At 58.6% G+C, this 57,671-nt stretch carries 51 protein-coding genes (2 of these 51 cut by a window edge); 4 read left to right on the top strand and 47 right to left on the bottom strand.

Annotated elements, in window-relative coordinates; translation table 11 throughout:
* The 15 genes from F560_RS0104040 to F560_RS0103975 all read right to left on the bottom strand — a co-directional run.
* Positions 1-942: the 5' portion of a coproporphyrinogen III oxidase gene (locus tag F560_RS0104040; protein WP_083931983.1), read on the bottom strand. Its footprint begins 708 nt before the window's first position; 942 of the gene's 1,650 nt are visible here — the first part of the coding sequence; the start codon lies at positions 940-942; the stop codon falls past the left edge of the window.
* A gap of 106 nt (positions 943-1,048) precedes the next feature.
* Positions 1,049-1,222, bottom strand: a complete 174-nt coding sequence (locus F560_RS25470; RefSeq protein ID WP_019004430.1) for a hypothetical protein — start codon at positions 1,220-1,222, stop codon at positions 1,049-1,051.
* A 97-nt stretch (positions 1,223-1,319) separates the two neighbouring features.
* A complete protein-coding gene (gene dtd, locus F560_RS0104030; protein ID WP_026298077.1) occupies positions 1,320-1,763 on the bottom strand; it encodes a D-aminoacyl-tRNA deacylase in 444 nt (147 codons plus the stop codon).
* 27 nt (positions 1,764-1,790) lie between these two features.
* Entirely contained in the window at positions 1,791-3,980 is a 2,190-nt protein-coding gene (locus F560_RS0104025; protein ID WP_019004428.1) for a RelA/SpoT family protein, read from the bottom strand.
* Positions 3,981-4,065: 85 nt separating this feature from the next.
* Positions 4,066-5,514, bottom strand: a complete 1,449-nt coding sequence (locus tag F560_RS24485) for a sensor histidine kinase (RefSeq protein ID WP_019004427.1) — start codon at positions 5,512-5,514, stop codon at positions 4,066-4,068.
* Entirely contained in the window at positions 5,511-6,194 is a 684-nt protein-coding gene (locus F560_RS0104015; protein ID WP_019004426.1) for a response regulator transcription factor, read from the bottom strand. Before F560_RS0104015 ends, F560_RS24485 begins: the two co-directional genes overlap by 4 nt.
* Positions 6,195-6,228: 34 nt before the next feature.
* Positions 6,229-7,395 (bottom strand): ABC transporter permease, encoded by a 1,167-nt coding sequence (locus F560_RS0104010; protein ID WP_019004425.1) that lies wholly within the window; start codon positions 7,393-7,395, stop codon positions 6,229-6,231.
* Positions 7,392-8,099 (bottom strand): ABC transporter ATP-binding protein, encoded by a 708-nt coding sequence (locus tag F560_RS0104005; RefSeq protein ID WP_019004424.1) that lies wholly within the window; start codon positions 8,097-8,099, stop codon positions 7,392-7,394. The genes F560_RS0104010 and F560_RS0104005 overlap by 4 nt, the downstream gene beginning before the upstream one ends.
* A 2-nt stretch (positions 8,100-8,101) precedes the next feature.
* Positions 8,102-9,643 carry an efflux RND transporter periplasmic adaptor subunit gene (locus tag F560_RS0104000; protein WP_019004423.1) on the bottom strand — a complete coding sequence of 514 codons (1,542 nt, stop codon included), beginning with the start codon at positions 9,641-9,643 and terminating at the stop codon, positions 8,102-8,104.
* A gap of 1,126 nt (positions 9,644-10,769) precedes the next feature.
* Entirely contained in the window at positions 10,770-11,282 is a 513-nt protein-coding gene (locus F560_RS0103995; RefSeq protein WP_019004422.1) for an adenine phosphoribosyltransferase, read from the bottom strand.
* 66 nt (positions 11,283-11,348) lie between these two features.
* A complete protein-coding gene (gene recJ, locus F560_RS22425) occupies positions 11,349-13,835 on the bottom strand; it encodes a single-stranded-DNA-specific exonuclease RecJ (RefSeq protein ID WP_019004421.1) in 2,487 nt (828 codons plus the stop codon).
* A gap of 118 nt (positions 13,836-13,953) precedes the next feature.
* The gene (locus F560_RS0103985; protein WP_019004420.1) at positions 13,954-14,898 is read right to left on the bottom strand and encodes a cation diffusion facilitator family transporter; all 945 of its coding nucleotides are present in this window, start codon (positions 14,896-14,898) and stop codon (positions 13,954-13,956) included.
* A 33-nt stretch (positions 14,899-14,931) separates the two neighbouring features.
* Positions 14,932-15,840: a protein translocase subunit SecF gene (gene secF, locus F560_RS24480; protein WP_019004419.1), complete on the bottom strand. Its 909-nt coding sequence runs from the start codon at positions 15,838-15,840 to the stop codon at positions 14,932-14,934.
* Positions 15,830-17,098 carry a protein translocase subunit SecD gene (gene secD, locus F560_RS24475; protein ID WP_019004418.1) on the bottom strand — a complete coding sequence of 423 codons (1,269 nt, stop codon included), beginning with the start codon at positions 17,096-17,098 and terminating at the stop codon, positions 15,830-15,832. Before secD ends, secF begins: the two co-directional genes overlap by 11 nt.
* A 177-nt stretch (positions 17,099-17,275) precedes the next feature.
* Positions 17,276-17,542: a post-transcriptional regulator gene (locus tag F560_RS0103975; RefSeq protein WP_019004417.1), complete on the bottom strand. Its 267-nt coding sequence runs from the start codon at positions 17,540-17,542 to the stop codon at positions 17,276-17,278.
* Positions 17,543-17,734: 192 nt separating this feature from the next.
* Here F560_RS0103975 and spoVB point away from each other — a divergent pair, with 192 nt between their 5' ends.
* Positions 17,735-19,327: a stage V sporulation protein B gene (spoVB, locus tag F560_RS0103970; protein ID WP_019004416.1), complete on the top strand. Its 1,593-nt coding sequence runs from the start codon at positions 17,735-17,737 to the stop codon at positions 19,325-19,327.
* Here spoVB and F560_RS0103965 read toward each other — a convergent pair.
* The gene (locus F560_RS0103965) at positions 19,324-20,031 is read right to left on the bottom strand and encodes a DUF421 domain-containing protein (RefSeq protein ID WP_019004415.1); all 708 of its coding nucleotides are present in this window, start codon (positions 20,029-20,031) and stop codon (positions 19,324-19,326) included. The genes spoVB and F560_RS0103965 overlap by 4 nt on opposite strands.
* Positions 20,032-20,180: 149 nt before the next feature.
* Between F560_RS0103965 and F560_RS0103960 the strand changes: the two genes are divergently transcribed.
* Positions 20,181-20,591 (top strand): TIGR04086 family membrane protein, encoded by a 411-nt coding sequence (locus F560_RS0103960; RefSeq protein ID WP_019004414.1) that lies wholly within the window; start codon positions 20,181-20,183, stop codon positions 20,589-20,591.
* An 83-nt stretch (positions 20,592-20,674) separates the two neighbouring features.
* Positions 20,675-21,523, top strand: a complete 849-nt coding sequence (locus tag F560_RS0103955; protein WP_019004413.1) for a phosphatase PAP2 family protein — start codon at positions 20,675-20,677, stop codon at positions 21,521-21,523.
* Positions 21,524-21,615: 92 nt separating this feature from the next.
* Here the strand turns inward: F560_RS0103955 and yajC are convergent, their stop codons facing one another.
* The 21 genes from yajC to rplU all read right to left on the bottom strand — a co-directional run bounded on the left by yajC (position 21,616) and on the right by rplU (position 47,932).
* The gene (yajC, locus tag F560_RS0103950) at positions 21,616-21,939 is read right to left on the bottom strand and encodes a preprotein translocase subunit YajC (protein ID WP_019004412.1); all 324 of its coding nucleotides are present in this window, start codon (positions 21,937-21,939) and stop codon (positions 21,616-21,618) included.
* 18 nt (positions 21,940-21,957) lie between these two features.
* The gene (gene tgt, locus F560_RS0103945; RefSeq protein ID WP_019004411.1) at positions 21,958-23,094 is read right to left on the bottom strand and encodes a tRNA guanosine(34) transglycosylase Tgt; all 1,137 of its coding nucleotides are present in this window, start codon (positions 23,092-23,094) and stop codon (positions 21,958-21,960) included.
* 32 nt (positions 23,095-23,126) lie between these two features.
* The gene (gene queA, locus F560_RS0103940) at positions 23,127-24,176 is read right to left on the bottom strand and encodes a tRNA preQ1(34) S-adenosylmethionine ribosyltransferase-isomerase QueA (protein WP_019004410.1); all 1,050 of its coding nucleotides are present in this window, start codon (positions 24,174-24,176) and stop codon (positions 23,127-23,129) included.
* Positions 24,173-26,290: a SpoIID/LytB domain-containing protein gene (locus F560_RS0103935; RefSeq protein WP_169449886.1), complete on the bottom strand. Its 2,118-nt coding sequence runs from the start codon at positions 26,288-26,290 to the stop codon at positions 24,173-24,175. The genes queA and F560_RS0103935 overlap by 4 nt, the downstream gene beginning before the upstream one ends.
* A 390-nt stretch (positions 26,291-26,680) precedes the next feature.
* Positions 26,681-27,688: a Holliday junction branch migration DNA helicase RuvB gene (gene ruvB, locus F560_RS0103930; RefSeq protein ID WP_019004408.1), complete on the bottom strand. Its 1,008-nt coding sequence runs from the start codon at positions 27,686-27,688 to the stop codon at positions 26,681-26,683.
* 26 nt (positions 27,689-27,714) lie between these two features.
* A complete protein-coding gene (ruvA, locus tag F560_RS0103925; protein ID WP_019004407.1) occupies positions 27,715-28,341 on the bottom strand; it encodes a Holliday junction branch migration protein RuvA in 627 nt (208 codons plus the stop codon).
* Positions 28,338-28,841, bottom strand: coding sequence for a crossover junction endodeoxyribonuclease RuvC (gene ruvC / locus F560_RS0103920; RefSeq protein WP_019004406.1), 504 nt, complete (start codon positions 28,839-28,841; stop codon positions 28,338-28,340). Before ruvC ends, ruvA begins: the two co-directional genes overlap by 4 nt.
* A 471-nt stretch (positions 28,842-29,312) precedes the next feature.
* Positions 29,313-34,730: a glycoside hydrolase family 78 protein gene (locus F560_RS0103910; RefSeq protein ID WP_019004404.1), complete on the bottom strand. Its 5,418-nt coding sequence runs from the start codon at positions 34,728-34,730 to the stop codon at positions 29,313-29,315.
* A 570-nt stretch (positions 34,731-35,300) separates the two neighbouring features.
* Complete coding sequence (locus tag F560_RS24470; RefSeq protein ID WP_019004403.1) at positions 35,301-36,233, bottom strand: copper amine oxidase N-terminal domain-containing protein; 933 nt, start codon at positions 36,231-36,233, stop codon at positions 35,301-35,303.
* Between the two features lie 316 nt (positions 36,234-36,549).
* Complete coding sequence (locus F560_RS25885; protein ID WP_019004402.1) at positions 36,550-37,014, bottom strand: BofC C-terminal domain-containing protein; 465 nt, start codon at positions 37,012-37,014, stop codon at positions 36,550-36,552.
* 307 nt (positions 37,015-37,321) lie between these two features.
* Entirely contained in the window at positions 37,322-39,340 is a 2,019-nt protein-coding gene (locus F560_RS24465) for a LysM peptidoglycan-binding domain-containing protein (protein WP_019004401.1), read from the bottom strand.
* Between the two features lie 255 nt (positions 39,341-39,595).
* On the bottom strand, positions 39,596-40,474 hold the full coding sequence (gene ilvE / locus F560_RS0103885) for a branched-chain-amino-acid transaminase (protein ID WP_019004400.1): 879 nt from the start codon (positions 40,472-40,474) through the stop codon (positions 39,596-39,598).
* A gap of 33 nt (positions 40,475-40,507) precedes the next feature.
* Complete coding sequence (gene pheA, locus F560_RS0103880) at positions 40,508-41,398, bottom strand: prephenate dehydratase (RefSeq protein ID WP_019004399.1); 891 nt, start codon at positions 41,396-41,398, stop codon at positions 40,508-40,510.
* Positions 41,395-42,426 carry a homoserine kinase gene (gene thrB, locus F560_RS0103875; protein ID WP_019004398.1) on the bottom strand — a complete coding sequence of 344 codons (1,032 nt, stop codon included), beginning with the start codon at positions 42,424-42,426 and terminating at the stop codon, positions 41,395-41,397. Before thrB ends, pheA begins: the two co-directional genes overlap by 4 nt.
* A gap of 132 nt (positions 42,427-42,558) precedes the next feature.
* Positions 42,559-43,845 (bottom strand): homoserine dehydrogenase, encoded by a 1,287-nt coding sequence (locus tag F560_RS0103870; protein WP_019004397.1) that lies wholly within the window; start codon positions 43,843-43,845, stop codon positions 42,559-42,561.
* A gap of 68 nt (positions 43,846-43,913) precedes the next feature.
* Complete coding sequence (locus F560_RS0103865) at positions 43,914-44,351, bottom strand: ACT domain-containing protein (RefSeq protein WP_019004396.1); 438 nt, start codon at positions 44,349-44,351, stop codon at positions 43,914-43,916.
* Positions 44,352-44,648: 297 nt separating this feature from the next.
* Positions 44,649-45,983, bottom strand: a complete 1,335-nt coding sequence (gene obgE / locus F560_RS0103860) for a GTPase ObgE (protein ID WP_019004395.1) — start codon at positions 45,981-45,983, stop codon at positions 44,649-44,651.
* Positions 45,984-45,998: 15 nt separating this feature from the next.
* Positions 45,999-46,775: a Spo0B domain-containing protein gene (locus tag F560_RS24460; protein ID WP_083931969.1), complete on the bottom strand. Its 777-nt coding sequence runs from the start codon at positions 46,773-46,775 to the stop codon at positions 45,999-46,001.
* Between the two features lie 170 nt (positions 46,776-46,945).
* Positions 46,946-47,257: a 50S ribosomal protein L27 gene (gene rpmA / locus F560_RS0103850; protein ID WP_019004393.1), complete on the bottom strand. Its 312-nt coding sequence runs from the start codon at positions 47,255-47,257 to the stop codon at positions 46,946-46,948.
* Positions 47,258-47,262: 5 nt separating this feature from the next.
* Positions 47,263-47,607 (bottom strand): ribosomal-processing cysteine protease Prp, encoded by a 345-nt coding sequence (locus F560_RS0103845; RefSeq protein ID WP_019004392.1) that lies wholly within the window; start codon positions 47,605-47,607, stop codon positions 47,263-47,265.
* Positions 47,608-47,620: 13 nt separating this feature from the next.
* Positions 47,621-47,932: a 50S ribosomal protein L21 gene (gene rplU, locus F560_RS0103840; protein ID WP_019004391.1), complete on the bottom strand. Its 312-nt coding sequence runs from the start codon at positions 47,930-47,932 to the stop codon at positions 47,621-47,623.
* Between the two features lie 336 nt (positions 47,933-48,268).
* Between rplU and F560_RS0103835 the strand changes: the two genes are divergently transcribed.
* The gene (locus tag F560_RS0103835; RefSeq protein WP_019004390.1) at positions 48,269-48,700 is read left to right on the top strand and encodes a DUF1801 domain-containing protein; all 432 of its coding nucleotides are present in this window, start codon (positions 48,269-48,271) and stop codon (positions 48,698-48,700) included.
* A 127-nt stretch (positions 48,701-48,827) separates the two neighbouring features.
* On the opposite strand, the gene F560_RS0103830 is transcribed toward F560_RS0103835, so the two are convergent.
* The 10 genes from F560_RS0103830 to radC form a co-directional block, all read right to left on the bottom strand.
* Positions 48,828-50,063: an Rne/Rng family ribonuclease gene (locus F560_RS0103830; protein ID WP_019004389.1), complete on the bottom strand. Its 1,236-nt coding sequence runs from the start codon at positions 50,061-50,063 to the stop codon at positions 48,828-48,830.
* Positions 50,064-50,096: 33 nt separating this feature from the next.
* Positions 50,097-50,972: a M50 family metallopeptidase gene (locus F560_RS22400; protein ID WP_019004388.1), complete on the bottom strand. Its 876-nt coding sequence runs from the start codon at positions 50,970-50,972 to the stop codon at positions 50,097-50,099.
* Positions 50,965-51,990, bottom strand: a complete 1,026-nt coding sequence (locus F560_RS25465; protein ID WP_169449885.1) for a M23 family metallopeptidase — start codon at positions 51,988-51,990, stop codon at positions 50,965-50,967. The genes F560_RS22400 and F560_RS25465 overlap by 8 nt, the downstream gene beginning before the upstream one ends.
* Positions 51,991-52,200: 210 nt before the next feature.
* Positions 52,201-53,349: an FtsW/RodA/SpoVE family cell cycle protein gene (locus tag F560_RS0103815; protein ID WP_019004386.1), complete on the bottom strand. Its 1,149-nt coding sequence runs from the start codon at positions 53,347-53,349 to the stop codon at positions 52,201-52,203.
* Between the two features lie 6 nt (positions 53,350-53,355).
* On the bottom strand, positions 53,356-54,150 hold the full coding sequence (gene minD, locus F560_RS0103810; protein ID WP_019004385.1) for a septum site-determining protein MinD: 795 nt from the start codon (positions 54,148-54,150) through the stop codon (positions 53,356-53,358).
* A gap of 4 nt (positions 54,151-54,154) precedes the next feature.
* Positions 54,155-54,814, bottom strand: coding sequence for a septum site-determining protein MinC (locus F560_RS0103805; RefSeq protein WP_019004384.1), 660 nt, complete (start codon positions 54,812-54,814; stop codon positions 54,155-54,157).
* A gap of 64 nt (positions 54,815-54,878) precedes the next feature.
* The gene (gene mreD / locus F560_RS0103800) at positions 54,879-55,403 is read right to left on the bottom strand and encodes a rod shape-determining protein MreD (protein WP_033395755.1); all 525 of its coding nucleotides are present in this window, start codon (positions 55,401-55,403) and stop codon (positions 54,879-54,881) included.
* A gap of 2 nt (positions 55,404-55,405) precedes the next feature.
* Complete coding sequence (mreC, locus tag F560_RS0103795) at positions 55,406-56,257, bottom strand: rod shape-determining protein MreC (RefSeq protein ID WP_019004381.1); 852 nt, start codon at positions 56,255-56,257, stop codon at positions 55,406-55,408.
* A 56-nt stretch (positions 56,258-56,313) separates the two neighbouring features.
* Positions 56,314-57,330, bottom strand: a complete 1,017-nt coding sequence (locus F560_RS0103790) for a rod shape-determining protein (RefSeq protein WP_019004380.1) — start codon at positions 57,328-57,330, stop codon at positions 56,314-56,316.
* Between the two features lie 39 nt (positions 57,331-57,369).
* Positions 57,370-57,671, bottom strand: the 3' end of a protein-coding gene (gene radC, locus F560_RS0103785; protein ID WP_019004379.1) for a RadC family protein. Its footprint extends 388 nt past the window's final position; only the last 302 of its 690 coding nucleotides appear in the window; the start codon falls outside the window, past its right edge — the gene reads right to left on this strand; it ends in the stop codon at positions 57,370-57,372.

The following is a 57,671-nucleotide window of genomic DNA, read 5'->3' as shown; positions in this document are numbered from 1 at the left end:
CGGATTGATGCTGATCCGGCCGATGTTCCACTTGTTCAGCACGGCCAGCTTCTCCGGCGTAATCGTATCCGGGCGTCCCGCTTCCACCGTGATCTCGCGCACCCGGCTCAAATCCGGGAACGAAGCGGCCATCTCCGCGTACAAATCGTCCATCTCTTCGGCCGTGATGCTCGTCGGCGTGCCGCCTCCGAAATAGATCGTCGTCACCGGAACGCCGTTGTCTCGCAGCCACTTGCCGATGACGCGAATCTCCTGGTGAAGCCCGTGCAAAAAGCCGTTGACCGAGCCTTGGCGGCCGTTGATGTCGTATGCGGGGAACGTACAATAAGCGCATTTGGTCGGGCAAAAAGGAATGCCGATGTAGACGCTCACTTCCCGGCGCAGGTCGTACAAATCCGGCAGCGCCTTCAGCTGGCGGCCGACGATTCGCTCCATAAGGGCGATCTTCTCTTCGGAGACGAGATAATGCTCCTTCAGATAGCGTCTCACCTCCGCTGCCGGCCGCCCGCTGCGAATCCCCTCGTGCATCAGCTTCGTCGGGCGGACGCCGGTCAGAATCCCCCACGGCTGGACGATTCCCGTCTCCCGCTGCAGCACGTCCACAAGCGCCCGGCTCGCCGTCTGCCTGACCAGCTTGCGGCGCTCCTCGTCCGCGGCGCCGGCGGGAAATTCGCTCTCGTGCACGGCAAGCCGCTCCCGCAGCGGCTCCTGCTCTGGCAAATCCTCCGGCCGCTCCGCCGCCATTCCGGCGGCGCGCGCCTTAAGCAGCGCCCGAACCCGCACCCTGGCTCCTTCCTCCGCGATCTCCAGCCCGATGTTCACGTCCGCCTCAGGCCGGCCGCCCGCCGAAAACGTGATTTCCGGATTCTCGTAAAAAAGCGCTGCAAGATGAGAAAGCGGCCGTTCCAAAGAGGCATCGGCCGCCGCTAGATGAATATGCATATCGGGCGTTTCTCCTCCGTTCTTTCTTCGCTCGCGCGCGGCGGCAAGTCCCTCTTGCCGCGGACGCAAAGTCGGCTGCGCCGCGCTCTGCCGCCGGCTCCTCCTCTTAGCCTCTGCCTGGCGGGGGATGCCGCCTTCCGTATCCTCCGCCCGAACGGGCGTCATGCCCGTCGTCCGCGAACTCGGCGTCCGCCTGAAGCGCCAGCGCTTCCCGGCGGTCGGACGGCCGCCCTTCTCTCATCACCTTCTGCAGCTTCGCCGCTTTCCCGGACTGCCTCATCAACGTCGACTTCCTTTCCGAATGCAAGGATCGACTTGTAGTGTTGCCATTTTGAAGTTAGCCTAATCCGGAAACGGCAGCAGAAGCAGGGCGAAGGCTAGGCGGGGCTGTCCAAAACGAGCGTAACCGGACCGTCGTTGACCAGCGACACTTCCATCATCGCGCCGAAAATGCCGGTCGCGACCGTTATCCCTTTTTCCCGCAGCATGGCGTTGAACCGGTCGTACAGCTCCGACGCCTTCTCCGGCCGGGCCGCCGCCATGAAGTTCGGCCGCCTGCCCTTCCGGCAATCGCCGTACAGCGTAAACTGCGACACCGACAGCACGGCTCCGCCTACGTCCATTAACGACAGATTCATTTTCCCTTCGCCGTCTTCGAAAATGCGGAGCCCCGCCACCTTGTCCGCCATCCAAGCCAGATCCGCTTCCGTATCCTCCTGTTTGATGCCGACAAGCAGCAAAAGCCCGGCCCCGATCTCGCCGACGACCGAACCGTTCACGCGCACGCTCGCATTCGCCACGCGCTGCAGCACTACTCTCACTTGGCTTGCCTACCTCCGATTTCCCTTCTACTGCATCATCCGCTGCACGGAGAAAATATCTTTCACCCGCTTGATCTTCTCGACGACCGATTGCAGGTGGTCCTTGTTGCGGATGAGGATGGTCAAATGCATGATCGCCACCTTGTTCCGGTCCGAACGGCCGGAGACGGCCGCGATATTCGTCTTGCTCTCCGACACCGCCTGCAGCACTTCGTTCAGCAGGCCGCGCCGGTCGTGGCCGAGAATCTCGATCTCCACGCTGTAGTTCGCGTCGACCGCATCCTCCCACTCCACCTCGATGACGCGGGCCGCCTCCTCGCCTTCAGCCGCGTTCGGCAAATTCGGACAGTCCGACCGGTGAACCGACACCCCGCGTCCGCGCGTAATGTACCCGACGATGTCGTCCCCCGGGACCGGGCTGCAGCACCGGGCAAAGCGGACGAGCAGGTTGTCGACGCCCTTGACGGTTACCCCGTTCGACGGGCGGGCTTTCCGTTCCGTCTGCTGGGGCTTCACTTCTTTGACTTCCGTCGTAAGCTGGATTTGGTTCGCTTCCTCGGCTTCCTTGCGCAGCTTCTCCGTCAGCTTCGTCACGACCTGCGCGGCGGTGATGCCGGAAAAGCCGATCGCGGACATCATGTCCTCGATGTCGTTAAACGTGAACTTGCGCGCCGTCTCCAGCAGCTTGTCGTCCGTCATCCATTCGGACGGCTCCAGGCCGATGCGCTTCAGTTCGCGCTCTAGCAAATCCCAGCCTTTGCGCACGTTCTCCTCGCGCTTTTCCTTCTTGAACCATTGGCGGATTTTGCTTCGGGCATGAGAAGACTGCGCGATTTTGATCCAGTCCTGGCTCGGACCGTAGGAATGCTTGGACGTTAAAATTTCGACGATGTCGCCCGTTTTGAGCTTGTGATCGAGCGGGACGATTCTTCCGTTCACCTTGGCCCCGATCGTCCGGTTGCCGACTTCCGTATGAACCCGGTAAGCGAAATCAAGCGGAACGGAACCCGCGGGCAGCTCGAAGACCTCGCCTTTGGGCGTGAAGACGAAGACGAGGTCGGTGAAAAAATCCATTTTGAGCGATTCCATGAACTCGGCCGCGTCGCGCGTATCCTGCTGCAGCTCGATGATTTCACGGAAAAAGTTCATTTTGTCCTCGAACGAACCTTGAACGACGCCGGTCTCCTTGCCCTCCTTGTAAGCCCAGTGGGCCGCGATCCCGTACTCGCTCGTGCGGTGCATCTCCCAGGTGCGGATTTGCACCTCGGTCGGTTCGCCCGTCGGACCGACGACGGTCGTGTGCAGCGACTGGTACATATTCGCCTTCGGCATGGCGATATAATCCTTGAACCGTCCCGGCATCGGCTTCCACAACGTATGGATGATGCCCAGCGTCGCGTAGCAATCCTTCACGTTGTCGACCAGAATGCGGATCGCAAGCAGATCGTAGATTTCGTTGAACTGCTTGTTGCGCGTCGTCATCTTCTTGTAAATGCTGTAGATATGCTTCGGACGGCCGGAAATATCGCCCTGGATGCCCATTTCGTCCAGCTTTTCGCGAATGCGTTCGATCAGATCGGCGATGTATTGCTCGCGTTCCGTGCGCTTTTTCTTCATCAGGTTGGCGATTCGGTAATACTGCTGGGGATTCAGGTACCGCAGGGCGATGTCTTCCATTTCCCACTTGAAAGCGCTGATGCCGAGCCGGTGCGCAATCGGACAATAGATTTCCAGCGTCTCGTGCGCGATGCGCCGCTGGCTTTCCTCGGACTGGTATTTAAGCGTTCGCATGTTGTGCAGGCGGTCGGCCAGCTTGATCAGGATGACGCGGATGTCGTTGGCCATGGCGACAAACATTTTGCGGTAGTTCTCGTTCTGCTGCTCTTCCTTGGAGCGGAACTGGATCTTCTCCAGCTTGGTGAGGCCGTCGACGAGGCCGGCGATCGTTTCGCCGAACTTTTGCCTTACATCGTCCAGCGTCACGGTCGTATCCTCCACGACATCGTGCAGCAGCGCGGCCATGACGGTCACGACGTCCATCTGCATCCGTGCCAGAATCTCGGCCACCGCAAGCGGATGCAAAATGTACGGCTCGCCGGACTTGCGCGTTTGCCCCTTGTGCGCTTGCTCGGCGAATTCGTACGCTTCTCGAATGCGCTGCAAATCCTGTTCTTTCATGTATGTGGACGCGATTTCGAGCAGTTGCTCCATGCCCATGTCCATTTCCTTTCCGTAAGACGACAGGCGCCGCCCAAATCCTATGAAGTATTCCTTTCATTATGCCTCCTTTCGGCAGCAATCGTCAACTATGCTTCGGAAGTCGCAAAACTTGCGTCCGGCCTGGCGGCTTGGGATCGACAACGGGCAGTTCGAACGAAAAGCGGGAGCCGGCGCCCGGCCGGCTTTCGACCGTCGCCCGCGTGCCGTGCTGCTCCAGCACGTTCCGGACGATGGACAGCCCCAGACCGCTGCCCGAACGGGCGGAGCGGGCCTTGTCCGATTTGTAGAACCGATGCCAGATGCGCTCCAGGTCTTCCGGCGGAATGCCGACCCCGTAATCGCGCACGCTGACGACCGCTGCTTTTCCTTTCCGCTCGACCGAGACTTCGATGGTTTGTCCGTCCGGCGAAAACTGGATGGCGTTCAGCAGCAGATTCGACAGCACCTGATCGATCCGGTCCGGGTCGGCATAGACCCATACGTCTTCGGCCTCTCCCGTCAGCTCGACGGTCAGCTTGCGGCGGGCGAAATCCGGGTGCAGCGCGGCCAGCAGCCTGCGAATCCATTCCGTCAGATTGTACGGCACTTTCGACAAAACCACCTGCCCCGCTTCCATCCTCGCCACTTCCAGCAAATCGTTGACGAGCCGGTTCATCCGCTGCGTCTGTTCCCGTATGAGGCCCAAATAAGCGTCCCGCTTCTCCTCGGGAATCGCGCCGTCGATCATCGCCTCCACATACCCGCCGATGGACGTGAGCGGAGAACGAAGGTCATGCGATACGTTGGCGAGAAATTCCCGGCGCATGCGGTCGAGGCCGGCGAGCTCCGCCGACATGTGGTTCAGCGATTCGGCCAGCTCCCCGATTTCGTCCCGCGGCCGTTCCTTTAAGCGAACGTCGAACCTGCCTTTGGCGATGAGACGGGCCGCCTCGCTCATGTTGCGCAGGCGCGCCGTCATGCCCCGCGAAACGGCGAACACGATGACGACGGCCGTCACCAGCATCGAGATAAAAATATTGCGGAACAGGCCGGTAAAGATCCCGATCTCCTGGCGGCGGGGACCGGAGACGATGACGACGGCTTTTGCCTTCAGATCGTCCGGCCCGTTGATCGGCGTCACCGACCACCTGAGCGAGCCGTCCTCGGACACCGCTCCATCGAGCGTCTGAACCCCGCTGTCCAGCGCCAGCCGCAGCGCTTGCCGATCGGAAGGCAAAAGACTCAAATCCTTTCGGCCCGCGCGGAGCAGCACGTTGCCCGACCCGTCCACGACGAAAATGGCGCGACCCGGCGGCCCCATCGACACCTGGAGTGCGGAGCGCAGAACGGCGTCGTCCCAGTTTTCCCTGTACGCGGTGCGAACGAGGGCGGCGATCACGCTTAACTGATCCCGCTCGAAACGGGCGTTGCCGCTGCGCAGCTCCGAGCGGACGAACCAGAAGGAGACGGCGGACGTCGCGCTGAAAGAAATGAGCAAAACCGCAAAAAAGGCGAGCAGCAGCTTGACGGTGATGCCGTTCCACCGGATCATGCTCCGCTCACCTCGAATTTATAGCCGACGCCGCGGATCGTTTCAATGCGGTAATGCGGCGTCGTTCCGATCTTCTCCCGGATGCGCTTGATATGAACGTCCACGGTCCGGGGATCCCCTTCAAAGTCGAATCCCCACACCCGATCGATCAGCTGCTCGCGAGTCAGCACCCGGTTGGGCATCGACGCAAGCGCATGCAGCAGTTCCATTTCCTTCGGGGGCAGCGTCATTTCGTTCTCCCCGCATTGAACGACGTACCGGTCCAGGTCGATGACCAGGTCGGGCAGGCGGACGGGCTCGCGGGCGAAGCCCGGCTTGGTCCGCCGCATAACGGCCTTGATGCGAGCCATGAGCTCCTTCGGGTCGAACGGCTTGACCAGATAGTCGTCCGCCCCGAGCTCGAAGCCTTTGAGCTTGTCGTAGCTCTCGCCTTTCCCCGTCAAAATGATGATCGGCGTATCGCGAACCGCCCGAATGCGGCGGCAGACGCTCCAACCGTCGCACCGGGGCAGCATCAGGTCCAAGATGACCAGATCGGGCGGCTGCGCGGCGAATTGTTCGATTCCGTCTTCGCCGTCGTGCGCGACCGCGAAGCGGAAGCCCTCCCGCCTTAAATACAAGCCGATCAGATCGCTGATATAAGGATCGTCCTCGATCACCAAAATGCTGGCAATGGCCATGCCGGTTCAAACTCCTTTTGACTCCTCGAATGTCTTAATGGCGAAGCGCTTCGACCGGGTCCAGCTTGGAGGCGCGCCTTGCCGGCAGGAAACCGAACAGAACCCCAACGCCCATCGAGAAGGCTACCGCGATCACCATAATGTCGACCGACGGCGCTACGGGGGAATTCATCCATTTGCCGGCGAAACTCGAACCCCCGGCGCCGACCAAGACCCCGATAACGCCTCCCAATCCGCCGATAATGGCGGCTTCGACGAGAAACTGGAACAGGATGTCCCGCTGCTTGGCTCCCAGCGACTTCCGGATGCCGATCTCCCGGGTGCGCTCCGTGACCGATACGAGCATCATGTTCATGATGCCGATGCCTCCGACCAGGAGCGAGATGGCGGCCACGTACGTCAGCATCGTCGACATGGAGGTGGAAACCTCGGTGATCGTCTTCAGCAGGTCCGCCTGATTGAACACCGTATAGCTGTCCTCGTCGCCGCGGAAAAACGTCTGCAGATGAAACTCCAGCATCGTCTGGACAAAATCGACCCGCTTCTCGCTTTCGGCCTGCACGTAAAGGGTGCGGATCGCGTCCGTTTTCAGCACGACGCGCGCGGTTTGGATCGGAACGATGACGATATTGTCGTTGGAGCCGGTCGTGGACGAGCCTTTGGACGCGAGCACGCCGACCACCTTGTACGGAACGCCGTCGAGCGTGATTTTTTCCCCGACCGGATTGGACATGCCGAGCTCCTCGGCAACTTCGGAGCCGATGACCGCGACCTTCTGGGCAAACGCTCCGTCGATTTCCTTGATGAACCGTCCCTGCGCGACGGAATATTCCCTTACTTCGGCGAACGACGGCGTCGTCGCTAAGACGGAAGCCGAATAGGTGGTCGTGCCGTATTTGACCGTCACGCTGCCGGAGATGACCGGAGCGTAGGCGGACACGCCGTCAATGTCCGCGATCTTCTCCGCATCCTCGAGCGTGATGCTCGTTACCGCTCCGCGGCCGACGACATTGGCGGTCAGCAAGTTGGTTCCGAGCCCCTGCATCTGGCTTTTGACCTGCTCCGCCGTTCCGTTCCCGATGGCGACCATGACCGTGACGGAAGCGATGCCGATCATGATGCCCAAAATGGTGAGCAGAGTGCGCAATTTCTGGCTGTACACGCTATGCCAGGCCATTTTGACGCCTTGCGACAGCTTCATGAAGCTTCATTCCTTTCCTCCGTCAATCTGCCGTCGGAAATGCGCACGACGCGTTTCGCCTGCGCGGCGACGGACGGATCGTGCGTAATGAGAACGATCGTGTTGCCAGCCTCGTTCAATTCCTTGAGCAGGGCGATCACTTCCCGGCTTGTCTTGCTGTCCAGCGCTCCTGTCGGCTCGTCGGCGAGCAGCAGCGGCGGACGGCCCGCCAGCGCCCGGGCGATGGCCACGCGCTGCTGCTGGCCGCCGGAAAGCTGGCTCGGCAGATGATGCAGCTTGTCGCCCAGACCGACTTTTTCCAGCGCCTCCCTGCAGCGCTCCCTTCGCTCCCGGGCGGACATCCCCCGGTACACGAGCGGCAGTTCCACATTGTCGATCACGCGCAGCTTCGGAAGCAGATGATATTGCTGAAAAATGAACCCGATCTTGTAATTGCGGATTTGCGCCAGCTTGTTGTCCCTCAGCTTCTGCACTTCCGCGCCGTCCAAATAATAGGTGCCGCTTGTCGGCCGGTCGAGGCAGCCGAGCACGTTCATCAGGGTCGATTTTCCCGAACCCGACGGCCCGACGATCGCCATGAAATCGCCTTTATTCACCGTTACGGACACTCCGTCCAGGGCATTGAAGGTTTCGCCGGCCATCTCGTACTGCTTATAAATGTTCTCCAGCCGGATAAGGCACTGCTGATCCTGTTTCGCGCTCATGTTTATCGTCCTCCGCCGCCCGTGCCGCCGCTCGTCCCTCCGGTGCCGCGTCCGCTGCCGCCGCCGGAAAAGACTCTGTTGCCGCCGCTGATAAAGCCTGCCCCGGCTCCGGGGAAACCGCCCATGCCGCCAAATCCGCCCATTGTCACCGTACGGTTGGTGTCGGAGGAGACGGTGATCGGAATGAGTACGGTATCGCCTTCGTTCAGGCCGGAAAGGACTTCCACGTTCGAATCCGTCGTGATGCCGACCGTAATTTCCTTCAGCGTAAATGCGCCGTTTTGCGAATTCATCCGGCCCAGGCCCTGACCGTTGCCGCGGTTCCATCCGGATGCCGCGCCCTCTCGCGCTCCGCCCGGCGCCGCCCCTTGTCCCGGTTGTGCAGCCACGCCTTCTTGTCTCGTCTGTCCCGAAGCGGCGCTTCGCGCTTGTCCGGAACTCGCGTCCGCGTCGCTTGCAGTTGTGCTTGAACGGCCATCCGCCGAACCTGTAGATCCTGACGAACCCGTTGTGCCTGATGGTTCTGTTGAGCCTGACGATTCTGTTGAGCCTGACGATTCTGTTGCGTTTGACGATCCCGCAGAACCTTCCGTCTCGCCGCTGCGGGGCACGCGGACGAAATACTTGCCGCCTATCGTTTCCACCGCGTCTACCGGAACCATCAGCGCGTTTTCTTTTTGCTGAATGATAATCTCAACTTCTCCGGACATGCCCGGCAGCACATCCTTGATATTGTTCAGCGTCACGACAACCGGGAACGTGGAGACGCCGTTGGAGGACGTCCCTTCTTTGGAAATTTCCGTCACGGTCCCGGTGATCTTCTGCCCGCTCAGCGCGTCCAACGCAATGTTGGCCTTTTGACCGACCTTAATCTTCGTAATGTCCAATTCGTCCGCGGAAATCGTCATCTGCAGCTTTTTGTAGTTGACGATCGTAAAAGCTTCCAAACGGGCCGACACCTCGTCCCCCGCCTTGATGTTCACCGCCGTCACGGTTCCGTCGATCGGCGCGACAAGCGGATCGGGAGCCTTCGCTTTCTCCTTGTAATCCTGGATTTCAAGCTCCGTTTGCTTGATGTTCAGCTCCGCGCTTTTGATGTTCATTTCCGCGGATTCCAGTTCCGCTTCGTCGGCTCCCGAGATTTGCAAGCTTTTCCACTTTTCCTGCGCGGATTCGAGCGCCATTTTCTGCTGCTCCAGCGTCAGCTCCGCTTTGCTGAGCGCAAGGCTTACATCCTCCCCTTCGAAGGTGGCGAGCACGTCGCCTTTTTTGACTTCGGCTCCTTCTTCCACCCATACTTTCGCCACCGTGGCCGGCTCCGACACGAGCGCCGTTTCCGACTCCGCCACTTCGACGGCCCCGGAACCGGATACGCTTTGCGTAATCGTTCCTTTCGTCACCTTCGACTGGGCGAATGTAAGGCCTCCGGCCATTTCCTTCGCGTCTTTATTCTTGTACCACCAGTAACCGCCGCCGCCCGCGCCCGCGAGAACCGCTACGACGACGATCCACGTGATCCACCTTTTGATTTTTTGCTTTTTCATTCAAGAACCTCCCGCTCTTCGGACTGCTATGTATAACAATAAGTGGATACTAGCACCCCTAAATGAACGGAAGATGAACAGGTCCTTAATGCCAGATGAAACTTTGCCGCCGCGCCGCACTCCGGAGCGACCGGTCCCCAACGCCGCGCCGCAGACGCCGCTAAATCGGAAAAAACCAACCGAACATGCCGTTCGGACGCCGGAAGCCGGCCTATGTGGAAACCGGCCTATGTTGGATATATCCGGTCATTTGGTCCGCAGAAGCCGAATCGCACATCTTACGGGCCTTTTCGCTTGGAAAAAATCCAACATACGTTCCGTTAAAGGGGAAAAGAGCCCCGTATCCTGCACAACATCCAATAGAGCCGCTCGGGGTCAAGTAGGGTACTGGACGGACTACATGACGGCTTGGCAGCACGGACGGCGGCAATGTAGGGTACTGGACGGACTACATGACGGCTTGGCAGCACGGACGGCTGCGATGTAGGGTACTGGGCGGACTTCTTGGCGGCTTGGCAGCACGGACGGCGGCAATGTAGGGTACTGGGCGGACTACATGCCGGCTTGGCAGCACGGACGGCGGCAATGTAGGGTACTGGGCGGACTACATGACGGCTTGGCAGCACGGACAGCGGCAATGTAGGGTACTGGACGGACTACATAACGGCTTGGCAGCACGGACGGCGGCAATGTAGGGTACTGGGCGGACTACATGCCGGCTTGGCAGCACGGACGGCGGCAATGTAGGGTACTGGACGGACTACTTGGCGGATGTAGTACACCGTCGCAAGTGACCCTATCGCCGGAGCGGTCTCCTTCGAGCGGGACTCCCATGTGCGGACAGGCTTCAACGCGCGAAATTCCCGTCTATTCCCGTCTTTCAAGCCGAACAACCACGCGGGTTTGCTTTTTGCCGAAAAGGAGCAAACGAAGCCGGTTGAGAAACCATCCCGAATACGGTCTTCAAAATCAAACAGGGGATGTAAGGAGGGCACTCGATGTGAGGAGATCAGACGATGTGAAAGGGACCTTCCGCAGAAAAAAACCGCCCGCGCGGCAACCCGTGCGAACGGTCTTGGTTTACAAGCTCATAGGACGGCCCAAAAGGGCGCAAACGGGGAATTTCTCAGTACTGCACCAGGGAGAAGACGTTCAGGTCCTTCAGCTTCTCCCGGCCGTTCAAATAGGTAAGCTCGATCAAAAACGAAGCGCCGACAACGTCTCCGCCCAGACGGCGCAGCAAATCGGTCGTAGTCGCGATCGTCCCGCCGGTGGCAAGCAGATCGTCGGCGATAAGCACCTTCTGTCCCGGAAGGATGGCGTCCTTGTGAACGGCCAGCTTGTCTTTGCCGTATTCCAGGTCGTACCCCGCCTCGATCGTCTCGCCCGGCAGTTTGCCGCTCTTGCGGATCGGCACGAAGCCGACGCCCAGCGCCAGCGCAAGCGGAGCGCCGACGACGAAGCCGCGCGCTTCCGGACCGGCGACGACATCGATCTTCAGCCCGGAGACGGCCTCCTTCATCGCATCGATGGCCGCCCGGTACGCCTTGCCGTCTTTCAACAAGGTGGTGATGTCCTTAAAACGGATGCCGGGCTGGGGAAAATCGGGAATGACCCGGATATACTCTTTGAAATCCATCTCTGATAAAACTCCTTTGCATTTTCGCTCTATGAATGCATTATACACGGGAAGAAGGCGACAACGCTATGTCCGGATTTCGGCCAAATGGCGAAGCCGTTCCGCAAGCGCCCGCGAATCCAGCGACGCCAAGGCCGAAAGCTCCGCCCGTTCCTTCTCTTTCCGGTAGCGTGCGGACTGATCCAGCTCCCGGCGCGGCGGGGAAGGGATAACGGCGACGCTTGCACGGTCGACGGTCAAAAAGCCGAGCTCGGCGAACACGTCCTGCATCATCCGCACGACCGACAGCGGCAAGCCGACCTTATCGGCAACCTCGCGGAGAAAGCCGTCCGGCGCGTCGATCCACGTTCCCTGCCGGCGAAAAAGGGTATAAACCTGCCCGAACTGCTGCCGGTCCGGAAAGGCCGGTCTTCGGCCTGCCGCCTCCGTATCCGGCGAAGGCGCGAACACGTGAATCGCCTCCGGCTGAAGCCCGGCCGACAGCAGATGCCGCAGCGCTTCGGCGTCTTCCAGATTCCGGGGCAGCCCCGCAAGCACGAGCGAGACGCCTTCAAGCAGGCCCAGGCGGCCGGCACGAAGGAAGGACTCGACGGCTGCGGCCGTTTCCGCTGCGGCCGTTTCCGCCGCGGCCTCCCCCTCTGCGGCGGCAAGGCCCGCCGCCGCCTCCGCAAGCGGACGGTCGCCGTAAAGCGCGACGACGGCCTCCGCCGCTTCGAGCTCTTCCGCCGCCAGCAGCTCGTTCCGCACTTGCCCGGACGAGCAGAGAACAAGCCAGCGGCCCCCTTCCCGGATCAGCTTGCAGACGGATTGCCGCCAATGGCGGTCGCTCCGGCGATCATATACCGGCAGCGCATCGAATCGCCAGTCCTGCAGCATGAGCTGCACCCGGCTGCGGCCGTTCCACTCGTTGATCGACAGCTCCCCGAGCAAATCGACCGAAGCGCCCTGCGCAAGCATGCCGGCCGCCTCGCCCATGCCGAACCCGACGGTTTCGATCCGCCGTCCTTCGGCTTCGGCCACCAGCCTCAGATGCTTTCCTTCCTTGCCGATTCCGCGAACCTCCGCGACCGTGACGCTTCGAAGCGCAAGACGCGGCGCGGGATTGCCGTTTCCGAACGGCTCGAACCGCTTGAGCGCCTCCGCCGCCTCCAGCGTCAGCTCCGACGCCTGGCAGACGAGATCGGCTTTTTTCTTCGGCGTCCAATCCTCCGGACGGAGCCACTCCCCGGCCAGGCGGGACAGTTCCCGCTCCAGATCGGGCACATGGTCGCGGCGGATCGAAAGTCCCGCCGCCGCCTGATGCCCGCCGTAATGCTCCATCCACTGCGCGCACTCCGTTAAAGCGGCAAACAAGTCGAATCCGTCGATGGAGCGCGCCGAGCCTTTGCACAGCCCGGTCGCCGCGTCCACCGCCAGGATGACCGCCGGACGATAGTGCCGCTCCACCATCTTCGCCGCGACAAGTCCGGCGATCCCGGCGTTCCAGCCTTCTCCCGCAAGCACGATAACCTCCGGCGGCGTCTCTGCGCTGCGTTCCACCCGCTCCTGCCACATACGTTCGGCCTCAAGGACCGTCTCATCGACCAGCTGCTGGCGCTCGGCGTTCAATTCGTCCAGCCGCGCGGCAAGCTCCGCCGCTTCCGCTTCGTCGTCCGTCACCAGAAGGCGGACCGCGCCGTCCGCCCGTTCCAGCCGTCCGCCCGCGTTGAGGCGCGGCGCCAGCCCGAAGGCGATCCGGCCGCTCGTCAGCTGCCCCGGCTCGATCCCGCTTACCGCCGCCAGGGCCCGGATGCCCGGCGCCGGCCGTTCGTTCATCCGGCTTAGCCCGAGGCGGACCAGGGCGCGGTTTTCTCCGGTCAGCGGCATCAGATCGGCGACCGTGCCGATCGCCGCGACGTCCGCAAGCTCCGGTTCCATCCGCCCGAGCAGCGCATGCGCCAGCTTGAAGGCGACTCCCGCGCCGGACAGCCCTTTGAACGGATAGGGGCAATCTTGCTGCTTCGGATTCACCAGCGCCGCCGCTTCCGGCAGAACCGCCGGAGGCTCGTGGTGATCGGTCACGACCACATCGATGCCTTTGCTTCGGGCATAGGCGATCTGTTCGACCGCGCTGATGCCGTTGTCGACCGTCACGATCAGCGTGACGCCGTCTTCCGCCGCCCGGTCGATCGCGGCCAGGTTCAAGCCGTAGCCCTCCTGGCTCCGATGCGGAATATATGTATCGAACACGGCGTTTAGGCGCTTTAAGAGCCGGATCATCAGCGCCGTCGAAGTGACGCCGTCCGCATCGTAGTCTCCGTACACGCGCATCCGCTCCCCGCTTTGCAGCGCCTGCCGGATTCGCTCGACGGCTTTATCCATGTCTTTCATCGCGAACGGATCGTGAAACCCGTCATCCCCTTCGCCCAGGAACGCCGCCGCCGCTTCCGGCGTCGCAAAACCCCGGGACACCAGCAGGCGGGCGGCAAGCTTCGGCAGCTTCAGCTCGCGCGCAAGCTCCGCGGCTTTCGCCTCGTCTGTCTCCCCCAATTCCCAGCGGTACTTCCGTTTCATGGCCCAACGCGTCCTCCCAACAGCAACACCGCCGAGTCCGTGCAACCGATGCGACGCAAGACGCGTCATCACTCGGATGCTGTACCGGCTTTCGGCGGTGTTTGCCCATGCGTGTCATTTATTGCATCAGAATCGGCATCTCTTCTTCGTGATGATTGGATTTGTACGGATAGCCCGGATCGAACGGCTCCACCTGGATGCAGGCGTCGGCGACGTGCAAAAAACGCTTGGTCAGATGCCTGCGCACCCTCATCGCGATATCGTGTCCCTCGAACACCGTGATGCGGGGATTGACCCGAATGACGGCTTCGACAACGACGTAATGGCCGCTTTCGCGCGCCTTAAGCTGGTCCACGGTTACGACGCCTTCCACCCGCTGAATCGCCTCCAGCAAGGCCTGGTAGTCCAATTCGCCCAGCGCGCTTGCGGCGGAAGGCCGGGTGACCGCGAGCACCGTCTGGCAGCCCATGCGGATGACAAAAACCGAAATGACAAGGCCCGCCGCCGGGTCGAGCACGTACAGGACGGGCATGTTCAGCAGATCGCCGGCCATGGCTCCGGCCGTCCCGACGATCGCCGTCAGCGAGGAGAAAATGTCGGAACGGTGTTCTCCGCCTGTCCGCTCCGCCCGAATGCCCAGCTTCGATTCGTGGCTTTTTTTGTACCGGATAAGAGCTTCCCGTACGGCGATACCCGCAACGATGACCGCCACCGCGCTCCAGCCCGGCGGTTCGGTGACGCCTCCGACCATGGAGCGAAGAGAAGCGAGACCGGCCTCGAGACCGGCCACAAGCAGCAGCGCGGACAAAATGACGCCCGCAAGCGTCTCCGAAGAGGATCGTCCGCCGGCGGAATCGTACCGGGAAGGGCGCCTGCCGCTGCGGTAAGCCATGCAGGAAAGCGCGGCGCCGGAGAAATCCGCGGCGCTATGGCATGCGTCCGCAATCAGCGCTTTGCTTCCCGTCAGGTAACCGGCCGTTCCTTTTGCAATCGTAAGTCCGAAGAGTCCCAGCATCGAAACGATTGTCCCGTGTTCGGCAGCCTGCGGCCGCAACTTCGCCATATGATGAGCCTTCCCCCTTTTCAAGCCGAAGCGTTACGGAGCGTTTTGAACTTTGGCGGGCTTCTTCGGCTTGGCGTTCCGGCGCAGCAAGTACCAAAGCGGACTCGCAATGAAAATGGAAGAATAGGCGCCGCTGATTAAGCCGAAAATCATCGCAAGCGAGAACATTTTGATCGATTCGCTGCCGAAAATGAACAAGCAGATGGCGGCGAAAGCGACGGTCAGCACGGTATTGATCGAACGGGTCAACGTTTGGCTGACGCTCGTGTTGACGACGTTCGCGAGATCGTCGTGGGTCTTGATCTTGGCAAAGCGCAGATTCTCGCGGATGCGGTCGAAGATGACGACCGTATCGTTGATCGAATACCCGATAACGGTAAGCACCGCCAAAATAAACGGCAGGTTCACCTCAAGCCGGAATACCGAGAACAGCGTGATGACAAAAAAGGCGTCGTACAACAGCGCCACGATTGCCGCAACGGCGAACCGCCATTCGAACCGGATCGTGACGTAGAGCAAAATGCCGACGCTGGCGACCAGGATGCCGATCAGCGCGTTGGTCTCCTGTTCTCTGGCGATATCCACGTCGACGATATTGATCTCAAAGGACGCCTTGTCGTCGATTTTGCTGTGGAAATCCGCCTGCAGCTTCTGCTGCTGCGCTTCGTCGAGCACGGCTTCAAAGCGGATCGAAAGCCGGCCGTCGCCGGCCGTCAGCGTATACTGGCCGAACCCCTCGGAATCGAGGAGGCTTTTCACTTCGTCTGCATTGTATGCTTTCGTCAGCACGACGTCAACCGAAGAGCCCGATTTAAAGTCGATGCCGTAATTAAGCCCGACCAGAAAGAGTGACACGATCCCGATCAAGGTCGTTACGATCGATCCGATGAAAAAGGCTTTGCTCTTGCGGACGAAATCGAAGTTTTTGAAATTATAGCGCACGGATTTCACTCTCCTTTACGCCATAATAAGACGGCTTGTTGAAACGTCCGCTGTGGACGAGCAGATGCAGCAGGAACCGCGGCAGGAACAGGTTGGTGGCGATGTTGATGATGATGCTCCACAGCTGCACGACCGCAAAGCCTTTGACCGCTCCTTGTCCCATATAGAAAAGGACGGCGGCGGCGATGATGTTCGTAATATGCGCGTCGATGACGGTGCGGAAGCTGTTCTTGTTGCCGGCCCGCAGCGCCGAAGCGATGCTTTTGCCGGAGCGCAGCTCGTCCTTGATCCGCTCCGCGGTAATGATGTTCGTGTCGACGGCGACGCCGATGCCGAGGATGAACGCCGCGATGCCCGGCAATGTCAATGTCGCGTCGATGAGCCAGAACACCACAAGCAGCAGCCAAACGAAAACGATGAGGCAGATGCCCGCAATGAGGCCCGGAAGCCGGTAAAAAATCAGCATGAACAGCAAAATGGCAATCGACGCGATGATGCCCGCGATAGCCGTCTCTTGCAGCGATTTCTGCCCGAGCGTCGCGCCCACGCTTTGCGTGTACTTCTCGGTCAGCTTCAGCGGCAGAGCGCCCAGATTGATGATTTCCGCCAGATCCCGGGCTTCCTGCAAGGTGCGCTGGCCGGTAATGACGGCCGTTCCGTCCGTCAACGGCTGCTGCACGACCGGATCGGAAATCAATTCGTCGTCCAGGAAAATCGCCAGTCTGCGTTCATCTTCGGTCGGCTTGTTCACGAGCCGGGTCGTAATTTCGGCAAACTTCTCCTTTTCCTTGACCTGGATGGCGATCATCGGATTGTTGAACTGGTCGAACTGGACCTTGGCCGCGCCCTCCACGAAATCGCTGCCATTCAGTTCGACCTTGCAGTAATCCGTTGGGCTGGAGCAGCCGTCCGAGCTGCGGAATTGCAGGTCCGCAGGTTTCTTCATCAGTTCCCGGACCTTGGCTTCATCCGCAATGCCGGCGATCTTGACGCGGATGCGGTTGCTTCCCTCCGTCGTGACCTCCGGTTCGGCCACGCCGTTCTTGTCGGCCCGTTTGGCCAGGCTGTGGGCGGTCTGGTTAAGGGATTCCTTCGTCACGACTCCGCCTTCCGTAAGCGGCGAAGCTTCATACAAAATTTCGAAGCCGCCCTTCAGGTCGAGCCCCAGCTTCGTCGATTTCAGCAGCCCTGGGCTTGTCCAAGCGATCGCCCCGAAGCAGACGGCAACGACGAATACAAATGCGAGCAATCGTTTCATTATGTGCCGGCGTCCCCCTTCAATCTCAATGTTCCTATTATACCTATCCGCGAAAATGGAAGTCAATTTGTCGAAAATCGCGAAATCCGCGCCTAAAAAACGAAAGCAACCGGACGTTTTTTCCGTTCGGCTGCCATCCGTTCAAACGCCGCAAGCGCTGAAACGTCCGTACCCGCTTCAGCGAAGCTCGCCGCGGTAAATGCGCATCGTAATAAAATTCATATATTGCGTCGCCCGAAGCGACAAAATGTCGCTGACGACCTGATGCAGCGCGGGCGTACCATGCTTGCGGTATTTGTCGCTGACGCATTCCCATATATCCTTCGCTTCGACCTGGTCGTATCCGAGAAATCGGAATTCCTCCGCTTTGCTCTCGCACAACGGCTTGACGACTGCTTCCCAATCCGGCGTTTTCATTTCCTCATCCGAATCTCTAGCGGCCATGTCGTCTTCCTCCTTTTTTGCGCAGCGTCCGGGATATCGGTCTGTTTTATTTCGCCTTCCGTCCGCCCAACTCCTGCCGAACCCGGCAATTGGCCAAAATCAATTTTCGGTTCGGACAGGCGCATGTCATGAAGGGGGACAACTCCCGCATAAGCATGTACTATATCCCGGGGCTTCTGAAGAGGTGGAGCGATGTCAAAACGCAAACAGACGTTTATCCAAGGCGCCATGATCTTGCTCGCAGCAGGACTGCTCAACCGAATGCTCGGCTTTATCCCCCGGATCGCGCTCCCCCGAATTATCGGCGCCGAGGGGGTCGGCCTGACCCAGCTTGTGTTTCCGTTCATGATGGTGTTGCTTACGGTCATTACCGGAGGATTGCCGCTGGCCGTCGCCAAGATGGTCGCGGAAGCCGACTCGCAAGGAAAAACCGGGCAAGTGCGGCGGATTGTCGCCATCGCCATGACCGTCGCCGTTGCGCTGAGTCTGGCCGCAGCGGCGGCATGCCTGGCGCTGTCGGACTGGATCTCGACCGAAATGATGACCGATCCGCGCGTCCGCACCGCCCTGCTCGTCATGATCCCGATTTTGCCGCTCGTAGCGGCCTCTTCCGTATGGCGGGGGTATTTTCAAGGAAAACAAAACATGCTGCCTACGGCGATCGCTTCGACGACGGAAACCGTCGTTCGCATCATCTTAACGCTGCTGCTTGCGTATCTGCTGCTTCCCTTCGGGCTGGAGGCGGCGGCGGCCGGAGCGATGGGCGGCATGGCCGCCGGCGAACTGGCCGGCCTGCTGGTGCTTGCGTTTAAGCTGCGCGGGGAACGAAAGGACGACCCGGCTCCCGCTTCCGGCATGCCGGACGATTCGCTCCCATTGCTGCCCGCGGCCTCGGGCAAGCGCAAGGAACGGGCGCTCTTCAATCGGCTGCTCGGCATTGCCGTGCCGGTTACCGCAAGCCGTATGATCGGGTCGCTGTCTTACTTGCTGGAGTCGATATTGACGACGCGGGCGCTCGTGGCCGCGGGCCTGGCCACAGCGGCGGCAACCGCGCAATACGGAGCGCTTCAGGGCATGGTCATCCCGCTGCTGACATTGCCGGGCGCCCTCACCTACTCGCTTGCCGTCTCGCTTGTTCCGGCGCTGTCCGAAGCCGCCGCCCGGGGAGATTGGAACGGCATTCAATTGCGGCTTCACCAGGCGGTCCGGCTTGCTATCGTGACGGGCGCTCCCTTCGTCGCCTTGCTCGGGCTGTTCGCCAATCCGATCTGCTCGATCCTGTATAACGACGATTCCATGGCCGATATGCTGCGCTGGCTCGCTCCGGTCGCCGTGTTTTTGTACATGCAGGCTCCGCTGCAGGCGGCGCTGCAGGCGCTGAACCGGCCGGGCACCGCGCTTCTCAATACGTTTATCGGCGCCGCCGTCAAGCTGATCCTGATCGTCGAACTGGCCGCCATGCCCGAATTCGGCGTCAAGGGAGCCGTGCTGGCGATCTCGGCCAACATGGCGCTCGTTACGCTGCTCCATTGGATTAGCGTCGCCCGGCTGACCGGCTTCCGGCTCATTCCGCTCGATTTTCTGAAAGTGCTTGCCGCGATGACGGTGATGGGGGCAGGCGCCATGTGGGTGTGGAATCTGCGCCCTGCGCCGTGGGATACGGTCAACCTGGCCGCCGCCTTCGCCTGCTCGGCGTGCCTCTACCTGCTTTTATTGATTCTGCTCGGCCTGATCGACAGGCATGACGCAGCGCGGGTGCCGTATATCGGCCGGCTGTTCCGTTAGTCGGATTTGCGGCCGACGAACAGCTTGCCGTTATGGTCGATGCTGCATAAAAACACTTCGTCAAAGGAGCGGATTCCCTTCGCGCGAAGCTCTTTTTTCAGCCAAAAACGGGTTTTGTCCAGCTTCTCGAGATTTTCGTCCATCACTTTGCCGTCCATAATCAGGGTAATCGGCAACAGCTCAAACCGGATTTTGGAGAGTGCGTCTTCTTCGCTCGGCCGGGTTTCGGAAGCGTTAAGGCTGCCGGAGGCCGGCTTGTCCTTGGGGAGAACGGAGAGCTTGCCGTCCGATTCCAGCACGGCCAGTTCGACATCCGCTACGCTATCCAGCTTGTTTTCCCTCAATTGCGTCATCAGGTCGTCCAAATTGTAGCGTTGTTTTTTCATTTCGCCGACGTTCAGGCGGCCGCTGCGGATCAGCACGCTGGGCTTGCCGTCGAACCATGTCCGGATGCGGTGGCTTTTTAACAAGATATAAGCGAGCAGCAGTTGGATAATCACAAGAAGGACAATCGGACCGACCGTTGCCCAGAGGGAACGATCCGGACTCTCGATCGAAATGACCGCGATTTCCGCGATCATAATGGAAATGACCATATCGAAAACCGACAGCTTGCCGATTTCCCTCTTGCCCATCAGCCGCAGCATGAAAAACACGAAAACATACATGAACGCCGTTCGCAATAGGATGGTTGCCAGTTCCATTATCCGTCCTCCTATTCCGTTTGCTGATGTAGTTTCACCGGGGCTTCATCCGGTCATGCGCTTGGACGGAACGGAAAATTAGGGTACTAGCCCGGCAGCCTGGACCATAAGCTGGTACTAATCAAATTGCAATCGTAGGAGGTTATGGCATGAACCGAATTCCAAGGGTTGCCGGAGGCCGGATCGCCTCTCCCCTGATTACCGGCCTCCTCTGGTCGATTATTTGGCTTGCGGCCGGATCGCTGCTTGTCTCGCTGCTGTTGTATGCCACGAGCATGAACGAGACCGATCTCGTTCAATGGGTATTCGGCATTCACGGGATCGCTTCGCTGTGCGGCGGCTTCGCGTCCGCCCGCAAATCGGGCGAAAAGGGGTGGCGGATCGGATTTTTTACCGGACTCGTCTACACGCTGCTCGTCCTTCTGACCAGCTTCCTCGCGAACGATCTCGACTGGAGCCTGCGCATACCGATGCTGGCGGGAATTGCGGGAGCTGCGGGCGCAATCGGCGGAATGCTGGGCGTCAATACGGGCCGAAAACCGCACGTATCGAGAAAATAGCCGCATAGCGCAATGGACCCTCGAATTGTGATATACTATGACGGGACTTTTTATAACGAATGCATAAACGAGGGGATTGCCAGGTGGTCGCGTTTCATTCCATGGGGACGATTGTTCTCTATACGGCATTGGCCGTAGCCTTGCTGCTGTGGTACGGCACGGGCAGACAGCCGCTTGCGGCGGCGGGAGCCTTTGCCAAATCGCTGATCGTTCCCAGGTACTTGCTGTTTTTTCTGATGATGCTGGGGGTCTTGGTGCTGAATAAATTCGAGCTGCACCTGGAAGCGGCGCTGCCGATCCGCTATAATCTGACCCAAATGCTGACCGGCTGGGAAGGACACTGGCAAAGCCATCTCCAGGCTGCGCTCCATTCCCAACCGTTGACCTTGTTATGTGCGGTGTTCTACCTCGTGCTGTTTCAGGCGGTGATGATCGCGTCGGTGGGTATCTATACATACCGGGGCGATATCAAGCTTTATTACGCGCTCTGCATCGCCCTGGTGCTGAATTATCTCATCGCCGTGCCGTTTTTCCTGTTCATTCCGGTGGACGAAGCGTGGCATGCGTCGCCGCACATTCGGTTTTTGATGCTGGACGTGTTTCCCGGGTTCGAATCCGAGTACCGTTCCCTGTCCGGCCTGAACAACTGCTTTCCAAGCCTGCATACGTCGCTTTCGGTCACGATGGCGCTGCTTGCCTCCCGTTCCGGCATCCGTCGCTGGGCGGTGTTTTGCTGGATCCATGCCGCCGTCATCATCTTCTCCATTTTTTATCTCGGCATCCACTGGCTTAGCGATATGTCCGCAGGACTTGCGCTGGCCTGCGTATCGGTGGCTATCGGCCTGAAGGTCGCTTCGCGCGCGGATTATTCGCATGGCGGCCAAGTCCGCGTGGCCCGATCCGAAATCTCTTCCTCTTCGGCCGCCCGCTAAAACCAAACAGCCGCGCCATCATGGGCGCGCGCAACAAGAAAGCCCTCCCGAACCGTACGAACGGAATCGGGAGGGCCGCTTGTTTTTTGGGATTATTTGGATTCTTCGGAGCTTGCCTCGGCGCGAGCCGTTACATTGTTGACCGCGGAACGGTCGAACGTAAGCTTGGTTACGTCGTTCACCTTCAGGACAACCTTATCGTCGGTAAGTTCCACGATCGTGCCGTGCAGACCGCCGATCGTCGTCACCTTGTCGCCCTTCTTAAGCGCGCGCAGCATGTTGTTGCGCTCTTTCGTCTTTTTCTGTTGCGGACGAATCAGCAGGAAATAGAAAATGACGAACATCAGCACAAACGGCAGCAGCGACATCAACAAGCCGCCTCCGGCGCCGTTTGCAGTCGTATTCGATAGCCACATCGTAGCTCCCCCCTTTCGCTAAAAACCGCTTTCGTTACGGTCCATGCCGTATTTTTCGAAAAATTCGTCCCGAAAATCCTTTAGCCGATCTTCCCGGATCGCCTGCCTGATCTGCTCCATTAACGACGCAAGGAAATGCAGGTTATGAATGGTGGTCAGACGGAGGCCGAACATCTCGTCCGCCCGGATCAAATGGCGTATGTAGGCCCGGGAATAATGGCGGCAAGCGTAACAGGAGCATTCCGGGTCCAGCGGACTGAAATCGCGGGCGTACTTGGCGTTTTTGACCACGAGCCGCCCCTGGCTGGTCATGACCGTACCGTTGCGGGCGATCCGGGTCGGCAACACGCAGTCGAACATGTCGACGCCGCGCATGCTGCCTTCCACCAGACAATCCGGCGAACCTACGCCCATCAAATAACGAGGCTTGTCGGCCGGCAGCAGCGGCACCGTGACTTCCAGCATCTCGTACATCAACGGTTTCGGCTCGCCTACGCTTAGTCCACCAATAGCATACCCCGGAAAATCAAGGGAAGTCAAATCGCGGGCGCTGATTTTGCGCAAGTCGGCAAACATGCCGCCCTGAACGATCGCGAACAGCGCCTGGTCGTGAGGACGGGCATGCGCCTTCAGGCATCGTTCCGCCCACCGCGTCGTCCTTTCCATGGATTGCTTGACGTAGTCGTACTCCGCCGGGTAAGGCGCGCATTCGTCAAACGCCATCATAATATCGGGGCCGAGCGCATTTTGAATTTCCGTTGCGAGCTCGGGAGAAAGAAACAGCTTGTCCCCGTTCAAATGCGAGCGAAACTCGACGCCTTCCTCGCGGATTTTGCGCATCTCGCTCAGCGAAAACACCTGAAAGCCGCCGCTGTCCGTCAGAATCGCCCGATCCCAATTCATGAACTTGTGAAGGCCTCCCGCTTCGCGGATAAGCTCGTGTCCGGGCCGTAGGAACAGGTGGTACGTGTTGCTCAAAATGATTTGCGCGCCCAAGCTTTTCAATTCTTCGGGGCTCATGCCTTTAACGGTCGCCTGCGTGCCCACCGGCATAAAAGTCGGCGTATCGATAACCCCGTGCGGCGTATGCACGCGTCCGAGGCGGGCGCCGGTCTGGGCGCAGGTTTTGATCAATTCGTAACGGATCGCTGCCATGTGCAGGTTTTGTCCTCCTCATCGTTCCGTGCTTACGTGATGAACATCGCATCGCCGAAGCTGAAGAACCGGTATTCGCGGTCGATCGCTTCCTTGTAGGCACGCAAAATATGCTCTCTGCCGGCGAGCGCGCTCACGAGCATGACGAGCGTGGAGCGGGGCAGATGAAAGTTGGTCAGCAGCGCCGACACCAGTTTGAATTCGTAACCGGGATAAATGAAAATATCCGTCCAGCCGCTGCACGCCTCAACCGGTCCGTCCTTGAACCGCTGTCCGAGCGTTTCCAGCGTTCGCGCCGACGTCGTGCCGACGGCGACAATTCGTCCTTCGCCGCTGCGGGCGCGGTTGATCAGCTCCGCGCTTTCTTCGGTGACGTTATACCATTCGGCATGCATTTGATGCTCCTGAACGTTTTCCACCGCCACCGGCCGGAATGTGCCGAGTCCGACATGCAGCGTAATCGGGCACAGCCGAACCCCCGACTGCCGCAATTCCTCCAAAAACGCTTGCGTGAAATGCAGTCCCGCGGTCGGCGCGGCGGCCGAGCCTTCATGGCGCGCGTATACGGTCTGATAACGCTCCCGGTCTTCCAATTTTTCTTTAATATAGGGAGGAAGCGGCATCTGGCCGAGGCGGTCCAGCAGTTCGTTGAAGATTCCCTCGTATTCGAACCGAATATGGCGAGCGCCCATTTCGCCTTCGGCTTCCACGACGGCCGAAAGAAGCGGCTTCCGCCCTTGGGCGTCGGTACCGAACCACAGCCGGGTGCCTTCCCGGATTTTTTTGCCGGGCTTCACCAACGTCTCCCATGTATCGCCTTCCAGCCGCCTGAGCAGCAGCACTTCCGCCTTCGCGCCCGTGTCCGCTTTCACGCCCAAAAGCCGCGCGGGAATCACTTTCGTATCGTTCAATACGAGCGTATCCCCCGGCCGCAGATAATCTTTCAAGTCCGGGAAGGACTTGTGCTCGATGGAGCCGTCTTTCCGGTGCAAAACGAGCAGCCGGGACGAAGTTCGTTCCTTAAGTGGCGTTTGCGCAATCAATCGTTCGGGCAGGTCAAAATCAAAATCGCCGACATTCATCCGTTGCCATCCTTCTCGATCTTCACATTCTTGTAGTAGTATTTCAGAATCGCCTGATAGTCATACCCTTGTTCGGCCAGCCCTTTGGCGCCCCATTGCGACATGCCCAGTCCATGACCGAAGCCTTTGCCGGTGATCACGAACTGCGGATCGGTTGTGGCCGCCCTAAGCTCGCCGCTGCCGTTCAGAATAAACAAATGGCCTTCGCCGACCGATCTGGCCGCCCCGTTGGCTCCCAGCACCTGCAGCGGTCCGGCCGCTTCGGGAAATTCCCTTCGGCTGCCGTCCCCCGAGATCACGGTGTACCGGCCGGTCTCTTCAATATCCAGCCGCGTGCTTTTCGTCCCGAGGGCCCCGCGCCAGTTGTCGGGCGCGCCGACGTCTACCGTTTTGCCGTTCGCCCGGATTTCCACCACTCGGCCGGAAGGTCCTCTTTGCGCGACTTCAAGCGTTTTGAGCGCGCCCTGAATCTTGGTCGCGCCGGTCGCCCGTTTGTTGATGGAAGCCGCCAGCTCCTCGGCGGTATAAGGCCCTTCGATCCAGCTGTAATTCGTATACTCGGGCACTTTCTTCAGAGGGACGACCAGCGTGCCATCGCCTAGCCGCTTAATCGGATCGGCGTCTTCACGCGGGCTTGGACGCAGCGCCACGCCGCTGCCGGTAACCTGAAGCAGTCCGAGGCCCGCCGCGTTTTTCCGGCCGCTGTCCGCAAGCAGGTCGCTGCGGATATAGCCGACCTCGCCGGAAGAGAGCGCCACCTTGTACCAATCCGGCTTGCCCTCCTGCGGACCGGAGTCCGGACTTTCCACGGCGCTGGCGAGAAAAGCGTTGTCCCCCCGCCACACTTCGGTCTTGTTGTCGGCCGTCATGCCTCCCGCGTTGGAAGAAAAGACCGCGTTGACGATTTTGCCGCCGTAGGTCATGACCTCGCCGGCCGTCGCCTGAACCGCCGCGATCGATTCCTTCGTTTCGGCGGAGATGCCGTTGTACGTCTGGCTTAGCGTCGTATCCACGACATGGGCGATCTGAAAGTTCATCCCGAGCGACAGCGCGTACGAACGCGCCGCCACCGCTTGCGCCTTCTGGGCTTCGGCGGGCCAGCCGGAATAGATTTCGGAGGCGACGACGGAATACAAATATTGCTCCAAATCGACCTCGTTCACGACGGCGAGGCTGCCGTTCAGAACACGGATCTCCATGCTGCCCCGGTAGGTCCGCTTGCTCCGTTCGGCGAGCAAGATGCCGCCGTCGCCGGCCGGATCCGCCCGTAAAATCGCTTTGGCGTTCTCCGCAGGGATCGCATAGAGCGTCGTTTCCTTGCCGCCGCTCGTCATGTCCTGGCGCATGACGGCATACGGCTCGCTCGCGTCGGGAGTGCGCGCCGCAAGCCCCGCCGCAACGACCGCCTGCTGCAGCTTCGTCAGCTGGCTTTGGTTGGCGGCCTGGCCGATCCTGACGACATAAACCGGCTTGCCGCCGCTCAGCTTGCGGGCGACGAAGGCGTCCAGCTTGGCGTTGCCGAACTGGACGGCGGCGTTTCGCGCTTCGAATTCGCTTGCGTAAGGTCCTGCTTCAAGCGCCAAAGGCCCGCCGACGGCAGCCGGCTCAAGGGAAGCGGCGCCGGCCGTTACGCCCGCGCTTGTCCATTTGGACAAGGCCGCCTTGGCTGCGGACTCCGAGCTGTAAGTGCCTTCCGTAACCTGGTACACCGTTTTGCCCTGCTTGCTCAGCTTTGTCACAAAAGCGGCCGAAGACGAGGCCTGCACTTTTTTTAAGACCGACATTGCGGCACTTAAATCCGCCGTCTCCAGCAGGATAGCCCGGTAGCCGTCCACGGCAAACCGGACCGCTTGACCTGCGGCAACCTCGCTGATCGGGACCGATGGCTGCGAGGCTGCCCATGACAAGGTCACCCCGCCGGCCGAAGACAGCGTAACGGCGGGAACGACCGACTTGTATTTGCTTCCGATATCCGCGAACAGCGCAACCCGGATGGTATCCGGAACATCCGCCGCGCCGAAAGCGGCGGTTGCCGGAGCAAGCGACAGCGAAGCAAGCAGCGCGCCAAGCACCGCGGTCCGCTTGAACGCGTTCCATGGCCGAAATCTCATCATGCTTTCCCTCCGTCCAAAATATTGCGGCACGGCCCGCGCGCTCCGCCTGCGGAAGACGCGGTTGCGCCGGAAAAGCCGGCAGCGGCAACGGGCGACGAGCCGATAAAAAAGCCGGCAGACCGGCCTCAAGCGCGGGCGATCGCCCTCGATGCCGATCCACCGGAGTGACGGCACTTCGCGCAACAGCCGCATGACCGCATCCGCTTTGCCGTTCATAAAAGCGGCTCAAGGGGTCGTCACGCCTTTTTGCGCGGAAAGTTGGTTTTTGGACACGGCGGAAATCGCCGGCCAGATAGGAATCGGCCCGACATCGGCGATTGCGGGCCGGCGAATTGCAAGCCGGCATCGCTTCGTAGCTTCTCAGTCCTATAGACCATGGCCAAAAACGGCTCACGCCGGCTGCTCCGGCACCGGCAGACCGAGATGCTTATAAGCGGACGGGGTAACGACCCGACCGCGGGGCGTCCGCTGCAAAAACCCGATCTGCATCAGATACGGCTCGTACACGTCTTCGATCGTTTGGCTTTCTTCGCCGATGGAAGCCGCGAGCGTATCCACGCCGACGGGCCCGCCCCGGTATTTGACGATCATCGCCTCCAGCAGCTTGTGGTCGATCGCGTCCAGCCCCATCGGGTCCACCTGGATGCGCTCGAGCGCCTCAATCGCGATTTCTTCGGTAATGATGCCGTCGCCGCGCACCTGCGCGTAATCGCGCACCCGCTTCAGCAGACGGTTGGCGATGCGCGGCGTGCCGCGGGAACGCCGGGCGATCTCGCTGGACGCTTCGCCGACGATGCCGACATTCAGCAAATCGGAAGTGCGGGAAACGATGTAGGCCAATTCCTCTTCCGTGTAATATTCGAGGCGGCTGACGACGCCGAACCGGTCGCGCAGCGGAGCCGACAGCAGGCCGGCTCGGGTCGTGGCGCCGATGAGCGTAAACTTTGGCAGATCGAGCCTGACCGAGCGCGCGCTCGGTCCTTTGCCGATAATGAAATCGAGCGCGAAATCTTCCATCGCCGGATACAGCACTTCCTCGACCGTCCGGTGAAGACGGTGGATCTCGTCGATAAACAGCACGTCGTTTTCCTGCAAATTGGTCAAAATCGCGGCAAGATCCCCGGGCCGTTCGATCGCCGGGCCGCTGGTCGTGCGAATGTTGACGCCCAGTTCGTTGGCAATGATGTTGGACAGCGTCGTCTTGCCCAAGCCCGGAGGACCGTAAAGCAGCACGTGATCCAGCGCTTCCTTGCGCATTTTCGCCGCTTCGATATAAATCTTCAAATTTTCCTTGACTTGCGACTGGCCGATATATTCCGCCAAATACCGGGGACGCAGACTAAATTCGACAGCCTGGTCTTCCATCATCAAATGAGCGGTGACAATCCGGTCTTCCACCCGTTAAGTCCCCCTCTCCCGCTCTCTTATCCCTGGAACAACTGCTGAAGCGCCTGTTTCATCAGTCCTTCCGGCGTCTCATCGCCCTTCACCTTGTCCTTCAGCGCATGCCAAGCCCGATCCAGCTCGGCATCGCGGTAGCCGAGGCCTGCGAGCGCCTCGCGGGCAATGGCCCAGGCGGAATCGCTCTCCGCCCCCGCGGCCGGTCCCGCCGCAGGAGCGCCCGCCGCAGCGGCAAAGGGCAGGCCTTCCTGGACGGCGCCCAGCTTGTCCTTCAAATCCAGAATCATTCTTTGCGCCGTCTTCTTCCCGATGCCGGGCAACTTGGTCAGAAAGCTTAAATTCTCTTGCTGTATAGCAGACGCCAGCGCCTCCGGACGGCCGGCGGACAGGACGCCGAGCGCCACCCTCGGACCGATCCCCGATACGTCCAGCAGCTTCCGGAACATCGACTGCTCCTCGCGCGTCGTAAATCCGAACAGTTGAATCGCGTCTTCCCGCACGTGATGGTGGATATAGAGCTGAATCGTCTCCTCGGTACGGCTGAGCGCGTACGGATTCGGCGTGAACACCCGGTAGCCGACATCCCGCACGTCCAATACGACATATTCCGGTTCCACATGGACAACCCGGCCCCGCAGGAAATCGATCATGAAGGCTTCACTCCGTTCATCCGTTCAGTCAGGTTCATCGAATGCGCATGGCAAATCGCCACAGCCAGCGCATCCGCCACGTCGTCCGGCTTGGGCACGGCGGAAAGCTTGAGCAGCCGCTTGACCATCTCCTGCACCTGCTGCTTCTCCGCGCCGCCGTATCCGACGACGGACTGCTTGACCTGCATCGGCGTATATTCCCCGACCGGTATGCCGCGCTGCGCCGCCGCCAGAAGAAAAACGCCCCGCGCCTGTCCGACGCTGAACGCGTTGGTCACGTTTTTGTTGAAAAACAACTTCTCTACCGCAATCGTCTGAGGCTCGTATTTATCCAGCAGGGCGCAGGACGCCTCATAGATTTGCACCAGCCTCTGTTCCGTCGGCGTGTTCGCTTCCGTCTGAATGCAGCCGTATTGAACAGGCACAAGCCGGTGGCCGATCTGGTCCACGAACCCGAACCCCATAATGGCAATGCCCGGGTCGATGCCCAATACCCGCATGAGGGTTCCCCGCTCTCTTCTCTTCGCTATGTACCGCGCAAGCCTCGGAAACGGTCTTCCCCGAAGCTTTCGCTTGTCTGATGTGCAACAATACAGGATGCAATCTTTATCCTATTCGTAGATTATAGCAAATGTGCGCAAGAATGAGAACAAAAAGCCGAACACCTTCGTCCGGCAAAAGCCAAGGCCGGCACCGAAAGATGCCGACCTTTGCGGGAAACAGGGTTGAATTCGCCGTCCGCCACGATGCACAACCACCAGGTAGTCCGTCCAGTACCCTACATCGTCATCCGCCGCGTGCTCAGCCTCCAAGGAATCCGTCCAGTAAGCGTCAAACATCCTCATCCTTATTGTCCAGATGAGGGCTGCTTAACAAAACAAGCGGTTAAAACTCTGTGATGAAAACGCTCAAATGCGAAAACGTCAAGATGGTACTTTCTATTGAAAAATGCTTGCAACTCTTAGCCTTCTCTACCTTACACGGTGCACCTGCACATAGCTGTCGACCGTATCGACGATGCGGATGGCCGCTTGCGCCGTCTTAACGACGCCGTTGCTGTACGTGACGGTGAACGTAAACGTGTAGTCCCCCTCCGGCAACTCGACAAGCGGAAACCCTGCGTCTTCGCTGCGGAGCGTTCCGTTCCAACGGGTAAGCTGCGGCGGATTGCTTCCGGCCAGTTCCTTCCTCAAACCCGAGCCCGCGTCCGCCGTTACCCTAAGCGGCTTGGTCGCGGACGCTCCCGTATCCGTCACGAGCGCCTCCAGCACGAACGCTTCCCCGGCCCAGAACCAGTTGGCCGGCCTCGGCGTTTCCGGATGCTTGGCATTGTAGTTCAGCCGGTTCGCTTCCCATTCGTCCGTATGCCGCACTTGGCCCGAAATCGTCAGCGGCCATACCCGAATGCTCTTTGACACCGTCACGGCTTCTTCTCCGTCGCTGACGTTCAACGTCATCGTCCATACGCCCGGCACATTCAAGACGGCAACCGGTCCGGTATCGGGATAAGGCGCGCTCCAGGTGTAAGCAAACGTGCGCTTCGTTCCGTCCGGCGATTCCAGCTCGTATCTCACATTCAACACATCCAGATCGGGGTCGTTCACCGCCGATTCGAACATTACGGTATCGCCTTCGAAGATCAGCTTCGGATTCCAGTCGAAATCCCCTGTAGGCGGCTTGTTCGTGTCGATGATGAAATACTTCGGCGAGCTCCAATCCGACCAGTCATAGCCGTCATAAACGCGCACCTGCACATACAGAACGACTTCTTCCGGCAAATCCGCCGAAGCCGTCCAGTTCGTCGTTCCGCCGATTCTCGCGCCGGAATCAAGCAGCACCAGCCCGCCGCTGTTCGATTTGATCACCTGTACCTGATATTGCGTCTGGGCGTCTCCGTCCGCATCGCCGTAAGTCCAAACGAATTGCGGCCGCAATAGGTCAAATTCCGTTGGGCTGCCGGGGCTTGCGCTAGCCGGGGTCGTGACGTTTGCCGCCGGTTTGCGGTTGACGACGCTTACGTTCTGCGACGTTTCCGCGTACAGTCCGTAGCTGTTGATGACGACCTGGCGAATCCGGAACGTGCCCATGCTGTTAAACGTCTTCGTCCATTGCGTGCGAGAGATGCTTTGCAGCGTCTCCGCGCCGCCAGCCGTCAGGTTCTTGATCCAGTATTGATGTTCAAGGTTCTCCCGGCCTCCGTCCTGCGGATCGCTCGCCGTCGAGTTGATCGTAAACGGCGTGCCCCGGTAGCCCGTCAGCGGCATCACGGTAAAGCCGGGATTCGGCGGCAGCACGGGAGAACCGGACACGACGAGCAGATCGGAGTCCCAATCGCTCCAGGCTCCGTACTCGTCCTTGACGGAGAGCTCGACGATGTAGCTGCCCGCCATCAGCCTCGTCGGCTTGGCATAGACGTAGGTTAACGAGTTTGCGCTGCGGTAGCGGTATTTCCGCTCGATGATCCCGCGGGTCGCCGCGTAGTTGATGCCCGTATTTTCCGTCGAGTATTGGCCGTTTGCCGGATTAAACCGGTCCGGATCGTACGATCGGTCCACATAGGCAAGCGTGAAATCCGGATTCAAAATGACATCCTGATCCGCCACCGGCCTCCGATGCACCCGTATCCTGCCCGTTACTTCGTTCGACTCTTGGCGGTAAGCGGCAAAAGCATTGTCCGGATAATGGTGCTCCGGATGCGGATCGTCTTTCGTCCGGAACGTAAACGTATATTCACCGGGCAGTCCGAACGAAGTCACCGGGCCCGGAAAGCTCTGTCCGCTGCCGCTCCATGTCCCTTGGGGCTGAAGGAACACGTTCGGGTTGTGAACGTATTTCCATGCTTCTCCAGCCGTCAGCCGGGGGTCATTCTCGGGATCGTCGAATACGACGTCATAGGTCAGCGTTTCGCCGACCAGCACGACGCCTTCAATGGAGCCTGTCCCGTTTCCGCCGGCGTAGAAGGCGGCGCTGATGAACCATACGTCCTCTTGGCCGCGGCTGATGACGCCGAACTTGCCGCCCGTCCAAGCGGTTTCGGTAACGGTTGCCTGCCAAATTTTATTGACATAGACCTCAAACGTGTTTCCGGCCGGCTTGATCATGACCTCATACGTTTTGCCGGAAACGAGCGTATACGGCCTGCTGAATACGATGCTTGCGGAACCGCCCGCCGTCTTCTTGATCCGCAATTCCCCGGCCTCGAATTCGATGCTGTAATAATTGCGGTCGTCCTGCACGCGGTACAGGTAGCCGACGCCTTTGGCGCTGACGTTGTTCGGCATAAAGTTGGCCCGAACCGTGCTGCCTTCGGGAACGTTAGCCCCGATGACGATGTCCGGCGTCGGCTCGCCGGCTTCGAACAGCTTCGGCTTCTTCAGCGAACCGCTCGTTTTCAGCAAATAAAGGTATGAGCCAACCACGTCGCCTCTGAACTCGATCAGAAAGCTCTGATCGTCGTGCGGATAAATGTAGGCCGGTATGTGCTGAAAAGCTGGCGAAGCCCCACTGGCCATGACCGCAAACGTGTCCGGATCGTACGACGCGTAGTACACCTGATACTTGCCTTGGTTATAATACATGCCAAACAGGGTCACGACTCCGTCGGAACCGATAAACATTTTATCGACGCTGCCCTGAAACAAATTGCCGAACGGATATAAGGTTTGCAGCAGCTGCCCGTCCGCATCGTACACGTAGACAACCGGAACCCATGTCGATGAAGTTTGCGTACTAATCCAGATGCGGTTCGCGGCATCCTTACCTAAAATCTCGATGTAACGTCGATAATCCGGAAGCGTAAATGTCTTCTTTGTGGCAGCCCCGGTCAACGTATGCCGCTGAATGGTAAGCAAAACTTCGTTGGATTCTCGGTATACTCCGTAACTGGTCCCCTCGGCATCATAACCCAAAAAGGTATATCGGCTCAAACTTGCATTTCCGTTCGGATTACCCAGATCAAAAACAGTCGAAAGATCGGATGACTTGAGTACATATTCGTTGCTTTTTCCTGATTGATCCCGTGCAAACGTCATTAAACGACCATGTTTGGAGGAAACGCCAAGAACTACGCCATTTAAGGGAGTGTAAGCAACCCAATTGCCGTTAAAATCATATTTGTTGTTGGCTATCCAAATGCCATCCGGAAGTCCGATGGGTTGAAGAGGTCCCCCGGCATTCAACCAGCTATACGTGATTCGATGCTTCTCTGCACCGGTGTCCCGGTCCAAAGCCAACAAGATGTACTGATAATAGTTATTCGGATCTACGATACTGAAATACACCGTCTGGTTGTGAACGAGCATCTGGCCTTCGGTATAGCCATAGTTCATTCGGCCAACGATTTCGCCTGACGCATAAGCAATGGGGTTGGGCACCGTTTTAGACCAACGCAAGCGGAACGACTTATCATAAGCGTACAGGTACCCGACAAAATTGGCATCACGGGTCAAAATATAGGTGTACTTTTCATCCTCCCGAACGGCAATGATCGATTTGCCGGAAACTTCAGCAGGCATGAGGTATGAAAAGCTGGCGTTGTTGTTCTGCAGTCCGGCAAAAGGCGCTTGATGCGGATTCTCTTCCAATCCCAGCGAGTTGCTGCTAGGATAACCCAAAGCATGATAGAAAGGAGCCTCTTTCGTTTTCGAATCCCGACTATAAAGCTGAAAGAAAGGGAATTGCACATCCAGACCGATATTGGCCAGTCTAACGCGTGTTTTGGTTTTAAGTACCCCATTGTCCAGCTTCCAGTTATCCTTATTGCCAACCGCGCCCGTTTGCAGATTGACGAAACGACCGGAGGCGTACAGGTCCGACATCAGGTACGTATACGTTTCCGGCGGATCGGTCAGGCTGCCGCTCGTCTTGACATCGATGCTGGGTGGGAGATTCTGAATATCCGCCGTTCGCTGCGCGACCGGCTGCGAATCCGAATTGCCGCATTTGCCGTAATCCTCGCAAACCGACTCCCGGAACAGGTATTTGCCGATCCGGGTTGGCTTGAACGCATAGGTGTCCATGTTCGCCGTTGAGTATGTCTGCCAGTTATCGTTATCAAAACCGTCATTGCCCGCGTCGTATTTGTATTGGAACACGCGAGAGACAATTTTGTCTCCGTCCGGACTGTAGGCGTTGCTCTTGATCGTCAGCGTGCCGAGCCGGGTTTCCTCCGGCGGCACGGTGAGCGTAACAATCGGCGGCTCGTCCGGCAGCACCGTGATGTCCTTCGTCGTAACGTCCGACCAACGGCCTTCGTCGTCCTTGACTTTGAGCGTCACCGTTTCCGTTCCAGGAACCGTGTAAACGTCTTTCTTGTTCGTCCAGACATAATCGACGATGTTCCGGCCAATCGGGCTGTACGAGCGGCTTCCGTCAATCGGAGACGGCAGCGGATGATTCTCGCGGACGACGGAAGGCGCGTCGATGACCGCAACCGGCTTCGGATCGACGACATTGAGCGTGGCCGAGGCTGTCACCTGTTCCCCATGCGTATCCGTCACGGTAATATAGACCGTGTGAGCGCCGGTCTTGTCGGCCGTAATTCCGCTGAAAGACGAGCTGGTCAGATTCAGGTTGTACTTTTCTGGCAAGCCGGCCAGCCAGTCCGTGCTCTTGGTAAAATCCCACCCGACAATCGAGACCCAGTCGCCCGGATCGGGATCGTACATTTGAGTCACCTGTAAATTGACGACATCCCCGAGATTGGCATTCGGTTTGGACCAGGCGATCTGTATGATTGGCGGATGATTTTCCTCCGGCTCCGGTTCCGGCAGCGGATCGGGAATCGTGCCGCCGCCACCGTCATCCCCTCCGCCGCCATTCGGATTCTCGTAGAAGAATGATACCCATACTTCCGGTTGTCCGTTGTACAAATTGACCGTGATCGGCGAGGTAAAGGAGTAGACGGTATCCGAGTATCCGCCCGTGTTGCTTTGATTGCGCCCGATCAAGGTTCCGTAGGCTGTATTCCCGCTGAACGTCTCGGTGACAGGTAACTTTTCGTAATAAAACGTTTGTTCCTTGACTTTGCTGAAATCGCCCGACGAGCTGGTGCGAACCATATGCCGGACATGGATGGTCCCCTGCACGTTATCCGGCGGCGGCGCTTGCTTCTCCTCGTAATAGAGAAAGAGCGTATACGTGTTAAAAGTGTTGTCATACGTGAACTTCGGCGGGTTGCCCGGAATGAGGCTGCCGCTTGGCGGGTTGTCCGTCGTTGATTTTTTATAGCCCTTGTACGTATAGTTCTCATTCGTGGGCGGGGTGACCTGGTAAGACTGCCCGGCCACCATTTTGGTTGTGGTGTTGGGAAACACCGATGCCAAGCTTTGGCCGTCCGTCGTAAAATGTTTGACAATGAGCTGCGGCTCGACCTTTATGGTAAGCAGCATGGGGAAATAATACGTTCTCCCTTCGTTGCCACTTGGTGTTTGGCTTACCTCCGGAAGTGGAGCATTTAGGAAAGAGCCCGGTTGAAGCACCAGTTTAAACGAGACGGAAGAGGTTCCTACGCCAAGTTGATCCGTCTTGATGACATGAAACCCTGTATTGGATTGGTCCTTATAGTTATTCCATTGGTCAGAGCGTGATTTTTGAAAGACTTTATTCCATTCCTGAGGATTGCTAATGTACGTTGCATTTGAGAAAGGTACAACATCGACACTCGTAATTTTTCGATTTGGGATGTCGAAACTGTAGGGGAATTCAACACCAACTGCATCCCCTCCAGGAGCGAGCGGCTGCCATTTGCCAGCGTCATTTTCCCAAATCGCATAGGAGAACATAGCAATAAAATAGAATGTATTCGGATCCCCCTGATTTCCAGACGCCTCTTTATCCGAAATCAAAGGTATGGTCCCAGCTTGTGTGTTCGGATTTCCGGTAAAAAAAAGACTGGCGATCAAGGTGATCGCCAGCAGAAGGGAAACTATTCGTTTAAAACCCATAAGTACCTCCTGTTTTTATTTAAACGGTTTTTTGAGAAGAACATAAGAGCCTGCATCCACTTTAAAGTGAATGTACTGAATATCTGAAGGCTGCAACTTATCCCAATCTATTACTTTCCATTGGTAGTTATCCCATTTATCCAATAGAGGGAAAATATCGATTTGGCTGCCGTCATTCAATTTCTGACGCCACAGTGCAATTCCATTTCTGGATCGAGGAACGCCATCTCCTGTCAGGAAGGATATTCCAATGGTTGGCCCCTTGTAATGAACCTTGACAACAACTTCGCCTTCGTACTTATCCAACCACAGATTATAAAAAATTGTTGTTCCTTCAGAGTTATACGGATTTGGGACGATAATCGGAAACTTTTCTTCTTGAAAGACACGTACACCGTCCCGATAGGGGTCGTCAATGAGAAATTTCTGCGTTCCATAATACTTTTTAAAATCATCCAACGGTTGAACTTTCTTCACAACATCCTGCAGCACGGGAACTTCCTTCTTCCCGATCCACACATACTTGTCCGTTCCGTCCCACTCCACCGTCTGGCCGAGCGCCTCGGAGACGAAGCGCAGCGGGACCAGCGTACGGCTGTTCTTGACGACGGCGGCGCTGTCAAACGTCACCGGCTTACCGTTAACCGTCGCCGTCTTGCTGCCAATGGTCAGCACGACCACCTTGCTTCCTTGCGTAATCGTAATCATGTTGTTGGCGTAATTGACCTTTGCCCCAAGGTTCTCGGACACGACACGGATCGGCACCAGCACCCGCTGGTTGGCATCTACTTGCGGCCATACGTCCGGAAAGGCGATCCGCTTGCCGTCGAGCAGCACGTTAATGTTCGGAATGCCATACTTGATAGGGGATGCCGCTCCTGCCCAAGACGCCGACATAACGAAAGCCAGAACCAAAATCATCAATACGCAACCTGTTTTCTTCGTCACAAAATTCTCTCCTTCTCGCCCGCTATATGTTTCCAATTATACCAAACCTATCTCGCTTCGAGTCTATGCCTTACGCCAAAATACCGTGTCCGCTGCCGGCATATTCCATTGTCAAAGAGCTTCAGACGGACCGGCTCCCCGATCCAGCCGAAAACACGAAAAAAGCACCAAAAGACGGTATTCAACCGCCTTCAGGTGCTTCCTGAACGTTTAACCATATTTAGGATACTTTATTATAAAAACAGGCAACAATTTCCGTCAAGCCCAAACAGCCCGATACCCGCCGCCGCCGCCGGATACCGGGCGTTTCGCTTCCTTACCCGGAAGATTTCATGACGTCCTTCGTTTTCTCCACGGCGAAATCGCTGAACGTCGACAGCACGCTGTTGTACTCGTCGCGATCCGTCACCCGGATGCCTTTGGCCAATTCTTTTAGCCGCTCCTTCGACAGGCTGCTTTCAAGCGAACCTACATCCAGTTGAAAAAAGGTCCGAATGACGTTTTCCTTCCTCGGCGGACCGTCGTAAAGGGAGAGGTTGCCGTCCTCGTCCAAGGCGATCGTTGCCGTTTTGCGGCAGGCCGGAGAGAGATCGTCGACGGCTTCCTCCATCACGACGCGCCCGCTTCGGTCAAACGAAGCGCTCCATTCCCGATGCGCTTTCAGCAGTTCCATCGTTTCCCGCGTGGTATGCTTGCCCAGCAACCGCGATTCTTCTCCGCACAAATAAACGCGATGCAAAACGACTTCCACTTCGCCGTCCCATTTGGATAAAGCGGTCATCGTTTGCCCTCGGGATGTCGAGGCATCCTCATACGATACAGGGAGGTTGTCCGACCATACGGGCTGATCCTCGCCCTTGCCCGGCGCAAAGACAGACCACTCGTTTACATATTGATACGAAATATAGGCGCCGGCGAGGGTCGCCGCAAGGACAGCCCCCGCCCACATTCCTAAAGACCATATTGGCCGGCGTTGACGCTTGATGCGTTTCTTTAAGCCTCGAATCCTTAAACCAAACAATGAAATCCCCTTCTCTGCTGGTTTTAACCCTAGTCTGCCCGGGGATTCCATCATTATTCGCTAATCGTTACCACTTGATCCAAGGGTGGCTTTGTTTGCGTTTTGGTTTAGACGGTTGAGCCGCCGGTTTCGATTTGACTTTGACCTGAGGCTTGTTCTTCTTGCCCGAAGAAGCGGAAGCCTTTTGTCCCCTGTCCTCCTTGGCGCTGTCGTCCTGCTCTTCGAACGGTCGATGGTCATCGTCTTTCAGCGCTTCCTCAGACGGCATCACCGGAATCGGAGGGATCGAAGGATATCCGGAAAAAGGCGACACCGCCGCCGGATAACCGTACCCGCCGTACGGAGCGGCAAAGGCCGGCGAAATGTTATCGTACCCGCCATACGGAGCGGCAAAGGACGGTGAAACGTTATCGTGCCCGCCGTACGGAGCGGCGAAGGCTGGCGAGACGTTGTCGTGTCCGCCGTACGGAGCGGCAAAGGACGGTGAAACGTTGTCGTGTCCGCCGAACGGAGCGGTTGCCGGCCAATTTCCCGCCGCTTCAAGGCCTGCTCCGCCCGGATAACCCGGATAATACGATGTTCCCGCGCCGGCGACGGCCGTATTTGCACCGGGATAAGCCCCGTAAGAAGGATAGCCGTACGGAGCGTTTGCCCCTGCAACAGGATAACCTTCGCTCGACGGAAATACGTTCGCGGGCGCAACATTGGCCGCAGACACGTTCGGTCCGGTCCATAGCGGGGCGCCGGTGCAAGGATCGCATCCCCCGTGGGGCCATTGGGCTGCCGGCGAAACGTGGGATGGAGCCGCTACATTCGGCGATGCAAAAGGAGCCGCTGCATTCGGCGATGCGAAAGGAGCCGCGCCGACCGGATAATATCCGCCGTATCCGGGGTAATCCGAAGTGCCGGTCCAGCCGCCTTTTCCGTCGTGGCCATCGTAGGTTTGGGCCGGCTCCGTGCCTGTAAACGGAAACGCGGCATTTTCGGCGCTGACGTTTTCGCTTTGCGGCGAAACTTGGGCCGGAGCGTTTCCCCAATCGTGGCCGTGGGCGGCCTGCGATCCGACATTCCAGCCGTAGCCGTGCGGAATTTCATGTGCCGGGCCCAGACCGTACCCGAATTTATGATGCGCAGCCTGTGCCGAACCGTAATCGAAACTTTGCGGTGCGATATTTTCCTGTTCCCAACCATACCCGTGTCCGTAGCTTTCCGCCTTCTCCGGCGAAACCTTGGGAATTTCGGGGCAAGGATGCTGAAAGTGAGCCGTCGCTTCCAACGCGGGAATAGGATAGGATTTGAACAGATCGGCATGCGGTTCCGCTTGGATTTTGAACGGTTCATGGTGGATCGGAGCCGCGGCAATGTTAGGGGCAATATTGGGTTCGAAATGGGGGGCGATGTTGGGTTCGATATTCGGAGCAATGTTGGGAGCGATATTGACACCGATATTGGGCTCCACGTTAGCGATATTGGGACCGATATTGGGTTCTACGTTGGGTTTGACATGGGGTTCAATATTCGGGGCGATGTTGGCTTCTTTGGGCAATTGCGCATGCTCGACTTCCTTAGGCTTGACGCCGGTTTCATGTTTTTTTCCGGTTTCCGGCTTGATCCCCGTTTCGGGTTTGCCGCCGATGCCCGGCTTGAAGCCGGTTTCCGCTTTGACGCCCGTATCCTTTTTGCCCGAAGGCCACCCTCCGAAAGGCTGAACGTTTGCCGCGCCTGTTGCCGGAGCGTTATGTCCGCCGCCGAAATGACCTGACCCGATTTTCGGTATGTTCACGATCTCGCCGGTCAATAAAACGTTCGGATTTTTCAACTGCGGATTCGCTTTAATCAACGTTTCCAGCGGAATGCCCCATGCTTTGGACAGCTTCCACAGCGTGTCGCCCTGCTGAACGGTGTGCTGATGCATAATTTCGAAAGCAGGGTTGGCCGGCATCGGGATTTTGATTTTCATTCCGACGTCGATCTCGTCCGGGTTGGCGATTTCAGGGTTGGCTGCAATCAATTCCTCCAGCGCCACGTTGTACTTTTTGGCAATGAGATACAATGTATCCCCTTTTTTGACCACATGGATTTTCACGCATTTCCCTCCTGTGCGCATGATCGTTCCGTGTGGGCGATTGCCCCACACAACCATTACATCCTATGCAGGAGTTGGGCGTTTGACATCCATACGGGGATAAAAGTTGGATTCCTTCGGCTCCGACTGAATTTCGCCCGTGGAAGCGCCGGCCGGCTTCATTCGAAAGTTTCGGGGGAAGGCCGTGCAGACCGTCATCATGTAAAAAACCTCCGAAACCGCCGCGAGGGCGGAATCGGAGGCGATTTGCGGTTGTTAAAACGCTTTGACGCCGTCGACCGTAACGATTTTGCGGAATTCCTGCAGCAGATGGGTCGTAATCGGACCGGCTTTGCCGGCTCCGATTACGCGGCCGTCCACCTCGCGCACGGCAATGACCTCCGCGGCCGTTCCCGTGAAGAACACTTCGTCCGCCGTATAAACGTCATGCAGCGTAAACGGTTCTTCCTTCAGCGGATAGCCGAGCTTGCCGCACAGCTCCATGATGGCGCCCCTCGTTATGCCCTCCAGCGCGCCGACGTAGCAGGGCGGAGTGTACACGGTGCCGCGTTTGACGATAAAGATGTTGTCGCTCGACCCTTCGGCCACATAGCCCTGCGAGTTCAGCATGATCGCTTCGCCGACGCCCGCAAGGTTGGATTGGATTTTGACCAAAATGTTGTTCAAGTAGTTGAGCGACTTGATCTTCGGGTTCAGCGCATCCGGCAAGTTGCGGCGCGGACTTACGGATACCGAACGCAGCCCTTCTCGGTAAGCTTCCTCCGGATAAATGGACAGCTGCTCGACGATGATGATCACCCACGCCTTCGGGCAGCGCAGCGGGTCCAGGCCCAGGTTGCCGGGGCCGCGCGAGACGACAAGACGGATATAACCGTTGCGCATATCGTTTTTGCGGACCGTTTCGATCAGCGCCTCCTGCATTTCGGCATACGACAGTGGAATCTCCAGCATGATCGACTTCGCCGAATCGTACAGCCGGTCGAGATGCTCCTTGCAGCGGAAAATATTTCCGTCATAAATCCGGATGCCTTCAAAAATGCCGTCGCCGTACAAAAAGCCGTGGTCGTATACGGAAACTTTCGCGTCTTCCTTGGCGACAAACTGCCCGTTCAAATAAATCCATTGCTCTGCCATTTCGTCGATCCCTCCGAATTTTGCGTTTCACAACTAACCTTCATAAGGATAACTGGGGTACGAGCCCAGTATGCGCACCTGGCAGCCGATCGCCTCGATTTCCGCCAAGGCGGCGGGAAGAAGAACGGTATCCAGCGACATTTCGATATCGATAAAAAAGTAGTAGTTGCCCAGCTTTTTCTTCGTCGGGCGGGACTCGATGCGGGACAGGTTGATTCTCCGCCAGGCAAACGCCGACAGAACCTGATGAAGCGCTCCCGGGTAATCCTCCGGCAACGTGACGAGAATGCTCGTTTTGCGAAGAACGGCGTTTTCATCTTCAAAAGGCGTTCGGCCGACAAGCAGGAAACGGGTATAGTTGTTGTCGTGGTCCGTCACCCGCTCTTCCAGCACATCCAGACCATATTCGGCAGCCGCCGTTTTGGTGCCGATCGCCGCCCAGCCTTCGCCCGGATGCTCGGAAACGGTGCGGATGGCTTCGGCCGTACTGCTTCGCGTTTCCATCTCGGCGTGCGGAAGGCGGGAACGGAGAAACTCGTAGCATTGCGCCATCGCGACCGGGTGGCTGATGACCTTGCGGATTTTGGCCGGGTCCCAGGACCCGCTTCCGCTCTCGCTTTGCAGCTCGGACAAGCGCCCGACCAGGTTCTGCACGGCCGGAAACACCCATTCGGCGCGAATGGGAAGGTCGACTTCATGGACAAGCCAGTCCATATGCAGGCTGACGGAGCCGTCGATGGTGTTTTCGATCGGAATGACGCTCCAGTCGGTATCTCCGCGGTCGGTCGATTTGAAAACGTCGGCGATCATGTTGTGGTAAACCAGTTCGACCTGCCTGCCGCGAAAAAAATAACGGGCGGCTTCGTCGGAAAAAGAGCCTTTCGGCAGCGCGGCGACAGTGGGTTTGCGCGAATGCGTGCTCACGCGCCCACCTCCGTTTCGCCCGCGGGCAGAAGCTGCTGCGGCTCCAGGCGAAAATCCGGATCGTCCGCGTGGAGCTTCCGGATTTCCGGTCCCCGCAAGCTCGGCTTCAGCCAGCGGATGTCCACCTCGATGTCTTCGCCGGCCATCGTCGCGGTCACAAACCGCTCCAGCTCTTCGCGCCGGTCCGAATCGGCTTCGACGAGCGCCAGCAGCGTCGGGCCCGCGCCCGACAGCACCGCGCCGAGAGCGCCGTGCTCCGAGGCCTCGCGCAAAATCTTGTCCATCCCCGGAACGAGCGCCGCCCGGTACGGCTGGTGCAGGCGGTCGCGCATCGCGTGGCGCAGCACGTCGAGCCTGCCGGTCGCAAGCGCGGCCGTCAGCAGCGAGCTGTGGCTCACGTTAAAGACGGCGTCGCCAAACGGCAGCCGCTCCGGCAGCACGCCCCGGGCGCGCTTGGTCGACAGCTCGAACGAAGGGATGACGACCATCGCCGTAAGCCCGGCCGGAGGATCGAAGCGAACCGCTTCCGCGCGCGCGCCGTCCCACGCGGCGGCGATCACGCCCCCGAACAGCGATGCCCCGACATTGTCCGGGTGGTTCTCGAGCTCGGTCGCCATCTGAAACAGCGTATCGTCGGACAGCGCGCCGCCGATCAGCGCATTGGCAGCGACAAGCGCGCCCACGATGGCCGAGGCGCTGCTGCCGAGTCCCCGGGTCAGCGGAATGTCGCTGCGGATGGCGATATGCAGCTCGGGAAGCTCGACGCCCGCCTTGGCGAACACGGCCTGGGCCACCTGATAGACAAGGTTGGACTTGTCCGTCGCAACGCCTTCCATCCCCTTCCCGAGAAGCGTAATCGTCGTTCCTTCCGCCCCGTCGGAAGGGCGCAAATCCACCCAAGCGTACAAAGACAGCGCCATGCCCAGCGCATCGAATCCCGGACCCAGGTTGGCCGTGCTTGCCGGCACCCGGACGACAACGCGGTCGCAAACGGCCGGACCGCTTCTGGAAGCCAGCGTCCTGCTCATGGCCGCACCCCGCCCGGCTTCCGCCGTGCGCCCCGACCTTCGGCACGCACGCAAGAGCGGCCTTCTTCCATTTTCATCTTATAAAGCATAAGAAGACTCCTTTGATCTCTTGGTGTGCTGAACGAAGCGTCTTCAACCCTCGACGCGGTAAACGCTTTTGACTTTGCGGATCGAGGGCAGATCTTCAAACGCCTTCAGCACCTGGTTGATCGCGGCCTTGCTGGCGCTGTGCGTCGTAATGATCAGCTCGGCCCCGCTTTGCTCCGCGTTGGCAGGCTGCATGACGGACTCGATGCTGACGTCAAGCTGCGAGAACACCTGCGCGATCTGGGCCAGAACCCCGGCGCGGTCTTCCACATTCAGCAGCAAAAAGTATTTGGATGCGATTTGTTCGTCGTTTTTCAGTTTTTTCTCGTTGTAGGAGATGGCGGTCCGGCGTCCGTTAATGCCGAGCTTGGCATTTTTCACGACGGCCACAAGGTCCGCCACGACCGACGTCGCCGTCGGCATTTCGCCCGCGCCGGGGCCGTAGAACATCGTTTCGCCCACCGCTTCGCCGTACACGTAAACGGCGTTAAAGACGCCGCCCACCGACGCGATCGGATGGCTGCGCTTGACCAGCGTGGGCTGCACGCTGACGCTGATGTAATCGTCCTGGCGCTCCGCGATGCCAAGCAGCTTGACTTCATAGCCCAGCTGCTGCGCATAGCGGATATCTTCCTGCGTCACCGAGCTGATGCCTTTGACGTCGACGTCTTCGAGCGCCACGTTGGCGCGAAAACCGAGCGTGGACAAAATCGTCATCTTGCGCGCGGCATCCAGCCCCTCGACGTCGGACGTCGGATCGGCTTCGGCATAGCCGAGCGCCTGGGCTTCCTTCAGCACCTCGTCGTACGACGCGCCTTCCTGGCTCATTTTCGTCAAAATGTAGTTGGTCGTGCCGTTGACGATCCCCATGATTTTCGTAATGCGGTCCGAGGAGAAGCCTTCGATCAGCGTACGGATGATCGGAATGCCGCCGGCCACGCTCGCTTCGTACAGCACGTCGCAGCCCTTCTCGTGGGCCTTCGCCAATATCTCCTGCCCGTGCAGCGCCATCAGATCCTTGTTGGCGGTGACGACGTGCTTGCCGCGTTCGAGCGCTTCAAGGATAATCTTTCTCGTCTCCTCGATCCCGCCCATCACTTCGATCACAATGTCGATATTCGGGTCGCGGACGATTTCCCACGGATCTTCCGTCAGCTTGGAAGGCTCCACCGCGATGCTTCTTTTTTTGTGTCGGTCTTTGACCAGGATCTTCTCGATCGAAATCGGCGAGCCCGTCTGGCTCTGCAGATCCTCCTGATGGCCTTGAACGATGCGGACCACTCCGGTTCCGACCGTTCCAAGTCCAAGCAATCCTACTTTTACCGGTTTCATCAACACGTTTCCTCCTCGGATGAGAAAAGCATAAAGGCAACAAAAAAATCAAGCCCGAGCGCCGCGCGTCAGCTTCGGCCGACAACGGTCGCCCGTCTGACGCCGTCCAGCGACTTCAGCTTGTCGACCAGCTCGTTTAACGTTCCGCCAAGCTGCGAGGTGTCAAGCGTCACCACTACGTTCGCGAGTCCCTGTAGCGGAATGGATTGGGAAATGGTCAGCACATTTCCTTCGTTCACCGCCAGCATGCCGAGCACTTTGGACAAAACACCCGACCGGTGCTCCAGGTCCATCGACAGGGTGGCAATGCGTTCGCGGGTCGTCTGCTCGAGCGGATAAACGCCGTCTTTGTATTTGTAGAAAGCGCTTCGGCTAAGGCCCACGCGCTCGGCAGCCTCGTTGACTGTCGCGGCTTCCCCGCGCCTGAGCAGCGCCTTCGCCTGCTCGGTCTTGAGAATGCCGTCCGGCAGCAAATCCTCGCGGACAACGAAATAACGTTCCGCCATTTTCCGTCCTCCCAGGAAAGACGAATGTCTGTGTATAGTGGACATTATACCGAAAGAGGCGCTTCGCGGCAATAGGCAGGACAAATAATCGTGAGGGACCGGACGGGCGGACAATTCCCATGCGTTTTTTTCCTTGCCCCAAGCTAGAAACAAAAAAAGGGGCGTCTTTCCAGCAGAACGTCCCGCTGTTAAGACACCCCTTGCAACCCCCAAAATGCGTACCGCAACTATGCAATTGCAGCAGGATTCCGCCTTAGACGTTTTGCATATGCGAAGCGCACGGCGCTTCTCGTGCTGTTAATCGTCATCGAACAGGTAAGCGTCCTTGCCGCCTTCGAAAAACTCGAACTCGAATTCGCCGACCCGGATCGTATCCCCGTCCTTGGCGCCGCGCTTGCGCAGTTCCTCGTCAACCCCCATGTTGCGCAGGATGCGGGCAAAACGCATAACCGCTTCATACGAGCTGAATTGGGTCCGTTTAACCAGCTTCTCGATCTCTTCGCTCTCCACCACGAACGTCTCGTTGTCGCGGGAAATGTTGAACGGACGCTCGGGTTTGCGTTCCATCCGGTAGACGACGTTTTCCGAGCGCTCGCCGCCTTCGGTCCCGGCTTGCTCCGCCTCGGCCGGCAGCGAGTCCAGAAGCTCGGCCGCCTTGTACAGCAGCTCGTTTACGCCCTGGCGGGTAATCGAGGAAATCGGCATAATGATCGTGCCCGGGCGGGAAGCTTCGACCTTCTCGCGGAACACGGCCAAATGATCCGCCGCCTCGGGAATGTCCATTTTGTTGGCGGCGACAATCTGCGGCCGCTCGGCCAGCTTGGCGTTGTACAATCTCAGCTCTTCGTTGATTTTGACCCAATCGTCGTACGGATCGCGCCCTTCCAATGCGGCCATGTCCACGACATGGATGATCACCCGGGTACGCTCCACGTGGCGGAGAAAATCGTGTCCGAGACCGACGCCCGCATGGGCGCCTTCGATCAGCCCCGGCAAATCCGCCATCACGAAGCTGCGGTGGTCGTCCAGCTCCACGACGCCCAAGTTCGGGGTGAGCGTCGTAAAATGGTAGGCGCCGATCTTCGGGCGAGCGCCCGATACGACCGACAGCAGCGTCGATTTGCCGACGCTCGGGAAGCCGACAAGCCCGACGTCCGCCATCACCTTAAGCTCCAGCACGACCCAACGCTCCTGGCCTTCCTCGCCGTTTTCCGCGATGGCGGGCGCCGTATTCGCCGGGCTTTTGAACCGGATATTGCCGCGGCCCCCGCGGCCGCCCTTGGCCACGATGACTTCCTGCCCGTGACGGGTCATGTCCGCGATCAATTCTCCCGTATCGTCGTCGTACACGACGGTTCCGGGGGGCACCCGCACGATCAAATCTTCGGCGTTGGCCCCGTGCTGGGATTTGTTGCGCCCTTTTTCCCCGGGCTTCGCCTTGAAGTGCTTCTGATAGCGAAAGTCCATCAGCGTTCTGAGGCCTTCGTCCACGCGGAAGACGACGTTGCCGCCGTTGCCGCCGTCTCCGCCCGCGGGTCCTCCTTCCGGCACGTACAATTCGCGGCGGAATGCGACCAGTCCGTCTCCGCCGTCTCCGCCTTTTACATAAATTCTCGCCTTGTCCACAAACATGATGCATTCACTCCGTTATGCAGGCTGTTCGGCTTTATCGCAAAGCGGAAACGCGATCGTCCAACGCAGACGGCCTTCGGCGCCCTTGCCGCCATCCCATTCTTCCGTCAGGTTCCCAAAGCCTTTCAAAGCCTGCTCCAATTCTGTTGCGATGCTGTCCCGCGCTATCAGTTCCCCTTCGTAAACCATGCCGAGCCGCACCCGCCGGCCCTCCGCGCCGAAACGAAGCCGGAGCACATAAGGCTCTTCCGGCGCTGCAGCGGCATGAACGCGGATGACGTTCACAAGAGCGGCGACGGCCCCCGTCAGATTGTCCTGGTGCGGGCCGATCAAGTCGGGATTCCAGCTGTCTTCGATTTCCGCTTCAAGGTGTATCGCATGGCCTGCGGCGCGGAACGACAACAAGTATACGGCCAGGCTCGGAATGCCGATCCGCGATATGCGGCTGTCCCGTTCCATCCGGTTTCTTATTCTGTCCACGACGTCCATTGCTTTTTCGTATTTCTTAAGCTTCAAGTAGCCGTATAAAATTTGCACTTCGTTCATCCAGTCGTGCCGATGATGGCTGAGCATGTCCACCGCGGCGCGTTGCGCGTGGTCGACGAGCCGTTCGTGGCGACGTTGCATGTGCCTGCGATCGAACGCAATGAACAGCGCCGCGGCCAGGGCGTTCCACAGTACAAAAACTACCAAGGGCCACCAGGCGTCCCGCCAAACAAACACGGCCGCGCCCGGAAGCGCCAGCGAAGCGGCGAGAACTGCCGCCCATGCAATCCGATGTTTTGACATCATGCGACTTCCCCGTTTCGATCATTCAAGTCAAACGGCTGCGCCCGAATCTTCCGGTCGCACATGCTGCATTCACACCGGTTCGGAGCGGACAGCGCAGCGGCATGCCTTCCGAACCGCTTTGAACCAAAAACCCCGGCTCACGCTGTGGCCGGGGTTCTGGTTGAAAAGTATTAGCCTTCGAGAGCTGCGGCGACTGGCGCTTGCTCGACAGGGTATACGCTGACTTTCTTGCGGTCGCGTCCCCAACGCTCAAACTTGACGACGCCTTCGACTTTCGCGAACAGCGTGTCGTCCTTGCCGATGCCGACGTTGTTGCCCGGGTGGATCTTCGTGCCGCGTTGGCGCACCAGAATGCTGCCCGCAGTCACGATTTGGCCGTCGGCGCGCTTCACGCCAAGACGCTTCGAATGGCTGTCGCGGCCGTTCTTGGTGGAACCGACACCCTTCTTCGATGCGAACAACTGAAGATTCAGCTTCAACATGGATCTCAACCTCCTTTTTTCGCGGTTGTTTCCTTTATCTTCACGTGCTTTCCGTATTCTTCCGCTATGGATTGCAGGGCGACAACCATGCCTTCCAGCAGCAGCTGCACCTGGTCGTTCCGGCGCTCGTCGTCCCCCACAGGAGCGGTTGCCGACAGCCAGCCGGATTCAACCTCCGTAACGGGAACAAGCCCCGTCAACTTCTCGATCGCATTCACCGCGCCGACCGTAACGGCAGAAACGCCCGCGCAGACGATGTCCTGACCGGGGTCTGCGTAATGGGCGTGACCGGAAACGGAAAACCGCACGATCCGGCCGTCTGCCCCGCGAAAAATGTTCACCGTAATCATCGCGGCCTGCCGGTTACGCCTTGATGGACTCGATGGTTACTTTCGTGTACGGTTGGCGATGGCCTTGCTTCCTGCGAACGTTCTTCTTCGGTTTATACTTGAAGACGATGATCTTCTCGCCTTTGACGTGCTTCTCGACTTTCGCCGTAACCGAAGCGCCGGCTACGAGCGGAGTGCCGGTTACAAACCCGTTGTCGCCGGAAACCGCAAGCACACGGTCAAACGTCACGGTGTCGCCTTCGTTAGCGGACAGCTTCTCCACGAAGATGACGTCGCCGGCTTGTACTTTGTATTGCTTGCCGCCGGTTTCGATAATCGCGTACATATGTGCACCTCCCCATGTCCAAGACTCGCCTCAAAGGGTGCCGGCCGCGCAGCTTGGCACAAGCTTCGCCGGAACGCCGGACTTTCGCTACCCGTTGGAGTGCGGTTACAGCATGCAATTGTTTTGAGCACTTTGCACGCACTATAGAATTTTATCATATAGGCCAAAGGATTACAACCGTCAATTCGCCGGCCGCATGCTTGCCGTTTTGCCGTTTGCCAGGCCGTCGCTTTATCGTAAAAAAGCAAGAAACGGTATACCGGCAAAAAACGAAATGGTATAACATTAAATGAATAGCCTTACACTTGCGGTATCGCGAAAAAAAGGAGGGTGCGCATGTACGAGCTAAAAACAAAGGAGACCGAAGCCAGCGTCATCGAATTTATCGAACAGGTCGAAAACCCGAAAAAACGCGAGGACGCGTATCGGTTGTTGGATCTGTTCACCGAGACGACCGGTTATCCGGCGAAGATGTGGGGGCCCAGCATTATCGGTTTCGGCTCTTACCATTACAAATACGAATCCGGCCACGAAGGCGACGCTCCGCTGGTCGGCTTTTCGCCCCGAAAAGGAAAAATCAGCTTGTATTTCGCGGCGGGCGACCCAAACCGGGAAGAAGGGTTAAAAAAACTCGGAAAACATACGACGGGAAAAGCGTGCGTGTATATCAACAAAGTCGACGATATCGATATCGAGGTTTTGAAACAGTTGATCGTTCAGTCCGTCACGTTTTTGCGGGAGACCTATCCGGACCCGAGCAACGCCTGATCAAACGGGCAAGCAAAGCAGGCGGTTCGCTAGCCTTCCCTTGCCCGCTCCGCGCCGCCCTGCCGCTCTCTGCGCGGAAAAGGCGGCGCCGGCGGGTCCGTCAGCGCGGCGGAAGCCCGGCAATCGGCTAGCGGATATAAATCTTTCCCCTGCCTTTGCAGGCGGAACACGTCTCGTAGAAATAGGATTCGACGTTGGCCCGCGCCTTCTTGCGGGTCAATTCCAGGAGGCCGAGCCGCGTCCAGCCGAGCACCTGGCATTTCGTCCGGTCGCTCTTCATCGTCGCCTCCAGCTGCTGAACGACCTGCTGGCGATGCTGCTCGCTCTCCATATCGATGAAATCGACAATGACGATGCCGCCCACGTCTCTAAGTCGCAGCAGACGGGCGATCTCGGCCGCAGCCTCGAGATTCGTGCGAAACACCGTTTCCTCCAGATCGACCGTCCCCGTATATTTGCCCGTGTTGACATCGACAACCGTCAGCGCTTCGGTCTGATCCCAGACGAGGTAGCCCCCGCTTTCGAGCCAAATCCGCTGTTGAAACGCCCTGTCGAGCTGAGCGTAAATATTGAATTTTTCATAGAGGGGCTCGGGGTCCCGGTACAGCCGAAGACGGTCCTCCATCCCGGACGCCGTCTTGAGCATGTAAGCCCGCGCGTCGCGGTACGCGTTCTCGTCGTCGATAATCAGCTCTTCGGTATCCGGCGTGAACACATCGCGCACCATCCGCTGAACAAGGCCAAAATCGCGATGCAGCTCGCTCGGCGCGGCCGCCGTCTCGGCCGCCGCCAGGATGCCCTGCCAGATGCTCCGCAGTTCTCCCAAATCTTTGGCCAGCGATTCCAGCCCTTCGCCTTCCGCATTGGTCCGCAAAATCACGCCTTCGCCCGGCCTGCGCAGCTCCTCGGCCATATGCTTCAAACGGCTTCGCTCCTGATCCTGCTCGATCTTCTTCGATACGCCGACATAATCTGCGTAAGGCATATAAACCAAGGAGCGTCCAGGCAGCGAATAATGCGTGGTCACGCGAGCGCCCTTTCCTCCGAGCGGCTCTTTCATCACTTGTACGATCAGTTCGTCCCCGGGCTTCAGCAGCTCCGTAATGGCCGGCTTCACCTTCGGTTGCTTGTCGAGATGGGGATGCAGCACGTCGTCGACGTACAAAAACGCGTTTTTGGACAGGCCGATGTCGACGAAGGCAGCCTGCATGCCGGGCAGAACGTTGACAACCCGGCCTTTGTAAAGGTTGCCGACCAGCGACGCCCCTTCCGACCGCTCGACGCTGAATTCCGTTAGCCTTCCGTCTTCCACAAGGGCCGACTGGGTTGCATGACGCGTACAATGGACAAGCAGCTGCTTCATACCTGCCTCCCTTCCAAAGCCGTTTCTCCCATTTTACATGAAAAAACGAGAATCCGCATGTCCGTTTGTGAGCGTTCCGATAAACCCGTCGATCATGATGCCTTCGGGCACGACGCGGACGATTTTGCCCCTGTTCATCACATAGACCAGATGATAGCGCTCTTTCATCAGCAGATGAATAACCGAGGAGAGCGGGCGATGCTCGGCGACGACGATCGGCTGGGCCAGCGTTCCGCCGTCGATTTCGGATTCCGAGCGCCGGGCCCGATGAACCAGAAACCGGAGAAACACAAACGGCACGTTGCGCAAGTACGACCAGTTCGAAGCGCACAAAAACAGGCCGACCAAAAGCAAATTCAACTGCAGCAGGCCGCCCAGAAAAAGCGGAAAAACGGACAGCAGCACCACCGCGCCGCTCAGCGCCAGGCTCGTTCTCGCGCTCCAGACCAGCGTCTTGTGGTACGGCAGACGCAGGCTGATCCAGGCCTGCGCGATCCTTCCGCCATCCAGCGGCAAGACCGGCACCAGGTTAAAAAAAGCGATCGCCGCATTCGCCCGGATAAAATCTTCCGCCCATGACGGGTCGATCAGCCCGGCTTGTCCCGCCAGCCAGGCGCCGCCGGCCAGAACGGCGTTTTGCAGCGGGCCGGCGATCGCGACGATCGCTTCCTCCCGCGCCGGAATCGTTCCGGCGCCTTCGGCTTCCATGACCCCGCCGAACGGCAGGAGCTTTACTTCTTTTACCTTCCATCCGTAGCGAAGCGCCATGGCGAGGTGCCCCAGTTCGTGAAACAGCACGATGGCAAACAGCGCGGCCGTCTCCAAGAAATGCCCTGTCGCAATGGATGCAAGCATCAGCAGAACAAACAAGGGATGAACCTTAAACGAGACGCCCCGCCATTTAATCAAACGGCACCACTTCCGCCGGGTCCAGCGTTTTCCCGTTCTGCTCCACGGCAAAATACAGCGTTCCTTCCCCCGCCACGCTGCCGTCGCCGTTCCGTCCACCGCCGAGCTCGCCGAGCTTTTGTCCCGCTTTCACCCAGTCGTTCGGCTTCACTTCGGGGTCCGCCACGTTTCCGTAAACGGTCACGATGCGATTCACATGCTGAATCAGAATCGTCGCCAGCCCTTCGTCGCCGGTCGTCACCTGGGTCACCCGTCCCGTATGAACGGCAAAAACGGGACTGCCCTCCGGGGCCGCAAGCCGGATTCCGGCTTCGCCGGCGTCAAATCCCTGCACGATTCGCCCCTCGAGCGGCAGTACGGTTTCCTCCCGGGTCCAGTTTGCGCTGACGGCGCGCGTCTCCTCCTGCTGGCGGAAGATCGGCAGAAACGACGGCGAGCCGTCAAACGTACGCTCATACCACGCTTCGATCGCCTGAAAGTCCATATCCTGCGTAACCGCCGCAATCGCCCAGTCCCGCGCCTGCCCGCTGCCGGGAAGCTCCAGCCGGAGCCATCCCCACAGGGCGGCCAAAAGAAGTCCGGCGGCAACCGTGCGGACGGCCAATTCTTTCATGAATCCGCGAACACCGCTTCCCGGTACCGTCCGGCCGGGCCCGCTTCCGTTGCCCGCGCCTCCCGGTTCTCCGGCGCCCGGCAACCGGCTCAAACCGGCAAGGCCGATGCCGCTCCGGTCCGATCCTCCGGCCAATTGCCGCTGCCGTTCCTTCCACCATAGTTCCGGGTCGGCTTCGGCGGCTTTCGAAACGCGGCCGGCCCATCCCGCATGGGCAGGGGTAGCAGGGCCCGCCGCCGGCTCCGGAAGCGGACGCTCCGCTCTTCCGGCCGTCTCCGGCCGCGCCGGCCCGTCATCCCAGGCGTCCCCGGCCGGCGGTTCCGGCACGGTCGGGCCGCGAGGCATTTCTATTAATTGCTGAATGCGCAACCGTCTCCGTTCGCGGACGCTATTTCGAACCCGCATCTTTCGCACCCCTTGTCCGTTTCCTTTGTAACACGATATGGCGGACAAGGCCGGTTTAGACCATCCGTTGCAATGCCAGCCGGGCATGCAGCGACCTGCGGAGCGGCCGGCCGGGAACGCGGGAATTAAAAAAACCTGCCCGATTCGGCCGGTAGGTCTTGCCGATGAGGGCAGGCTTATGGGTGATTCGCGCTTGCGGTTCCGAAACGGCTAAGGGTCCATGGTGTACTTCTCCTGGTGAGCCTTGATGCTGAACACAAGACCGATACAGATCATGTTGAGCAGCAGCGAGGTGCCCCCGTAGCTGATGAACGGCAGCGTAATGCCGGTAATCGGCATGATGCCGATCATCATCCCGATGTTCTGGAAAATCTGAAAGACCATCATGGACGCGATGCCGATGATGACGAACGATCCCCGCAAATCGTAGCACTGGTAGGCAATCAAAATCATTCGGTATATAAAAATGAAATACAATAACAGCAAAATCGCCGAGCCCTGAAATCCGAACTCCTCGCCGATGACGACGAAGATGGAGTCGGAGTAGGTGTACGGAATAAACTTCCGGTTTTTCGACTCGCCCTGCATATAGCCGTCGCCGGTCAAGCCCCCCGACCCGATCGCGATCTTGGCGTACTCGGATTGCCGGCGTTCGTCCGCCGTCGCCTGGTCCGGATGGATATAGGTATTGATCCGCTGGTACCAGTGAGATTTATTATGGTCGGACAGGAATTCCTTGATTTCCGTATTAAACGCGTTGAATAAGGTGACGAAAAGCACGAGACCCGCAACGACCGAAGCAAGACCGATCAGCACGTATGTGTAGCGAACGTTGCCGATCCACAGCATGCCGAGCACGATAAAAATATAAATGATCGCGTTCCCGAGGTCCGGCTGAATCATGACGAGCGCGAACGGCACGATCGAAGCGGCGGCAACGGCCATCACGTCGGTGCGGAACCGGAGCGGCTCCCCTTGCCGCCTGCCCATGATGGCCGCTACGGCAATAATCAGAAACAGCTTCATCAATTCCGCCGGCTGAAACGTCAGCCCTCCCCCAAGATCGAACCAGCCTTGGGCGCCGTTGCGATTTGAGCCGAAGAAAAAGACGAGAATAAGCGACAAAATGCCGAGTGCATACCAGACATACCAGGTCTTCAATAGAAGCCTGTAATCGAATAGCGTAATCAACAGCAAAATAACAAAGCCGACCCCGTAAAACATCAACGTCTTGACGTCGGAGTTGGCGAATTTCGGGTCGTTGAAGGTGGCGCTTCGAACGACAAGGGCGCTGATCACCCCGAAGGCGATCAGAATCAGCATCATCAGCCAGTCGATTTTCTTGATTCGGTTCAGCAAGCGGAATCAACCCATTCCGAGAAACTTCTTGAACCGACCGAACATGCCGCTTTTCTCCTCAAGCTGCATCAGGGGAACGGTCTCCCCGAGAATGCGTCTGGCGATGTTGCGGTAGGCGATGGCGGCTTTGGAAGCCGGATTGATCACCGTCGGTTCTCCGTGGTTTGCGCCTTTGATCACATTCTCGTCATCCGGCACAATCCCGAGCAAATCGATGGCAAGCACCTGGCAAATATCGTCGATCTCCAGCATGTCGCCGTTTTTGAGCATATTGGGGCGAATCCGGTTAATGATCAGCTTGGGACTGGAAATCCCCTTTTTCTCCAGCAAGCCGATAATGCGGTCGGCATCGCGGACGGCGGCGTTTTCCGGCGTCGTCACCACGATGGCTTCGTCCGCCCCGGCAACGGCATTCTGGAACCCTTGCTCGATCCCGGCGGGACAGTCGATAATCACGTAATCGAAATCGGGCTTGAGGTCTTCCACCAGCTTGCGGATCTGCTCCGGAGAAACGTCATTCTTGTCCTTCGTCTGGGCGGCAGGGAGAATATACAGCTCGTCAAACCGTTTATCCTTCACGAGCGCCTGATTGAGCCTGCAGCGCCCCTCCACAACGTCGACAAGGTCGTAAATGATGCGGTTTTCAAGTCCCATCACCACGTCCAGGTTGCGCAGACCGATGTCCGTGTCGACCATGCACACTTTTTTCCCCATAAGCGCCAGTGCCGTCCCCAGATTCGCCGACGTGGTCGTTTTGCCGACGCCGCCTTTCCCTGAAGTCACGACGATCGCTGCTCCCATCGATTTACACTCCTTTGAAATGCAAGACTTCTTTGCGGTGATGATGCAGATGCGTCAGCTTATCCAACGCCATGACACCGTCGCGCAAATAAGCAAATTCCATCCAAGGTTCGGACGAAGTCCACTCCTCGGGCGGCCGGCTGATGACATCCGCGATACGCAGCTGCGTAGGCGTCATGCGCGAGGCCGCGATAATGGCGTCCGGACGGTTCGGATAGCCGGCGTGCGCGACTCCCCGCAGCGCTCCCAGGATATAGATATCGCCTGTACAACGCACGATTCCGCCCGGATTGACGTCGCCAAGCAGCAACAAATCGCCGTCAAACTCGAGCGTCTGGCCCGAACGCACGATACAGGCTATCGTATGTAAGGCGTTTTTGCGGCCGGCCGCTTGATCGGCTTCGGCATCGCTTTCGATGCTTTGCACCAGAAAATTGCCCTGGCGCCGAATGGCGGAGCGAATCCGTTCCTTCTCGTCCTCGCTTAGCTGCCGGGAACCGAGCTTGACGGTGACATGAACGATGGGGCCCGCGAGCTGCTGCTCGTGCTTGTCCAGCTTGGCCTGAAGCTCGTCCAACAGCGACACGAAGTCGCACTGATCGTCAAGCAGGAATACGAGTCCATCTTTGACGCCTTTGATCGTAACCGCTGATTTGCCGTTCAACTTTCGCTCCTCCCCCACCCTAACCAATTCTGCCAGATAAGCCCGAATTCCTGCCGAGCGCTTCTTAGCCCCCGTTTTCTTCGGCGGACGAGGCGATGTTTTTTACGAGCCATCTGCGAACCGGAATATACAGCAAGAGAGCAAGCAGTGCCGAAATCAGCAACGTGGGCACGATATGCCAATATACCGCGAACGCAAACGTCACATTGACCAACTGAAACAGATCATATATGCCGTATACCATCATATCGAGCAAAGCGCTTCCCAAAGCGACCGAAACGAGCGTAAAGCTCAGCGTGCGGGGGCGGCGCTCTGCGATCAGCCCGAGCAAATACCCCAGCAAAGCCATCGAAAACCCGTAGGCGCCGATCAACTTGCCGTAAAACAAGACGTCCTCCAGAAGACCGAAGCCAAGCCCGAAAAAGAAGGCCCGGTGCCGGTTTCCGTAGAGGGCGACAAATACCGTCATAATAAAAGGCAAATGAGGCAGCAGACGGTCGCTCCACCCCGGCGGAACAAGCCAGGGCAGAACGGACGTCTGAACAAGCAAAAGCAGAACCGTCGCCAGAATCGTCCAGTTCATTCGCATGTTCACGGCGCATCCACATCCGGCGTAACCACGACGAACACGTCGTTGAGATGGTCGAACTTCGCGGCCGGTTCAATCGTAGCCGTGTGCGTCAGGCCGAAATCGCCGACCTGGCTGCTGACCACTTTACCGATAATAAGGCCTCTGGGGAACACGTTGCCCAAGCCGGACGTAATGACAATGTCGCCTTCCTTGACAACGTCGTTCTCGTCGATTTTGCTCATTTGGAGCACGTTTTTTTCCTTGTCGAAATCCACGATGCCGAACGACTGATCCTCGCGGCCGAAAATCGTGGCCGCAATCGAGATGGAATCGGTCGAAGTCGAGCTCAGCTCCGTAATCGGCGTCACCGTGGAGGTGAACTCCGATACGCGGCTCACCAGACCGACAAGCCCGTCCACCGTCGTAACCGCCATCTTCTCCTTGACCCCGTCGTGGGAACCGAGGTTGATCTTGATGGTCGGGTCGTACGGGTTGGAACTGTTCGCCACGACTTGCGCGATCAGAAACTTGTAGTTGTAAAGCTTCTTCTGACGTTCGGTAAAGTTGAGCTCCTCCTGCAGGGCTTCGTTTTGTTTGGCGATCAGGTTGTAGCGGATTTTGTCCTCCGTGTAGCGGGCGACGGTTTGCCTAAGCTCCTCGTTCTCCTTATACACGTCGGAAAGACGGCTCAGATCGCGAAAAAAATCCGCCACCGCCCCAACGGGCCGATACAACGCGCCCTGCAGCGTTCCGAAGGTGTCGTTGATAAATTTCTCGGGCCAGGTCAGCTTGCTGCGGCCAAAGGTGTATCCCAGCAGGGCGATCGCCACCATGACTCCGATCATCAAAATGAACAAGCGCTTGTTGCGCACGATCCTAAAAATATCCGCTCACCCGCTTCCTTTCACCGGGCATTTCGCAATGCCGATTAGCGGCTGGACCTCGTTTTGAACAGGTGAATGTTGTCAAGCGCGCGTCCCGTGCCGATGGCCACGCAATCCAGCGGGTTCTCGGCCACGATGACCGGCATTCCCGTTTCCCGTGCAAGCATCTTGTCGAGGTTGCGCAGCAGCGCGCCGCCGCCGGTCAGCACGATCCCCCGGTCCATAATATCGGCGGACAGCTCGGGAGGACATTTCTCCAGCGTCACCTTGACCGCCTCGACGATCGCGTTCACCGTATCGGACAAGGCTTCCGTAATCTCGTCCGAAGTGATGGCAAGCGTCTTCGGCAAGCCGGTGACGAGATCGCGGCCGCGAATTTCGATCGATTCGACCTTGTCCAGCGGCAGGGCGGAGCCGATCTCCATTTTGAGCTGTTCGCTTGTCCTCTCTCCGATCATCAAATTGTACAGCCGCTTGATGTACTGCATGATCGCTTCGTCCATCTCGTCGCCGGCCACGCGGATGGAACGGCTCGTGACGATGCCGCCGAGCGAAATGACCGCGACTTCCGTCGTGCCTCCGCCGATGTCGACGACCATGCTGCCGGTCGGTTCCCAGACGGGCAGGTCGGCCCCGATCGCCGCGGCGAACGGTTCCTCGATCGTGTACGCTTCACGCGCGCCGGCCTGCTTCGTCGCGTCTTCGACCGCGCGCTTTTCGACCGCGGTGATGCCGGAAGGGACGCAAACCATCACGTTCGGATGCCGAGGAAGCAGCGAACGCTCCTTCTGCGCGCGGCGGATAAAATACTTGATCATCGTGGCCGTCGTTTCGAAATCGGCGATGACGCCGTCCTTCATCGGACGGATCGCGCGGATATTGCCGGGCGTCCGGCCGATCATCTTTTTGGCCGCTTCGCCCACGGCTTCGATTTTCTTGGTATCGGTACGAAGGGCGACCACCGAGGGCTCCCTCACGACAATGCCTTTGCCTTTGACGTAAACAAGCGTATTTGCGGTTCCAAGGTCGATTCCCAGATCTCGCGTAAAGCCTCCAAACATACGTTCCAAACCTCCTGTAGGACAATCCAATTCATTATATTACATACAGCCGGTCTCCTTCAAACTAATAAAGCGATTGTCTCCAATTACCAGGTGGTCCAGAACCTCGATGCCGATCAGTTCCCCCGCTTCGGTCAAACGGCGTGTCAGCAAAATGTCCTCGGCGCTCGGCGTCGGATCGCCGCTCGGATGATTGTGCGCGCACAGAATCGAAGCGCTGCTCCGGCGGATCGCCGCCCGGAACACTTCGCGGGGATGAACGATGGAGGCGTTCAAGCTGCCGACCGACAGCGTTTCGCGTCCGATGACCTGATTTTTGGTGTTGAGAAAGAGACAGACGA

Source organism: Cohnella laeviribosi DSM 21336 (assembly GCF_000378425.1).
Taxonomy (GTDB): Bacteria; Bacillota; Bacilli; order Paenibacillales; family Paenibacillaceae; genus Cohnella; species Cohnella laeviribosi.
Note: the sequence above shows the minus strand (reverse complement) of the source record. Positions and strands in the feature narration are given on the sequence as shown.

What these genes read in the sequence shown, in the direction of transcription:
- F560_RS25470 (WP_019004430.1), bottom strand. Translation starts at nt 1,222, where the DNA reads ATGAGGCAGTCCGGGAAAGCGGCGAAGCTGCAGAAGGTGATGAGAGAA.
- F560_RS0104025 (WP_019004428.1), bottom strand. Translation starts at nt 3,980, where the DNA reads ATGGGCATGGAGCAACTGCTCGAAATCGCGTCCACATACATGAAAGAA.
- F560_RS24485 (WP_019004427.1), bottom strand. Translation starts at nt 5,514, where the DNA reads ATGATCCGGTGGAACGGCATCACCGTCAAGCTGCTGCTCGCCTTTTTT.
- F560_RS0104015 (WP_019004426.1), bottom strand. Translation starts at nt 6,194, where the DNA reads ATGGCCATTGCCAGCATTTTGGTGATCGAGGACGATCCTTATATCAGC.
- F560_RS0104010 (WP_019004425.1), bottom strand. Translation starts at nt 7,395, where the DNA reads ATGAAGCTGTCGCAAGGCGTCAAAATGGCCTGGCATAGCGTGTACAGC.
- F560_RS0104005 (WP_019004424.1), bottom strand. Translation starts at nt 8,099, where the DNA reads ATGAGCGCGAAACAGGATCAGCAGTGCCTTATCCGGCTGGAGAACATT.
- F560_RS0104000 (WP_019004423.1), bottom strand. Translation starts at nt 9,643, where the DNA reads ATGAAAAAGCAAAAAATCAAAAGGTGGATCACGTGGATCGTCGTCGTA.
- F560_RS0103995 (WP_019004422.1), bottom strand. Translation starts at nt 11,282, where the DNA reads ATGGATTTCAAAGAGTATATCCGGGTCATTCCCGATTTTCCCCAGCCC.
- recJ (WP_019004421.1), bottom strand. Translation starts at nt 13,835, where the DNA reads ATGAAACGGAAGTACCGCTGGGAATTGGGGGAGACAGACGAGGCGAAA.
- F560_RS0103985 (WP_019004420.1), bottom strand. Translation starts at nt 14,898, where the DNA reads ATGGCGAAGTTGCGGCCGCAGGCTGCCGAACACGGGACAATCGTTTCG.
- secD (WP_019004418.1), bottom strand. Translation starts at nt 17,098, where the DNA reads ATGAAACGATTGCTCGCATTTGTATTCGTCGTTGCCGTCTGCTTCGGG.
- F560_RS0103975 (WP_019004417.1), bottom strand. Translation starts at nt 17,542, where the DNA reads ATGGCCGCTAGAGATTCGGATGAGGAAATGAAAACGCCGGATTGGGAA.
- spoVB (WP_019004416.1), top strand. Translation starts at nt 17,735, where the DNA reads ATGTCAAAACGCAAACAGACGTTTATCCAAGGCGCCATGATCTTGCTC.
- F560_RS0103965 (WP_019004415.1), bottom strand. Translation starts at nt 20,031, where the DNA reads ATGGAACTGGCAACCATCCTATTGCGAACGGCGTTCATGTATGTTTTC.
- F560_RS0103960 (WP_019004414.1), top strand. Translation starts at nt 20,181, where the DNA reads ATGAACCGAATTCCAAGGGTTGCCGGAGGCCGGATCGCCTCTCCCCTG.
- yajC (WP_019004412.1), bottom strand. Translation starts at nt 21,939, where the DNA reads ATGTGGCTATCGAATACGACTGCAAACGGCGCCGGAGGCGGCTTGTTG.
- tgt (WP_019004411.1), bottom strand. Translation starts at nt 23,094, where the DNA reads ATGGCAGCGATCCGTTACGAATTGATCAAAACCTGCGCCCAGACCGGC.
- queA (WP_019004410.1), bottom strand. Translation starts at nt 24,176, where the DNA reads ATGAATGTCGGCGATTTTGATTTTGACCTGCCCGAACGATTGATTGCG.
- F560_RS0103935 (WP_169449886.1), bottom strand. Translation starts at nt 26,290, where the DNA reads ATGATGAGATTTCGGCCATGGAACGCGTTCAAGCGGACCGCGGTGCTT.
- ruvA (WP_019004407.1), bottom strand. Translation starts at nt 28,341, where the DNA reads ATGATCGATTTCCTGCGGGGCCGGGTTGTCCATGTGGAACCGGAATAT.
- ruvC (WP_019004406.1), bottom strand. Translation starts at nt 28,841, where the DNA reads ATGCGGGTATTGGGCATCGACCCGGGCATTGCCATTATGGGGTTCGGG.
- F560_RS0103910 (WP_019004404.1), bottom strand. Translation starts at nt 34,730, where the DNA reads ATGCTGCTTACCATAAAGGTCGAGCCGCAGCTCATTGTCAAACATTTT.
- F560_RS25885 (WP_019004402.1), bottom strand. Translation starts at nt 37,014, where the DNA reads ATGACCGCTTTATCCAAATGGGACGGCGAAGTGGAAGTCGTTTTGCAT.
- ilvE (WP_019004400.1), bottom strand. Translation starts at nt 40,474, where the DNA reads ATGGCAGAGCAATGGATTTATTTGAACGGGCAGTTTGTCGCCAAGGAA.
- thrB (WP_019004398.1), bottom strand. Translation starts at nt 42,426, where the DNA reads ATGAGCAGGACGCTGGCTTCCAGAAGCGGTCCGGCCGTTTGCGACCGC.
- F560_RS0103870 (WP_019004397.1), bottom strand. Translation starts at nt 43,845, where the DNA reads ATGAAACCGGTAAAAGTAGGATTGCTTGGACTTGGAACGGTCGGAACC.
- F560_RS0103865 (WP_019004396.1), bottom strand. Translation starts at nt 44,351, where the DNA reads ATGGCGGAACGTTATTTCGTTGTCCGCGAGGATTTGCTGCCGGACGGC.
- obgE (WP_019004395.1), bottom strand. Translation starts at nt 45,983, where the DNA reads ATGTTTGTGGACAAGGCGAGAATTTATGTAAAAGGCGGAGACGGCGGA.
- F560_RS24460 (WP_083931969.1), bottom strand. Translation starts at nt 46,775, where the DNA reads ATGATGTCAAAACATCGGATTGCATGGGCGGCAGTTCTCGCCGCTTCG.
- rpmA (WP_019004393.1), bottom strand. Translation starts at nt 47,257, where the DNA reads ATGTTGAAGCTGAATCTTCAGTTGTTCGCATCGAAGAAGGGTGTCGGT.
- F560_RS0103845 (WP_019004392.1), bottom strand. Translation starts at nt 47,607, where the DNA reads ATGATTACGGTGAACATTTTTCGCGGGGCAGACGGCCGGATCGTGCGG.
- rplU (WP_019004391.1), bottom strand. Translation starts at nt 47,932, where the DNA reads ATGTACGCGATTATCGAAACCGGCGGCAAGCAATACAAAGTACAAGCC.
- F560_RS0103835 (WP_019004390.1), top strand. Translation starts at nt 48,269, where the DNA reads ATGTACGAGCTAAAAACAAAGGAGACCGAAGCCAGCGTCATCGAATTT.
- F560_RS0103830 (WP_019004389.1), bottom strand. Translation starts at nt 50,063, where the DNA reads ATGAAGCAGCTGCTTGTCCATTGTACGCGTCATGCAACCCAGTCGGCC.
- F560_RS25465 (WP_169449885.1), bottom strand. Translation starts at nt 51,990, where the DNA reads ATGCGGGTTCGAAATAGCGTCCGCGAACGGAGACGGTTGCGCATTCAG.
- minD (WP_019004385.1), bottom strand. Translation starts at nt 54,150, where the DNA reads ATGGGAGCAGCGATCGTCGTGACTTCAGGGAAAGGCGGCGTCGGCAAA.
- mreD (WP_033395755.1), bottom strand. Translation starts at nt 55,403, where the DNA reads ATGCGAATGAACTGGACGATTCTGGCGACGGTTCTGCTTTTGCTTGTT.
- F560_RS0103790 (WP_019004380.1), bottom strand. Translation starts at nt 57,330, where the DNA reads ATGTTTGGAGGCTTTACGCGAGATCTGGGAATCGACCTTGGAACCGCA.